This window comes from Micromonospora sp. URMC 106, assembly GCF_051386395.1.
Classification (GTDB): domain Bacteria; phylum Actinomycetota; class Actinomycetes; order Mycobacteriales; family Micromonosporaceae; genus Micromonospora.
In genome coordinates this window covers 1-54,665 of the sequence record NZ_JBPQTP010000017.1, presented here as the reverse complement: position 1 = coordinate 54,665, position 54,665 = coordinate 1, and the positions used below count along the sequence as shown (strand labels likewise).

Below are 54,665 nucleotides of genomic sequence, written 5' to 3'. Positions count from 1 at the left end.
CAGGCTGGCTGCGACGGCCCGCGCCGGCGCCGGCAGCCGTGCGTCTGCGGCTTCGGCCAGGTCGGCCGCGAGGAGCGAGGCCAACGCGTACAGCGCGCCCGGGTCGGCGTCGAGTGCCGCCTCCACCGTCTCGCGCACGAGGGCCGCGCGCCGGAAGCGCGTGTCCCACCGCCGGTCGGCGTCGATCCACCGCCGCAGGTCCCAGACCGCACGGCGGATCGCCGCGATCCGCGCCGAGTACGCGGCGTCGCGCTGCTGTCGCCGTGACCGTCGTAGGGCTGCCAGGCGCTGCCGGCGCTGCTCCGCGGCCTGCCGGCTGCCGAGGCCGAGAGCGGCGGCGATCTGCGCCCACGTCGCGCCCGCGTGCCGCGCGCGGTCGATCAGGTCGAGTTCCCGCTCGTCGAGCCGCGCGCGCTCGGCGACGACGTCGGCCAGCTGCGCGATCTCGGGCATCATCGGTCAACGGTACGTTGACAGGCATCCGATGGTGGGGCTGCCCTGCCGCGGCTCGCGACCGACGTGGCCACCCGGCCGCGCCGCACCCGACCCGGCGGACCTCCGCCGTGGCGGGCGCGGCGGTCGCCCGGCGGGCGCGGCGGTCAGCCGGGCGGGCGGGCGAGCAGGGCGCGCAGCTCGCGGGGCTCGGGCTCGCCGAGCTGCGCGTACAGGCTGAGGGCCTGCTCGGCGTTGTCGCGGGCGGCCGTCGGCGCCTGCCCGGCGTGGGCGTACGCCAGTCCCTCGTGGGCGCGAGCCTGTTCCAGTCGGTCGCCGACGTCGCGGGCGACGGCCAGCGCGCCGCGGTGGTGCTCGGCGGCCCGGGCCTGGTCGCCGTCGCCGGCGGCCACGTCGCCGAGCCCGTTGAGCGCCCGCGCCTCGCCGCGGCGGTAGCCGAACCGCCGGTACAGCTCGAGGGCCTGCCGGTGGTGCTCGCGCGCCTCGGCGAGTGCGCCCTGCCGCCGGTGTGCCCGGCCGAGGTTGTCGAGCACGTCGGCCTCGCCGCCCGGGCTGCCGACCTCCCGGAACAGGGTGAGGGCGCGGTGGAGGGCGTCGTGGGCCTGCGGATGCCGACCGGCCTGCGCCTGGACGGCCCCGAGGGTGTTGAGGCCGACCGCCTCGCCGAACCGGTCGTGTCGCCCGCGGAACAGCTCGATCGCCCGGGTGAGGTGTTCGGTCGCCCGGGCGTGGTCGCGTCGCTGCTGGTGCACGCTGCCCAGGCCGTGCCAGGCGCGGGCCTCGGCCACGTCGTCACCGGCCGCCCGGCCGTGCTCGACGGCCTGCGCGAACTGATCCCCCGCGCTCCGGTAGGCGCCCTGGACGAAGGAGAGCCAGCCGAGGTCGGCGAGGCTCCGCGACTGCGCGCCGTGGTCGCCGAGCCGCCGGCCGGCCGCCAGGGCGGCGGTGTAGATGTCGCGGGCGTCGGCGTGGTGGGCGTTGTCGTAGAGGTAGCGGTAGAGGATGGTCGCGAGGTTGGCGGCGTGCGTCGGCCAGTCGCCATCGGCGGCGCGGGCACAGACGGCGGCGAGGTTGGCGCGTTCGGCGTCGAGCCAGGCCCCGGCGGATGCGGTGGTGAACTCTCGTGCGGCGGCCGGCGGCGCGACCGGCGGTCGGCGGTGCCTGGTGTCCGGGTACAGCACGTCGATGGCGGCCGCGGCGGTGCGCAGGTAGTAGTCGAACAGCCGGGTCAACGCGGCGTGGCGGCTGTCGTCGGTGTCCTGCGCGGCGCACGTCGCGCGGGCGTGCTCGCGCAGCAGGTCGTGGAACGTGTAGCGGGCCGGCTCGTGTTGGGCGAGCATGTGCGCGTCGAGCAGGTGTTCCAGGTCGGCGTCGGTGTCGTCGGCGGGGGCGTCGGCGAGTGCCGCGGCGGCGGGGGCGTCGACGTCCCGGCCGGGAAGCAGGCCCAGCAGGCGGAAGAGTCGTTGCTGGCGTGGGGGCAGGTGCTGGTAGGACAGGGTGAACGCGGCGGCGACCCCCCGTTCGGCGGTGGCCAGCTCGGTCAGCCGGCGTCGCTCGTCGCGGAGGCGGTCGGCCAGGTGCTCGACGGTCCACCGCGGTCGGTGGTGCAGTCGGGCGGCGGCGATGCGGACCGCCAGCGGCAGGAATCCGCACATGCGCAGCACCTCGCCGACGGCCGCGTACGAGGCGCGGGCGCGGTCACCCACGATGCTGGTGAACAGGGCGACCGCGTCCGGTGTGGGCAGCACGTCGATCGAGAGGGTGTGGGCGCTGTCGAGGTCGACCAGCCGGCGTCGGCTGGTGACCAGGACCAGGCTGTCGGTGACGCCGGGCAGCAGCGGGCGTACGTGGTCGGTGTCGGCGGCGTTGTCGAGCACGACGAGCACGGACCGGCGGGCGAGTTCGGCTCGCCACCTCGCGGAGCGCTCGGATTCGCCCAGTGGGATGTGATCGGGTGCCACGCCGAGTTGCCGCAGCAGCGTGTGCAGGGCGGTGGCGGCGTCGACGGGTGGCTGGCCGGCGGTGTGGGCCCGGAGGTCGACGAAGAGTTGCCCGTCGGGGTAGCGGTCGGCGAGGCGGTGGGCCGCGTGCACGGCGAGTGCGGTCTTGCCGACGCCGGCCATGCCGTCGATCGTGCAGATCCGGGGCGCCGGGCCGGTGAGGAGGCGGTCGAGTTCGACGGTGCGGCCGGTGAAGTCCGCCACGTCGTACGGCAGGAAGTTGGCGGCGCGGTCGGTCTGCCCGGACGCCGGGTGGGGCGGCGGGGTTTCGGCGGTGACGACGGGTTCCGGTTCAGGGCCGCGCAGGATGCTCTGCTCGACGGCGAGGAACGCGCGGCCGGGGTCGAGTCCCTGCAGTTCGGCGAGGCTGTCGCGGTAGCGGCGGGCGGCGGCGAGGGCGTCGGTCTGTCGCCCCGCGGCGTGCAGGGCGCGCATGAGCTGCCCGGCGAGGCGCTCGCGCAGCGGGTAGGCGGCGACCCAGGTGGCGAGTTCGTCGATCAGGGCGTCGTGGCGGCCCAGTGCCAGCTCCAGCTCGGCCAGCCGTTCCACCGCGGCGAGGCGCCGCTCTTCGAGGCGGGCGCGGGTGCCGCGCGCGTAGGCGGCGTTGACGCCGGTGAGGGCGTCGCCGCGCCACAGGGCCAGGGCCTCGCGGAGCCGGTCCGTCGCGGTGCGGGGGTCGGTGGCGGCGAGGCGCTGCGCCGTCACGGTCAGCCGGGTGAACTCGGCGAGGTCGAGGGTGTCGGGCTCGGGCGTGACGACGTAGCCCGCGGCCCGGGTGGCCAGGGTGTCCTCGGTGCCGGCGGTGCGCAGGACCCGGCGGATGGCGGTGACGGCGGCGTGGATCTGGGCGCGTGACGTGTCGGGCGGGGTGTCGGCCCACATCGCGGTGGTCAGCCGGTCGGGGCCGATCACGGTGCCGGCGTGCAGCAGGAGGTACGCCAGGACGGCGCGGTGGCGGGGGGCGAGGCCGTCCAGGGGTCGCCCGTCGGCGCTGACCTCGACGGGGCCCAGCAGCGCGAAGCGCACCGTCACCGTCTGCCCCCCCCTCGCCCGGTGCTCCGATCGTGGATCGGTCGAGGACGCATCGTAGACGCATCGCGGATGTGTCAACGCCGCCGCACATGATCCTTCTGTCACAGCCCGGCCGACGACGTCGACCGCTCGAAAGGAAAGATCATGACTGCTGTCCGCGTACATCACTACTCCGTCGACCCGGCGAACCTGGAGCAGCTGCTGGCTCGCCGGGCCCAGTTGATCGCCGGGATCCGTTCCGGCTTCCAGGGTCTGCTCGAGACGCGGCTCGTCCGGCTGGACGACGGCACCTACCACGACGTGTGGCGGTGGGAGAGCGCGGAGCAGCTGGCGGCCGCCCTGGCGGCGTCGGCCAGCTTCCCGCCCGTGGCGGCGACGATGGCGCTCACCCACGACGGCACCGTGCAGAACGGCGAGATCGTCGACGAGCGCTGACGTCCGCGCCCGCGGTGGTCGTGGCGCGCCGGTCCGGGTCCATCGCGGCGCCGGCCTCCCCGCCGCCGTATGCGCCGCCGGCCGGCGAGACGGGTCCGGACCGGCACCGGTTCCACGAAGACGAGGAGTGAAGCAATGTCCACTGCCTACACGATTGTCACCGTGGCGGCCGCGCTGTGGGTCGGGTTCTCCGCGGCGTCGGTGTTCCTGCGGGCCCGGTGGGTGGTCGAGCCACTCGCCGACTACGGCGTGCCGCGCTCGTGGTGGCCGTGGCTCGGCGTCGCCAAGGCCGCCGGGGCCGCGGGGCTGCTGGTGGGCCTGGCCGTGCCGGTGATCGGCGTCCTGGCCGGCGTCGGCCTGGTGCTGTACTTCACCGGGGCCGTCGTCACCGTCCTGCGGGCCCGGTCCTACTCCCACGTGCCGTTCCCGCTGTTGTACCTGGCGCCGGTCGTCGGCGCGATGGCGCTGGGGTTCGCCGCCTGAGCACGGACCCGGTCGGTGCGGTGGTCCGCCGCCGCACCGACCGGGCGGTCGCCGAACCGCCCGTCGGGCAGGTGCTGAGCAGGGCATGCCGACGTGCGTGGTCCGGCCGCCGCGCCGGCTCACCGGCCGGCGTCGGTGGGGCGGCGGCCGAGGACGAGGGTGGTGCGCAGTCGCAGGACGACCGGAGCGTCGAGGCCGTCGACGAGGCGGCGCAGCGCGGCCATCCCGCGGGTCCGGTCCTGCGGGCCGAGGGTCCGGTACGGGCCGAAGGTCGCGACGAGTTGCAGGTAGCGCTCGGTGGGCAGCGGGATGTCGCGGTGCAGGTGCGTGGCCTGGATGTCGGTGAACAGGCCGCTGTCGCTGATGTCGCGGTGGAACCAGCCGGCGGGTCGTTCGGGCGCCGTGGGGACCGCGGAACGGAAGAAGCCGTCGAGTGCGCGGGACTGCCCGGGGTCGGCGTAGTCGTACTTGTGGCCGAACACGGCGAGGGTGCCGCCGGGGATGAGCGCGTCGTGGGCGCGCCGGTTGCGGGTGGCGGGGTCGAGCCAGTGCCAGGCCAGCGCGCAGGCGATCAGGGGTACGCCGCCGGCGGGCGGCCGCCACCGTTCGAAGGTCGAGGTGACCACGCGGGCCTGCGGGAACCTGGCGGTGAGCCGGGCGGCCATCCGGGCGTCGGGTTCGACGCAGGTGACGGGCGCGCCGAGGCGCAGCAGCACGGCGGTGCCCTTGCCGGTGCCGGCGCCGATCTCGGCGACCGCGTCGGGGGTGCCGCCGTGGTAGGCGCGGACGAGGTCGGCGAGTTCGCTCGGGTAGTCGGGACGTACGTCGTCGTAGAGGTCGGCGACGTCGCCGAAGACACCGGTCACGTCGTCCATCGTGGCACGGGACGGCTCAGTGGGGCTGCGGGCAGGCGGCGGTCAGGTGCTCGGTGTCGGCACCGGATCGCCGGCCCTGTTCGTACCGGGCGGTGAACTCCTCGTCTCCGAGGCTGCGGCGCACGGCGGCGGTGATGCGGTCGACGTCGCCTCGTTCGGCCTGCGGCAGCGGGGCGCCGACCGACTCGCGCAGTGCCGTGGCCGCGCCCAGCAGGCCGGCGGCGTGCGTCGTGTCGCCGGCGAGCGCCCGCGCCCCGGCGAGGCCCTCGAAGGCGAGGGCGACCGCCCGGGGGTCGCCGATCCTGCGGGCGGCGGCGAGCCCGTCCAGGTGCACGCGCAGGGCCTTCTCGGCGTCGCCGCGTTGCTCGGCGGCGAATCCGAGTTCCGCCAGGACCAGTGCCAGGCCGGGCTCCCCGTCGACGCCGCGCAGCCAGTCCACCCACTTGGCGAGGTGGGCGTCGACCAGTTCGTACCTGCCCTGGCGGCGGGCGCTCAACGCCAGCCCCATCTCCGCGAAGTGCTCGGCGACCGTGTCGAACTGCCCGGCGCCGACGCGCCTGGCCCGTTCGTGGAAGTCGTCGGCGGCGGCGAGGTCGCCGGTGAGCAGCGCGATCCGGCCGAGTCCGGAGAGCCGGAACGAGACCTCACTCCAGAGGGAGAGCTCCTCCGCCATCCGCAGGCCGTCGCGGTGCAGCCGCGCCGCCAAGGGATAGTCGCCGGCTATCTCGGCGAGTTCGGCGAGCGTGTTGGTCGCCTTGACCTGTCCCCAGCGGTCGCCGAGTTTCCGGAAGAGCGCCTCGCTGCGCGTCGCGTCACGCCGCGCGTCGGCCAGTTCGCCGCGGGCCCGGGCGATCGTGGCCCGTACGCTCAGCGCGGCGGCGGTGCCCCAGGTGTCGTCGAGGTCGCGGAAATCGGCCAGCGCCGCGTCGAGCAGGTCGGCGGTGGCGGCCAGACCGGTGAAGCCACGTTGGGCGTACGCGACGAACCATCGGGCCCTCGCCCGGGCGCGGGGGTCGCTGATGGTCTCGTACGGGACCTCGCCCGGGCCGGTGGCCGGGTCGGTGCCCGCGTCGAGCAGGAGTGCCATGCCCGCCCGCCAGGCGGCCACCTCGCCGTCCGCGCACAGTGTCGACGCCAGGTCCAGGGACCGGCGGGCCTCGGTCAGCCGGCCGCGCAGGACCCAGTACCAGGACAGCGCGTTGACCAGCCGGGCGGCGCTGTCGGCATCGGCCGAACGCACCGCGGTGTCGAGGGCCACCCGGAGGTTGGCCCGCTCACGGTCGAGGCGTTCCAGCCACCGCCGCTGGTCGGGCCCGTGCAGGTGCGCTCGGGCGTGTTCGGCCAGGTGGAGGTGGTGGCGCAGGTGCCGGCGCCGCGTCTTGTCGTGCTCGTTCGCCTCGTGGAGGCGTTGCGCGCAGTAGTCCCGGACCGATTCCAGCAGGAAGTACCTCGGGCCGTCCGGGCTGTCCGTCACGGCGACGAGGGAGCGGTCCACCAGACGGGCGAGTTGGTCGAGGACGTCGATGCCGTCCTCGGCGGCGACCTGCTCGGCCGCCGTCAGCGTGCACCCGTCGGCGTGCGCGCTGAGCCTGCGCAGGACCATCCGCTCGGGCGCCGACAGCAGCTCCCAGCTCCAGTCGATCATCGCGCGGAGGGTCTGCTGCCGGGCCGGCGCGCCGCGCCTGCCGGAGACCAGCACCCGGAACCGGTCGTCGAGGCGGGCGGCCAGTTCGTGCACTCCGAGCGCGCGTACCCGGGTGGCGGCCAGTTCCAGCGCGAGGGGAATGCCGTCGAGGCGGCGGCAGATCGCGCTGACCGCCGCCGCGTTGCCCGGGTCGAGGGCGAACCCGGGCGCGGCGGCGGCAGCCCGGGTCACGAAGAGTTCCACGGCGCTGAAGTGGGCCGGGTCGGCGGGCTCGGCGTCGGGGCCGGGCACGTCCAGCGGCGCGACGCTCCAGAGTTGCTCGCCGGGGATCGCGAGGGACTCCCGACTCGTGGCCAGGACGCGTACGTCCGGTGCGGCACGCAGCAGTGCCTCGGTCAGCGTGGCGACCGGCCCGACGACGTGCTCGCAGTTGTCCAGCACGAGGAGCAGCCGCTTCGGCCGCAGGGCTCCGGCGAGTCGGTCCAGCGGGTCGCCGGCGGCGGTAGCCATGTCGTCGCGGATGTCGAGGACGGAGGCCACGACGTCGGCCAGCGCCGCCGGACGGGGGTCGCGGGCCCGGTCGAGGCCGGCGAGTTCCACCAGCCAGGTCCCGTCGGGGAACATGTCGACGGCGTCGCGGGCTACCGCCAGGGCGAGTTGGGTCTTGCCCACTCCCCCCGGGCCGGTGAGCGTGACGAGACGCCGTGACCCCAGCAGGGCACGGAGCTGTGTCACGGCCTCTGCCCGCCCGACCAGGCTGGTCAGCGCGGCGGGCAGGTTGGTGCGGGACCGCGCCGCGGGGGTCGACGTCGCCGGGCCCAGCGCGGGGTCCTGCCTGAGGATCGCCTCGTGCAGCGCGACGAGCGTCGGGCCTGGGTCCACGCCGAGCTCGTCGGCGAGTCGCTCCCGCAGCTCGGCGTAGCCGGCCAGCGCCTCACCCTGCCTGCCCGCCAGGTACAGGGCGCGCAGGTGCACGGCGCGCAGCCGTTCCCGTAGCGGGTGGCGCGCCACCAGGTCGACGAGCTCACCCGCCAGCACGGCGTGTTCGCCGAGCTCCAGCCGCGCCTGCGCATGCTCCTCCAGCGCCAGCAGCCGCTCCTCGGCGAGCCGGGCGGCCACCGGCCGGGCGAACTGCTCGTCGGCGAAGTCGGCGTACGCCGGTCCCCGCCACAGCGCGAGCGCGTCGGTCAGCAGGTCGGCGCGCACGCGTGGATCGTGTGCCGCGCGCGCCTGGGCGGTGAGGGTCCGGAAGCGGCCGACGTCGGTCGCGGTGGGGTCGAGACGCAGGAGATAGCCGGGTGGTTGCGAGACCACCAGGTCCCGACTCCCCGGTTCGGCGGTGTCCAGGGCCCGGCGTAGCTGGGACACCCTCGTGTGCAGGGTGTTGGTGGGGTTGCGGGGCAGTCGTCCGCTCCACAGGTCGTCGATGAGCCGGTCGGCCGACACGGGGCGTCCGTCGTGCGTGAGCAGGTCAGCCAGCAGCGCGCGGACCTTCAGCTCGGGGATCCGTACGGGCCGGCCGTCGGCCGTCCAGACGGCCAGCGGGCCGAGCACCCCGAAACGCATGACGGCAGGTTATCCGAGCGGTGCGGCCATGATCGGGCGGCTGTGGCTGGGTGTCGGGCGACCCACAGCGAACCTGGGGAGGACCTGAAGTGCCGGCCCGCAGGGTGGAGGGCGTCAAGGAACGACCCACTGTGGCGAAGGGCAATGACATGAGTGACAGCACGATCGTCGGCCGCGAGATCCGCCTGGTCTCCCGCCCGGTCGGTGAGCCGGGACCGGAGAACTTCGAGGTGGTCGAGGTGGCGGTGCCGCAGCCGGCGCGGGGGCAGATCCTGGTCCGCAACACCTGGATGTCGGTCGACCCCTACATGCGGGGTCGGATGGACGACGTCGAGTCGTACATGCCGCCGTTCCAGCTCGGCGTGGTGATGGACGGGAGCGCGGTCGGCGAGGTGGTCGCCTCCGGCGTCGCGGAGATCCCGGTCGGGGCTACGGTGTCGCACTTCCAGGGCTGTCGCGAGTACGTCGTCCTGAACGCTGCCGAGGCGGTCGTCGTCGACACCACCATCGCCCGTCCCCAGGACTACCTGGGTGCGCTCGGGACGACCGGGCTGACCGCCTACCTCGCGGTCACCGAGATCGCCCCGGTGAAGCAGGGCGACACGGTGTTCGTCTCGGCGGCCGCGGGCGCGGTCGGCAGCGTCGCCGGGCAACTCGCCCGCAAGTTCGGCGCGGCCAGAGTGATCGGCTCGGCCGGAGGTCCGGAGAAGGGCAGGAAGCTGGTCGAGAACTTCGGCTTCGACGCCGCCATCGACTACCGGGCCGGCTCGTTGACCGAGCAGCTCGCCACGGTCGCGCCCGAGGGCATCGACGTCTACGTCGACAACGTCGGGGGCGACCACCTGGAGGCCGCCCTCGACGCCATGAGGGTGCACGGCAGGGTCGCCCTGGTCGGCATGATCAGCGGCTACAACGCCACCGAGCCGGTGCCCGGCCCCGGCAACATCTACGCCGCCGCCACGAAGCGGCTGACCCTGCGCGGCGTGCTGGTCAGCGACCATCTGCACCGCTTCGGCGAGTACATCGCAGACGCGGCGGGCTGGCTCGCCGACGGCACCCTGCACACCGAGGAGACGGTGGTCGAGGGCATCGAGCGGGCGCCGGAGGCGTTCCTCGGCGTGCTGCGCGGCGCCAACACCGGCAAGATGCTCGTCCACCTCGCCTCCTGACCGCCGACAACAGCAGGAATACGGAATTTGCGCGGAGCACCGCCCTGAGCGAATTCCTGCTACCGGCTGCGAGTTCAGGTGCCGCAGTGCCGGCCAGCGCCGGTACGCACGGCTGACCGACCGATGGTCCTTCCCCGCCGCCCTGTCGTGCGGGCCCCGCCTTCCGCAGCGGGCCCGCACGGCCGGCGGGTCCCCCTCTTACACAGGAGCAGACGATGCAAGCATTGATCTACGACCCGGCCGCTCCGCACCGCCTCCGGCTCGGCGCCGCGCCCGACCCGGTGCCCACGGCAGGGCAGGCACTGGTGCGGGTGGCGGCTGTCTCGCTCAACTTCGGCGAGATCGCGTTCCGACCCACCGACGGACAGGTCGGGCACGTCTCCGGATGGGACGCCGCGGGCGTCGTGGTCCGGGCCGCCGACGACGGATCCGGCCCGGCGGTGGGCACGAGGGTGGTCACCTTCGGCTGGGCCGGCGCCTGGGCCGAGTTGCGCGCCGTGGACACGAACAATCTGGCTGCCGTGCCCGAGGGCGTCGACCTCGGGCTGGCCAGCGCGCTCCCGGTCGCCGGCGTCACCGCGCTGCAGGCGGTGCGGCGGCTGGGACCGCTGATCGGCCGCCGGGTACTGATCACCGGCGCGTCCGGCGGCGTCGGGCGGTACGCGACGCAGCTCGCTGCCCGCGCCGGCGCACACGTCATCGCCTCGGTGGGCAGCCTTGCCCGCGCCGAAGGGCTTCGAGAGCTCGGGGCGGCGGAGATCGTCGTCGGGCCGGCGAACCTCTCCGAGCGGGTGTACGGCGTGCTGGACAACGTCGGCGGCGGGCAGTTGGCCGACGCGTACCACCGGCTGCAGGACGGTGGGATCGTCCAGGCGATCGGCATGGCGTCGCGCGAGCCCACGCTGATCGACTTCGAGCAGGCGCGCACCTCCGTCGACCGGGGACGGTTGGAGACCTTCAACGTGGCGACCCCGTTCGGCGACGACCTCGCCTACCTTGTCGGGCTGCTGGACAAGGGTCACCTGGACGCGCAGGTCGGCTGGCGCGGCCCGTGGCAGCGGGCCGCGGCCGCGGCCGAAGCCCTGCTCGCCCGTCAGGTCCCCGGCAAGGCGGTCCTCGACCTGTGAGCCGGTCGGGCGCCGCCCGCCGGGTGGCGTCGGGCGGACCGCGCCCGTGCCACCCCGGTCGGGGCGGTCGGCCGCTACGGTGCCGGGCCGGCTCGTCAGTGGGCCCGGCACCGGCAACGCCGCGCACCGGTGACGGCGGCGGCCCGGCGTCGAAACGAGCGCGACGCCGGACGTCAGAGGCCGCCGGCGACGCGCAGGACCGCGCCGGTGGTGTACGTGGCGTCGGGGCCCAGCAGCCAGGCGATGGCGCCGGCCACCTCGTCGGGTTCGCCGGCGCGGCCGAGCGGGATGCGCTCGGCCGCGCGGTCGGGCCGGTCGGGCTGGCCGGACAGGACGTGGATGTCGGTGCGGATGACGCCCGGGGCGACGGCGTTGACGCGGATGCCGCGGGGGGCGAGTTCCTTCGCGAGGCCGGTGGTGAGGGTGTCGGTGGCGGCCTTGACGGCGGCGTAGTGGACGTACTCTCCGGGGCTGCCGAGGGTGGCGGCGGCGGAGGAGACGTTGACGATGGCGGCGCCGCTGCCCATGCGGCGGGCCGCCTGCTGGGCGCAGAGGACGTAGCCGACGAGGTTGACGTCGACGACGTCGCGCAGGTCGGCCGGGTCGAGGTCGACGAAGGCGCCGATGGGGCTGGTGACGCCGGCGTTGTTGACCAGCCCGGTGATCGGGCCGAGGTCGGCGGCGGCGTCGAACAGGGCGGCGACCTGGCCGGGGTCGCGGGTGTCGGCGGGCACGGCGAGGCCGCGTACGCCGGCGGCCTCGATGTCGGCGAGCACCTTGTCGGCGGCGGCGCGGTCGCGGCGGTAGCTGAACGCGACGTGGTGGCCGGCGTGGGCCAGGCGGCGGGCGGTGGCCGCGCCGATACCCCGGCTGCCGCCGGTGATGACGCTTACGGGACTCAATGCGCCTCCCCTGCTGTCGTTGCCGGGCCGACGTTACCGTGATCGGGACGGCCGGGACGGGAGGGGAACGTCACACGACGCGGTCGGTGTGGCAGCCGCATACGCTCGGCGCACTGTGGTGACGACGGTGGAGGTGCGCGGTGACGGGTGTGGGTGTCGGGGACGTCGTGGAGGACTTCGAGCTGCCCGACGAGACGGGTACGCCGCGGCGGCTGTCGGAGTTCCTGGCCGCCGGTCCGGTGGTGTTGTTCTTCTACCCGGCGGCGCTGACCCGCGGGTGCACGGCGGAGAGCTGTCACTTCCGGGACCTGGCGGCGGAGTTCGCGGCGGTCGGCGCCGTCCGGGTGGGGATCAGCCGGGATCCGGTGGCGAAGCAGGCCGAGTTCTCCCGGTTGCACGGGTTCGACTATCCGCTGCTGTCCGACCCGGACGCGGTGGTGGCGGACCGGTTCGGGGTGCGGCGGCGGCTGCCGCTGGGCGCGTTGAGCACGCGGCGGATGACGTTCGTGATCGGGACGGACCGGCGGGTGATCGAGGTGGTCCACAGTGAGCTGAACATGAACGCGCACGCCGACGCGGCGCTGCGGGCGCTGGGGGGTTGATCGTACGCGTGTCGGGGCCGGCTGGTATCAAGGCAGGCATCTGAACAGGTGTACGAGGGAAGAGGTTGCTGATGGGTGCCGCTGGCCAGGGATTGTCCGACGAGGACGTGCGCAGCATCCGGGAGGCGTTGGCGGCGGGGCGGAAACCGAAGGTGGTGTTCACCGCGTCGGCGGGTCAGATCGCCGGGCAGGTGGGGCAGGTGGTGGAGCTGACCGACCCGGCGGCCTCGGACGAGTACGTGGTGGTCCGGTTCGGCCGCGACGAGTTGCCCTTCTCCCCCGCCGACGTGGCGGTGGCGCCGCGGGGAGCGGGCCGCAAGGCGGCGGAACCGCAGCCTGAGCCCGAGCCGCCGGCGGCGCCGGCGGAGCCGGAGTTCGTGTTGGACCGGGCGCGGGTGCCGGCGCCGCGGGAGCAGCGGGAGGAGCCGAAGGTGGAGACGGTGGAGGCGAAGCCGGCGCGGCGGGCGGTGAAGGCGGTCAAGCCGAAGGGCCCGGCGGGGCTGACGGTGACGTTGGCGTACGCCGACGGCGAGTGGACGGTCGCGGCGCAGCAGGGCAGCAAGTCCCTCGCGAAGCCGTACGTGGTCAAGCCGGCGGAGGCGCTGCGGATGGTGGCGCTGGTCGACGTGCCGGGGGTGCACGAGGCGGTGGAGCAGATCATGGCCGCGGAGCGGGCCGAGGCGGAGCAGCAGGCGGAGAAGCTGCGCGCGGAGCTGGCCGAGATCGAGGCGCGCCTGGCGGAGCTGCGCGAGGCGCGCTGAGGCGTACCGGTGGCGGGGCGGGTGGCGGCGCCCCCCCCCCCGCCACCGTCTGTCAGCCGCGCTGCGGCGTCGGGGGGCGCAAGGTGGTGGCGGCCTGGGGCGCGGGTGGCGGCGGCGGGGCCCGCGGCCACCCGGCGGGGGCAGGTCAGTGCTGCGGGATGTGGGCCACCCCGATGCGCTTGCGGAACACCCAGTACGTCCAGCCCTGGTAGGCCAGCACGATCGGGGTGAACACCACCGCCACCCAGGTCATGATCTTCAGGGTGTAGGGGGTGGAGGCGGCGTTGGTGGCGGTCAGCGTCCCGGCCGCGTCTGCGGTGGAGGGCAGCACGTTCGGGAACAGCGCCGCGAACAGCGTCGCCACGGCCAGGCCGATCGCCACGGCGGTGCCGGTGAACGCCCAGCCCTCCCGGCGTACCCGGGCGGCGGCGAGACCGCCGAGCAGCGCGAGGGCCGCGCCGACGGCGAACACGACGGCGGTCGCGCTGGAGCGGATGGTCAACGTCCAGGCCAGGAACGCGACCGCGAGCACGGCGGTGGCCACGCCCAGACGCACCGCGAGCGCGCCGGCGCGCTCGCGGACGTCGCCGACGGTCTTCAGCGCGACGAACACCGCGCCGTGGGTCACGAACAGCGCCGCGGTGGTCGCGCCACCGAGCAGGGCGTACGGGTTGAGCAGGTCGAACAGCCCGCCGACGTATTCGTGGTCGGCGTCCAGCGGCACGCCGCGCAGGATGTTGGCGAACGCCACGCCCCACAGCACCGCCGGCACCACCGAGCCGACGAAGATGGCGGTGTCCCAGCGGCGCTTCCAGGACGCCTCGGGGCGCTTGTGGCGGTACTCGAAGGCGACGCCGCGGGCGATCAGCGCGAGCAGGATCAGCAGCAGTGGCAGGTAGAAGCCGGAGAACAGGGTGGCGTACCACTCGGGGAAGGCGGCGAACATGGCGCCGCCGGCGGTGATCAGCCACACCTCGTTGCCGTCCCACACCGGGCCGATGGTGTTGATCAGGACGCGGCGTTCGCGGTCGTCGCGGCCGAGCACGGGCAGCAGCATCCCGACGCCGAAGTCGAAGCCCTCCAGGATGAAGTACCCGGTGAACAGGACCGCGACGAGCAGAAACCAGATGGTGGTGAGTTCCACGGTGGGCTCCGGTGATCAGTAGGCGAAGGCGAGCGGGCGCTCGGCGTCGTCGTGGCTGTCGTCGATCTCGGGGTTCGGGGTCAGGTCGGGCACGCCGGCCTTGGCGTAGCGCAGCAGCAGCCTGACCTCGATCACGGCCAGGGTCGCGTAGATCAGGGTGAAGGCCGTGAACGAGGTGAGCACCTCGGTCAGCGAGACGCTGCGGGACACGCCGTCGCGGGTGAGCATCTCGCCGAACACGATCCACGGCTGGCGGCCCATCTCGGTGAAGATCCAGCCGAAGGAGTTCGCGACCAGCGGCAGCAGCGGCATGACCAGGCCGGCGCGCAGCAGCCACTTGTTGGTGGGCGTGCGGCCCTTGCGCTGGCTCCAGAGGACCAGCAGGGCGATCGCGGCGGCGGCCATCCCGAACGCGATCATGAAGCGGAAGCTCCAGTAGGTGACCGGGATGATCGGGGTGTAGCTGCCGGCGCCGTACTGGGCGGCGTACTGGGCCTGGAGGTCGTTGATGCCCTGGACGGTGCCGTTCGGGTCGCCGGTGCCCAGCCAGGACAGCAGGTGCGGGATCTTCAGCGCGAACAGTTCCCGGCTGCCGTCGAGGCTGCCGACGGTCAGGACGCTGAACGAGGCGGGGCTCTCGGTGGTGTAGAGGCCCTCGGCGGCGGCCATCTTCATCGGCTGCACCTGGGTCATGATCTTGCCCTGGATGTCGCCGGTGATGGCGACGGCGGCGGCGGAGACGAGGGTGACCCAGGAGCCGAACTTGGCGGCGAAGCGGTAGGCGGGGGTGTCGGCGGAGTCGCGGTTGCGTACCAGGTGCCACATGGCGACGGCGACCAGCAGCGAGCCGGCGACCAGGAACGCGCCGGCGATCGTGTGCGGGAAGGTGATCAGGGCGACCCTGTTGGTCAGTACGGCGACGAAGTCGGTGAGCTCGGCGCGGCCGGTGTCGGGGTTGATCCGGTAGCCGACCGGGTTCTGCATGAACGAGTTCGCCGCGAGGATGAAGTACGCGCTGAGGTTGCTGCCGATCGCGGCGGCCCAGATGCTGGCCAGGTGCAGCCGCTTGGGCAGCCGGTCCCAGCCGAAGATCCACAGGCCGATGAAGGTCGACTCCAGGAAGAACGCGACCAGCGCCTCGATCGCCAGGGGGGCGCCGAAGATGTCGCCGACGAAGCGTGAGTAGTCGCTCCAGTTCATGCCGAACTGGAACTCCTGCACGATGCCGGTCACCACGCCCATGGCGAAGTTGATCAGGAAGAGCTTGCCGTAGAACTTGGTGAGCTTGAGGTACTTCTCGTTGCCGGTGCGGTGCCACAGCGTCTGCAGGATCGCCACCAGCGCGGACAGGCCGATGGTCAGCGGCACGAAGAGAAAGTGGTAGACGGTGGTGACACCGAACTGCCAGCGGGCGACGTCCAACGCGTCCACCAGAAACCCCCAGCCATGCGTACTACGGGACGTAGTAAATACTACCGCCCGTCGTAGAGAAGTCGGCAGGGCCGGGGGGCCCTGATCGGTCCGGGACCAATGACCCTGATCACCCCTGCCGCGCGACCCGCGATCCTGGCCCCGGCGGACGCCCCGCGCCGGCGGCGTGGCACGTGCGTGCGACGATTGCCGGCTGATGGACACCGCCCGTTCGACCTGGCAGCCACCGCTGATCTGGCGTGCCGCGCAACTGCTCGCCCGCGTCGTCGTCGCGCTCGTCGCCCGCCTGGAGGTCAGCGGGGACGTGCCCGACGCGCTGCGCCGCGGTCCCCTGGTCCTGGCCGCCAACCACATCAGCCCGTTCGACCCGGTCGTGCTCGCCGCCGCCTGCCGCGCCCGGGGCGTCGCCCCCCGGATCATGGCCACCGGCGGGCTGTTCCGCACCCCCGTCATCGGCGCTGCGATGCGCCGCGCCGGGCACATCCGCGTCGACCGGGGCACCAGTGCCGTGCACCAGGCCCTCGACGACGCCGCGGCGGCCGTCGCCAGCGGCTCGATGATCCTGGTCTACCCGGAGGGTCGCATCGGCCTGGACCCGGGCCTGTGGCCCGAACGCGGCAAGACCGGCACCGCCCGCCTCGCCCTGGCCTGCGGCGCGCCGGTGATCCCGGTCGCCCAGTGGGGCGCGCACGAGGTGCTGCCCTACCGCGCCCCGAAGGGACTGCTGCGCGGCGTCGCCCGGGCGGTGTGGCGACGCCCCGTGGTCCGGGTGCACTTCGGTGACCCGGTCGACCTGACCGGCGTCACGCACGGCACGCCCGGCGCGGCCCGGCTCGCCACCGACCGGATCATCGACGCCATCACCGACGCCCTCGTTCCGCTGCGGCCCGACGAACCCGACCGGCCCCGCCACGTCGACCCGGGCCGGCCCGCCGACACCAGCCGCTCCCACCGCCGCCGCCCCACCGCCTGAACCCACCTCGTCCGAGCCCTCACCCGCCCCCGCCGAACGGGTCGCGCCCGCTCTCGGCGGCGATGCGCGGCACGCCCTGGCCGCTTCGCTGCACCCCAGGACAACCAGCGGCACCGCACCGGCCGGTACCCCCACGCGCGCCCGACGCGGGCGCGGCCGGCATCGGTGATCCGGCGACGACTCCGGCGTCGCCGCCCGCGGGCGATCGACGGTCACGGGCTGGTCGCCGCGCGGCCACCGGGGACCGGCATACTGCGTCGCGTGCTGACCGGTCACCCCTACCTGGACGCCCCCGCGCCACTGGCCTTCGCCCACCGCGGCGGCGCCGCCGAGGGCGACGAGAACACCACCGCGGCGTTCGCCCGCGCGATCGGGCTCGGCTACCGGTACGTGGAGACCGACGTGCACGGCACCGCCGACGGCGTGGCGGTGATCTTCCACGACGCCACCCTCACCCGGGTCACCGGCGAGCCGGGGCGCATCGCCGACCTGCGCTGGGCCGACCTGGCCTCGGTGCGCGTCGGCGGCGCCGCCGTGGTGCCCCGCCTCGACGAGGTCCTCGACGCCTGGCCCGAGGTGCGCTTCAACATCGACGTCAAGGCCGACGACGGCGTCGACCCGACGGTGACGGCCGTCGCGCGCGGCAAGGCCGGCGACCGGGTGCTGCTCGCCTCGTTCAGCGACGCCCGGCTGACCCGGCTGCGCGCGCTGACCGAGGGCCGGATCGCCACCGGCCTCGGCATGCGCGGGGTGGCCCGGCTACGGATGGCCTCGCTGACCGGCCGGGCGCTGCGGCTGCCCCCGTCGGTCGTCGCCGCCCAGGTGCCGGTGCGCTACGGGCGGGTGCGCGTGGTGGACAGCCGGTTCCTGCGCTACGCCCACCGACTCGGACTGCACGTGCACGTCTGGACGATCGACGAACCTGCCGAGATGCACGAGTTACTTGATCTTGGAGTGGATGGCATCATGACCGATCACGTCGGCGTGCTGCGCGACGTCTACCGCAGCCGCGGCCACTGGGCCGCCTGACCCGCCTCGAAGGACCCCGATGGCCGAGACCGCCGCCCCCACGGTGGGCGACACCCCCGCCCCGGCGAGCACCCGCCGCGAACGCACCGGCTGGTACTTCTACGACTGGGCGATGTCCGCCTTCTCCACCACGGTGATCACCGTGTTCCTCGGCCCGTTCCTGACCACCGTCACCGAACTCGCCGCCGGCTGCGAACTCGGCGCCGACACCTGCTCCGGGCACGTGTACCCGCTGGGCATCAAGGTCGCCGCCGGCTCGTACTTCCCGTACCTGGTGTCGCTGTCGGTGTTCCTCACCGTGTTCGCGCTGCCGATCGTCGGCGCGATCGCCGACCGCTCGGCGCACAAGAAGCGGCTGCTGGCCGCCGCCGCCTTCACCGGCGCCGGCGCCACCGTCGGCATGCTCTTCGTCACCGGCGACCGGTACCTGCTCGGCGGGGCGCTGTTCGTGGTCGCGAACATCGCCTTCGGCGCCGGCGTCGTGGTCTACAACTCGTTCCTGCCGCAGCTCGGCGGCCCCGACGACCGCGACGGCATCTCCAGCCGCGGCTGGGCGCTGGGCTACCTCGGCGGCGGCCTGCTGCTCGCGCTCAACCTGGTCGCGGTGAGCATGCTCGGCGAGGAGGGCGACCACCAGCGCACCCTGGACCTCGCCCGCTGGTCGATCGTGTCCGCCGGGCTGTGGTGGGCGGCGTTCACCCTGGTCCCCCTGCGCTGGCTGCGCGAACATCCCACCGCCGCCGCGCTCGCCGGCGGCAACCCGCTCACCGACGGGTTCCGGCAGCTCGGCCGCACCCTGCGGGAGATGAAGGCGTACCCGCTGACGCTGTTCTTCCTGCTCGCGTTCCTGGTCTACAACGACGGCATCCAGACCGTCATCGCCCTGGCCAGCCAGTACGGCACCGAGGAGCTGAACCTCGGGCAGAGCACCCTGATCGTGACCATCCTGCTGGTGCAGTTCCTCGCCTTCGGCGGCGCGCTGCTGCTCGGCGCCCTCGCCAAGCGCATCGGCGCCTGGAAGACCGTGCTGATCAGCCTGGTGCTGTGGACCGGGGTGATCCTCGGCGCGTTCCGGCTGCCCGCCGAGGCGCCGGTGCCGTTCATGGTCCTCGGCGCGGCCATCGGCCTGGTGCTCGGTGGCAGCCAGGCGCTGAGCCGGTCGCTGTTCAGCCAGCTCATCCCCGCCGGCAAGGAGGGCGAGTACTACGGCTTCTACGAGATCAGCGACAAGGGCACCAGCTGGCTCGGGCCGCTGGCCTTCGGCCTGGTGTTCCAGCTCACCTCCTCGTACCGGGTGGGCCTGGTCTCCCTGCTGATCTTCTTCGTCGTCGGGTTCCTGCTGCTGCTGGCCGTGCCGATCCGCCGGGCGATCGTCGCCGCCGGCAACACCCCGCCCCGGGTGCTCTGAGCCGGCACGGCCCGCGCCGGCCGGATCGGGGAGCGCCGATCGGCTAGGCTGCCCGTCCGTGACCGACCACGCCGCCGCCCCGACCTGTTTGGCGCGCCCGCCGCTGGGCCCCGACGAATCATCCGCCGGCTGCGCCGCGGCGCGGGGCGTGGACGGGCGTCCGCTGCACGCGGCGGCGTTGAAGTTCTTCTGGGGCCCGATGGACTGCGGCAAGTCCACGATGGCCCTGCAGATGAACCACAACCACGCCCGGCAGGGCCGCCGGGGTCTGGTCACCACCCGCATCGACCGCTCACTCGGCCCGCAGGTCACCACCCGCATCGGGCTGGCCCACGAGGCCGTCGAGGTCACCGACGAGCTGGACCTGGTCGCGCTGGTGCGCGACACGTGGGCCGAGGGGGTCCGCGTCGACTACCTCATCTGCGACGAGGCCTCGTTCTACAACCTGGAACACATCGAGCAGATGGCCGAGCTGGTCGACAGCTACGACGTCGACGTGTACGCGTTCGGGCTGGCCACGGACTTCCGGTCCTGCCTGTTCCCGGCCGCCCAGCGGCTGTTCGAACTCGCCGACGAGGTGGCCCGCATCCAGGTCGAGGTGCTGTGCTGGTGCGGCCGGGAGGGGCTGCTCAACGCCCGCGTCGTCGGCGGGCGGGTGGTCCGCGAGGGCCAGCAGGTCGTCATCGGCGACACCGTGGACACCGCCGAGGTGCGCTACCAGGTGCTCTGCCGGCGGCACTACCGGGCCGGCGAGCTCGGCCCGCGCCGCTGAGGAGTCAGTACGGGTCACCGCACACCCGCCAGTCCCCGTCCTCCCGCACGACCGACAGTTTCCGCTCCTCGGTGAGGCCGCTGTCGCGGGTCAGCCGCACCGTCACCGTGCCGTGCGGGCGGCCACCGCGCGTCGCCACCGACACGTCGAGGATCTCGTAGCCGCTGACCAGCGGCGGGGTGCGCATCCAACTGGTGAACCCGATCGGGCTCCAGCGGCTGCGCGCGTCGGCGCAGAGCCGGTCGTACGCGCCGTCCGTGTCGCCCGCCGCGACCGAGCGCAGGAACCCGTCGGCGGTCTCCCGCACCGGGCCGCTGGCCTGCGTGACCACCTGCACGTTCCAGGCGCCGAGACCGGCCACCCCGACGCAGCACAGCAGCACGGCGACGCCCGCGAACACCAGCCCGGTGCGCACCGGCCGGCGCCGCCGGGCCGGCCGGTTCCACGGCTGCTCAGCGCCCACCCGTCGACCGTAGAGAACCGACGGGGCCGTCCGCAGGAAGTCGGCGCGGTCGCGGCGGCCAGCGCCGGCGCCTCAGCGGGGCGCCGGCGCCGCGAGGACGGCGCGCGTACCTGACACAGGATGGCAGGTACGCGCGGCAGACTGCCGGGCATGACAGTCACCGCCGACCTCGCCATGGTCAACCTCGACAGCCCCGACCCCGTCGCCCACGCCGCGTTCTGGCAGCGCGTCCTCGGCGGGGAGATCACCCACAGCCAGCCGGAGTACGCGATGGTCACCGCCGGGGGCGTCGCCGTCGGGTTCGGCCTCGTCGAGGGGTACCGGCCGCCGTCCTGGCCGGACGCGGACACCGGCAAGCGCTACCACCTCGACCTGTACGTCGACGACCTCGCGCGGGCCGAGCAGGAGTTCGTCGCCGCCGGCGCCACCAAGCCGGACTTCCAGCCCGGCGGCGACCGGTGGGTGGTGCTGACCGACCCGGCCGGGCAGCCGTTCTGCATCTGCCCCCGCCCCCAGGGCTGACCGCCGCCGCCCGCCGCGCTCCCGCAGCCCGGCGCGGGGACCGTGCGCGGCGGGCACGGTCCGACGCCGCGCACGGGCCGCGGGCGGGGCTGCGGCAGCCGGGCCGGTCAGCCGCGCCGGCGGGCGCGGGCGGCCCAGATGGCGTACGCGGGGTCGCGGTCGAGGTTGTGCCGGTCCCGGTCGTAGCGGCGGGTGGTACGCGGGTCGGCGTGGCCCATCGCGTCCTGCACGTCCTCGAGCGGGACGCCCTCGGCGCGGGCGGTGGTGGCGAAGGCGTGCCGCAGCGAGTGCGGTGACAGCTTCGCCCAGGCCGGGATGCCGGCGGCGCGGGCCAGCCGGCGCACCAGCCGGAACACGGCGTGCCGGTCCAGTCGGGCCCCGGTGGCGGTGACCAGCAGCGGGCCGGTCAGCTCCTGCACCGCGACGCCCTGCGCGGCCGCCCGCTGGGCCAGGTACGCGTCGAGGGCGTACGCGGTGCCGGGGGTGAGGGCGCGGCGGCGGGACTTGCCGCCCTTGCCGACGAACCGGACGCTGCGGTGGCCCCGCTCGGCGCCGAGATCGGTCAGGTCGAGCGAGACCAGTTCCCCGACGCGCAGCCCGAGGTCGGCCAGCAGGGCGATGGCGGCCCGGTTGCGGGCGGCGGTCGGCCCGGTGTCGGCCTCGGCGGCGGCGAGCAGCGCGTCCACCTCCTCCGGGCTGAGCCCCACCGTCGCGGAGTGATCGCGGTCGATGCGGGGCCGGTCGGCGCCGGCGACCGGGTTGGCCTCCACGGCGCGCAGCTTGACCAGGAAGTCGTACCAGCTCGACAGCGCGGAGAGCCGGCGGGCGACGGTGGCCGGGGTGAGCGGCTTGCCGCTGCGCGCGGCCAGCGTCGCCTCCAGCGCCCGGGCGTACTCGTTGACGTGCAGGAAGTTCGCGTGCAGCGGGTCCAGTTCGCGGGCGGCGCACCAGCCGAGCCACCCGGCGACGTCGCGCCGGTACGCGTCCCGGGTGTGCTCGGACAGCCGCCGGTTGCGCAGCCACGCCTCGGTGAAGTCGGTCGGCCCACCGGGCAGGGCCGGCGCCGGCGACTGGCGGGGCCGCGCCGGAGCGTTCGGGGACAGCATGTGAAAAAGGTTCTCAGCCCCGGCTGGCAAACGGGCGGAGGCGCGCCCTACGCGATCGGCGCCACCGCCGACTCCTCGACCACCCGGCCGTCGGCCACCCGCCAGCGCCGGTGGCAGCCGACCGCCTCGGGCTCGGCTGCTCCGACCGCCGCAGAGTCCGGCACGACCCGACGCCGCCGGCCACCGATGTCCCGCCGTCGGCGGGCGGTACGGTCGGGCGGTGCGCGCGAGTCGGCTGGTCTCCCTGCTGCTGCTCCTGCAGACCCGGGGCCGGATGACCGCCCCGCAGCTCGCCGAGGCCCTGGAGGTGTCGGTGCGCACCATCTACCGGGACGTGGAGTCGCTCGGCGCCGCCGGCGTCCCGGTGTACGCCGAGCGCGGCCCCGCCGGGGGGTACCGGCTGCTCGACGGCTACCGCACCCGGCTGACCGGGTTGACCGCCGGCGAGGCGGAGGCACTGTTCCTGGCCGGCATGCCGGGGCCCGCCGCCGAGCTGGGCCTCGGGTCGGTGCTCGCCGCCGCCGAGCTGAAGCTGCGCGCCGCGCTGCCGGCGGAGCTGGCCGACCGGGGCGGGCGGATCCGGCAGCGGTTCCACCTCGACGCCCCCACCTGGTTCCGTGAGCCCGAAGACACCCCCCACCTGGCGGAGCTGGCCCGGGCGGTGTGGGAGGACCGGCGTGTGCAGGTGCGCTACCGGCGGTGGAAGACCCCGCGGGAGGTGACCCGGACGCTCGCCCCGCTGGGCGTGGTGCTCAAGGCGGGCCGCTGGTACCTGGTGGCCGACGCGGGCGGGCAGGTGCGTACCTACCGGGTCGGGGCGGTGCTGGACCTGACCGTCCTCGACGAGGGGTTCGACCGCCCGGACGGCTTCGACCTGGCCCGCTGCTGGCAGGAGCACGCCGAGCGGTACGAGCGGGGCGTGTACCGCGACGAGGCCCGGGTGCGGATGACGACGGCGGCGCTGGAACTGGCGGCGCACGTCCTCCCGCCGGCCATGAGCCGGGCGGCGCGGGCGGCGGCCTCGGCGCCGGACCCGGCCGGCTGGGTGCGCACGACGGTGCCGATCGAGTCGGTGAAGCACGGGCACGTGGAGCTGCTCAAGCTCGGCGCGCAGGTGGAGGTGCTCGCCCCGGCCGAGCTGCGCGAGCGGTTCCGCGCCACCGCGCACAACCTGGCCGCCCTCTATCCGCAGCGGGCCGACCGCCCCGCCCCTCGTGGGACGTGACCGGGGGCGGGACGGGGCGCACCGCCCGTTCCGCCCCCGCCTGGTGCTCAGGCGCTGATCTCCTTGCGGCCGTTGCCGTTGGCGCCGGCCGTGACGGTGACCCGGCGGGGCTTGGCCCGCTCAGCCACCGGGATGCGCAGCGTCAGCACGCCGTTGTCGTAGCCGGCCTCGAGCTTGTCGGTGTCGAGGGTGTCGCCGAGGAACAGCCGCCGGGTGAAGGTGCCCATCGGGCGTTCGGCGGCGACGAGTTCGACGTTGTCGCCGGCGGGCCGGCGCCGCTGCGCGCGGACGGTCAGCACGTTGCGCTCCACGGTGCAGTCGATGCTGTCCGGGTCGACGCCGGGCAGGTCGAACGCCGCGTAGAACCAGTCCCCGTCGCGGTAGGCGTCCAGCGGCATGACCGCCGGGCGCGCGGCGGTGCCGAAGAACTGCTCGGTGAGCCGGTCGATCTCACGGAACGGGTCGGTGCGCATCAGCATGGTCCTGCCTCCTCGGTTCTCCTGGCCGAAGGTATCTGGTTGAGTCTGGGTGACTCAACTTCCTGTTCCTTATTTAGCGCGCCGCGCGGGCGTCGTCAAGCCGGTCGGCATGCGGCGTGGGGCCGGCGGCGGGATCAGCCCCGGGGCGCCGCCGGGTGCCCTGGGGCTGACATGTGGACGGTGCCCCGAGCGCCCGGCGACAGCGTGCCTCGTCTCACGTGCCGGCCAAACGATGCGGCGTTCCAATCTCCCCAATGAGGCAGTAGCGTCCCCTGTGGACGATCTACCGACGAAAGACGAGGAAGGTCCGTGATCCGACGCTCCAGGGCATTGTTGTCCGCGACGGCCGTCCTGTTCGCCTGCGCCGTCGCGCAGCCCGCCTCCGCGGAAGGCTCCGCAGCTCCCGCAGCCGCCATCGTGCGGCCGGTCTCGGGCGTCAGCCCGCTGCCGGCAGGCTGCGGACTTCCCCCGACCGACGGCTACACGCTGAACCCGAACACCGAAGCCCTGCCCGTGGTGGCGCGGGACCCGAACCGTCCGTGGCACCTCGTCACGGTGTTCCAGCAGGACCGCTGGAACCGCTACGGCAGCAACGGCGCGGTCACCGCCGTGTCGGACGACTTCGGCCTGAGCTGGAAGCGGTCCCAGAACCTGCCCGCCTTCTCCCGCTGCACCGGCGGCACGGCCGCCAACGGCGGGGACTACGACGTCACGACCGACCACTGGATCACGGTCACCCCGTCGGGTACGGCGGTGGCCGCGGCGTTCTCGCTGTCGCGCGCCGGCGACGTGACCGCCATCCTGGTGGCCCGGTCCGCTGACGGCGGCCAGAACTGGGACGCCCCGGTCACCCTCCAGCGGGACGACAACCCGCGGTTCTTCAACGATCGCCCCACGGTGACCGCGGACCCCTACCGCCCGGGCGTCGTCTACGCGGTGTGGGACCGCGTCGACAGCACGGAGGCGGGCTGGGTGCAGCCGATCTACCTGGCGAAGTCGACCGACGACGGGCGCACCTGGACCACGCGCAAGGTGTACGACTTCCCGAACAACAGCGGCGCCATCGGCACCCAGTTGGTGCCCCTCGCGGATGGCACGCTGGTGATGGGCATGCACTACGAGACCAACACCGAATCCGCCACCCAGGTCATCCGCTCGACCGACGGCGGCCGGACCTGGTCGGCGCCGACGCTGGACGTGCCGGCCCCGTTCGCGGTGGGCCCCCGCATCCCGGACCCGGACAACTCGGGCGACCCGGTACGCAACGCCTCCCTGCCGCTGCTGGCCGCCCGGCCGAACAGCCAGGTGGTGAACGCCGTCTGGCAGAGCCAGGCCGCCGACGGCACGTTCCACGTGGACTACTCCCGCTCGACGGACGGTGGGAAGAGTTGGTCCAGCCCGATCCGGGTGGACAAGACGCCCACCGGTTCCGCCGCCGTACCGGTCGTCGCCGCGGCCGAGGACGGCACCGTCGCCATCACGTACTACGACTTCCGCAACAACACGCCCGACCCCGCCACCCTGCCCACCGACCTGTGGGCCATCACCTGCGCGAAGGACTGCACGCAGCCCGGGGCGTGGCGCGAGCAGCACATCGAGGGGCCGTTCGACACGCGGAAGCTCCCGGCGACGAGCGCGGGACGCATGATCGGTGACTACACCGGCCTGGTGTCGAACAACGGCGTCTTCGTGGCCGTGTACGGCGTGGCCACCAACAACGCCACCAACCCCGTGGACATCCACAGCGCGATCTTCGACAACTGAGTGGTGGTGCCGCCGCTGGCGGGGTTCGGTCGGACCGGGCCCCGCCAGCGCGGTTTGATCAGCCAATACCGGCGCGCGCCGCCGGAGGCGTCAGCTCGAGGACCTTCTCGAACCAGTGCTGGGCGTAGACGTCGTCGTTGAACGCCGGGATCTCGCGGTAGCCGTGCCGCGCGTACAGGGCGCGGGCCTCGACGAGGTCGCTGCGGGTGTCCAGCCGGATCCGGGCGATCCCGGCGGCGCGGGCCCGCTCCTCCACGGCGGCGAGCAGCACCGCGCCGCCGCCGTGGCCGCGGTGCGCCGGGCTCACGTACACCCGGGTGAGCTCCGCCCAGTCGGGCCGCAACCGCAGCCCGGCGCAGGCGGCGGGGCGGCCGTCGCGATACCCCACGAGGAAGAACCCGGTGGGCGCGGTCAGGTCGTGGCTCGGCTCGTCGGCCATCGCCGCCGCGACCTCGCCCGGGCGGACCGGGCGGCCGTGGTAGCGGCGGACCATCTCCTCGTAGTACGCCTCGAGCAGGGCCACCGCGTCGGGATGGTCGGGGTGGGTCGGGGTCACCGTCCAGTCTGTGGTCGTCACCCGTCGATCATCACGGTCGGGGCAACCGGATATCCGCGCGCCGGCCCCACCGGTCCACCGAGCTGATCGAGCCGGGTGGCCGGTGCCCCCGGCGCGACGCGGACGGGCTGGTCAGCCGCGGCGGGCCGGCAGCAGGGGAATCAAAACCGCGGCCACCGCCAGGTGCATCGCACCCAGGGCGATCTTGGCCCCGCCGGTGGCCTCGGTGGCGAAGACCGGGGCGAGGGAGAGCAGGGCCAGCAGCACCGCCAGGACCGTCCAGACGACGCCGGCCCGCGGGCCGAGGAAACGCTCCAGCACGACCAGCCCGACCCAGCCGACCAGGGCCGAGACGAGGGAGAAGAGGACGACGGGGGCGAGGACGACGGTGAAGGCGGGCTGGCCGGGGTTCTCGACGGTGTAGTCGACCCCGGCGAGCGCGCCGACGGTCCAGATCAGCGCGCAGGCCAGGACGGCGGCGCCGACGCCGAGCGCGCGCCGGCGGGTGGACGAGGTGGCGGGGGCGGTTTGTGCGGTCGCGCTCACGGCTGCTCCTGAAGTCAGGGGGACACCAACAGATGCGACCGTAGCAGATCGTCTTGCTCGGGACTATCTAGCGCGGAACTAACATCCGTCGCGTCCGGCCGGGCCGCAGGCGCCGGCGCCGCTGAGCCGGCCGCCGACCAGGCTCGTGATCGACCGCAGGAACACCGCGCGATCGGCCTCGGGCAGCGCGGAGAGCACGTCGTCCTGGATCCGGGCGGCGATCTGCTGGGCCTGGACGAGGACCTTTTCGCCCTCCGGGGTGACCTCCACCAGGCGGGCCCGCCGGTCGCCGGGTGACGGGCGTCGCCGCGCCAGCCCGGCGGTCTCCAACTGGTCGAGGGTGACGACCATCGTGGTCTTGTCGATCCCGCACAGCTCGCCGAGTTGGCGCTGCGTCAGCCCGCCCGGCCGGGCCTTGAGCAGCACGCAGTGCGCCCGCGGCGAGATGCCGAGTTCGGCCAGGCCCGCGGCATGCTCCGTCATCAGCGCGTGGCTGGCCCAGGAGAGCATGAACATGAGGTCAGGGGTGCCGCCCGGCGTGCACGAGGTCATACGCCGAGGCTAACAAGGTGCTCCCGGAGCAGACGGTTCGCGGCGCGGACGGTCAGTCGCCGACGCGCCAGTAGACGCCCTGCTCGCGGGCCAGCAACTGCTCGTCGATCAGGTACCGCCGCACGGTCACGTGGTCGCAGCCGCCGCCCTCGCACCAGCGCCGCAGCAGCTCGTCCACGGCCCGCTCCGGATAGCGCACCCCCGGCTCGAATGACGTCGCGACGTGCGCCAGCAGCACCCTGCGGCGGCCGCGCTGTGCCGGCAGTCCGACCAGGACGCCGTCACGCAGGAACGTGCGCAGCACCCGGTCGGCGGCCTCCCCCGCCGGGCGGGGCCGCGCCGGGGTGCGGGCGGCCTCGCGCAACCGGTCGGCGTCCACCCGCAGCTCACCGTCGCCGCCGGCCACCAGGCCCGCGTCGACGAGGCGCCGGAGGGCGGTGACCACCTGCCGCGCCGACAGGCCGGTCCGGTCGGCCACCGCCGCGGCGTCCGCGCCGCCCAGCACGATCGCCGCGAAGACCCGCCGTCGTACGTCGTCGGCGAGTGCCCCCGCCACGTCCCGCGCCGTCATGCCGGCCACCCTGCCAGCAGGCGCACGATCGCCGCCACGGCATTTCCTCGCCGGGTCGATCAGTCGCGCGGCTGCTCGGCGCGCAGCACGACCCGGCGCAGCAGGTCGGACAGCAGGCGCCGCTCCGGTGGGGTGAGGGCGGCGAACAGCCGGTGCTCCTCGGCGCCCCGCACGTCCATGGCCCCGTGCCAGGCGGCCCGGCCCGCCTCGGTCAGCTCCACGTCGACCCGCCGCCGATCGGTGGTGGACGGGATCCGGCGCACGAAGCCGCGCCGGAGCAGCGCGTCGACCCGGGCGGTGACGGAGGCGGGAGCCATCGCCAGGTCGCGCGCCAGGTCCGACGGGGCCGCCCGACCTCCTCGCCCGGCCAGGGCGTGCAGGGTGTCGTACTCGTGCCCGTGCAGGTCGAAGCCGACGAGGGTCCGCTCCTTGACGTCGCGCAGGTGGCGGGTGAGGAACTGGATCCGGGTCACCGCCCCTTCGATGTCGGGGTCGAGCGTCGGCAGGATCGGCAGCCAGCGCTCGACGTGGCGGTCGACGTGGTCGCGGTCGGTCATGGCTCCAGCCTATGCCGATGTCGAAATATTCGTTGTCGAAAGGTTCGATGTCGAAGTACATTGCTCGGGTGACCCATCCTCTGCGCGCACGCCCCTTCCGGCTGCTGTTCCTCGGCCGCACCGTCTCCGCCGTCGGTGACGCCGTGGTGCCCGCCGCCCTGGCGCTGGCCGTGCTCCGCGCGACCGGCTCCACAGGCGCCCTCGCCCTCGTGCTGGCCTGCGCGATGGTGCCCCGGCTGCTCCTGCTCCCCCTCGGCGGCGTGCTCGCCGACCGGCTCGACGCCCGCCGCGTCGCGATCGTCGCCGATCTCGTGCGCTGCCTCGCGCAACTCGCCGTCGGCCTCGAACTGCTCGGCCAGGCGTCGCTCGGCGTGATCGCGGTGGCCGCCGCGATCGGCGGCGCCGCCGGCGCGTTCGCCCTGCCCACCACCTCACCGCTGGTCGCCGGCACCGTCGACGCCACCCAACGGCAGCAGGCCAACGCACTACTGGGCGTCACCGCCAACGCCAGCCGCCTCGCCGGCCCGGCGCTGGCCGGCGCGCTGATCTGGGCCGCCGGGCCGGGCTGGGCCTTCATCCTCGATGCCGCGACGTTCGCGCTCAGCGCGCTGCTGCTCGCGGTCGTCCGCGTCCGCCACGTCCCGATGCCGAGGCGCACCGTCCTCTCCGACCTCGCGCACGGCTGGCGGGAGGTCCGCAGCCGCGACTGGTTCTGGACCAGCCTGCTCGGCCACGGCGTCTGGAACGGCGCCGCCGCCGTCCTGACGACCCTGGGCCCGGCGATCGCCGTACGACGCCTCGGCGGCGAGGGGGTCTGGGTGCTGATGCTCCAGGCCGGCGCGGTCGGCATGCTCGCCGGCTCGCTGCTCGCCGCCCGGATCCGCCCCCGCCGCCCGGTGCTGGTGGCCAACCTCGGGCTCGCCAGCTACGCCGCGCCGCTGGCCCTGCTCGCCGTCGCCGCCCCCGCCCCGCTGGTCATCGCCGCCTACGGGGTGGCGCTGAGCGCCCTCGGCTACCTCAACCCGGTGTGGGAGACCGTCGTGCAGGGGCAGTTCCCGCCCCACGTCCTCGCCCGGGTCGCCTCGTACGACTGGCTGGTCTCCCTCGGCGCGATGCCGCTGGGCTACGCCCTCGCGCCGATCGCGGCGCGCGCCTGGGGCGACTCCACACCCCTGCTCGCGGCGAGCGCGCTGGTCCTCGTCGCCTGCGCCGGCACCGCCGCCGTGCCCGGCGTACGACGACTCACCTCCACGCCGGCGCCGCGCGGCGACCTGGCGGCCGCCGCGCGGTGAGCGCTCAGAGCGCGTGCCCCGTGGTGGCGTCCACATGGTCGGGCACCGGGTCGTGCCGGTCCCCGACAGTCAGGGTGCCCGCCGGCTCGAACATCAGGATCGACGCGCCACCCGGCGAAGACGGTCGGTGCTCCACCCCGCGGGGCACCACGTGCACCGCCCCGCGGGGCAGCACCACCTCCCGCTCGGCGCCGCCGTCGCCGTCGCGCAGGGCGATGCGCAGCTCCCCCTCCAGGACCAGGAAGAACTCGTCGGTGTCGTCGTGGGCGTGCCAGACGTGCTCGCCGGCGACCTTCGCGATCCGCACGTCGTAGTCGTTGACCCGGGTGACGATGCGCGGGCTCCACAGCTCCGTGAAGCTGGCGAGCGCGCCCGCCAGCTCGATCGGCTCGTTTCTCATCCCGTCATCCTCGCCGTAGGTGGCAACCGCTGTCAGCCCGCGGCTTCCGGCCCGACCCGCCAGGGGTGGACCAGGCGGCGGGCCCGACCCGCCAGGGGTGGACCAGGCGGCGGGCCCGGACGGCGGCGACCACGGCCGGGGCCGGCGCGCACCGCCGCCAGGTCGTCAACCGGCGCGTCGCGGCGAGGGGCCCGGACTCTGCGCGCCGACGCCGGGTACGGCAGAGTGGCACCGACGAGCGAGGGTGGCCCGACGGGCCGTACGGGAGGGTGGTGGCCGTGCAGGGCTCGACCGGGGTGGTGTTCCCGAAGACCGACGGGGGGCGCAGCACCTCCGCGCTCGGGCGGACGGTCGTCGCCGACGCCCTGCGCGCCGTCGACCCGGTCGGCGCGCGCTCGGCCGAGCACGAGACGAACTGGCGCCACGGCTACCTCGGGCACTTCCGGCGGCTCGTCGAGGCCGGGCTGCTCTCCCGCGACGCCGCGGTCACGATCGCCCGCGACGGGCTCGCCTCGCTGCACCGAAGGATGAGCGTGCTGCGCGCCGACGGCACCGAGATCGGCCTCGGCGAGGTCTTCACCACCACCCCCGCCGACGTCGCGCCGCTGCGCACGGCGACGGTCGCCGGCACCGGCGAGGCCGAGCGCGAGCTGTCCCTGCCGTACCGGGGCCAGCGACTGCGCGGCGACGACCTGCGCCGCCGGCTCGACGCGTGGGTCACCGCCGGCGTCGTCGAGCCGTCCTGCGCCGACGCGGTACGCGCCGTCATGGCGAACCCGGACTGGCTGGACCTGCGCGACCAGCGCATCGTGGTGCTCGGCGCGGGCGCGGAGATGGGCCCGCTGCCGTCCGTGCTGCGCTGGGGCGGCGACGTGGTCGCCGTCGACCTGCCGCGGCCGGAGATCTGGCGGCGGCTGCTGCACACGGCGCGCCGCAGCGGCGGCCGGCTCCACCTGCCCGTGCCGGCCGGCACCGACCCCGACGACGACGCGCTCGCCGCCCGCGCGGGCGCCGACCTGCTGCACAACCTCCCGCAGGTCGCCGACTGGCTGCTCGACGTCGACGGCCGGCTCGTGCTGGGCAACTACGTCTACGCCGACGGCGCGACCAACGTCCGGGCCGCCACGGCGGTCGACGCGCTCACGCTGCGGTTGCAGGAGCGCCGCGACGACGTCGCGCTCGCGTTCCTGGCCACCCCCACCGACGTCTTCGCCGTACCCGGCGACGCCGTGCGCCACGCCGAACAGGGCTACGCCGCCCGCGGCATCCTCCGCCGGTCGCTGCGGGTGGCATCCGGGGGCAGACTCCTGCACCGCAACTACCCGCCGGGGGCGGACCCGGGCGTCAACGACAGCCTCGTGCCCCAGCAGGGTCCCAACTACGCGCTGGCCAAGCGCCTGCAGCGGTGGCGGGCGACGGTGGCCCGCCAGGCGGGGGCGACCGTGTCGTTCGCGGTGGCGCCACCCACCCGCACCCGCTCGGTGCTGCGCAACCGGGCGCTCGCCGCCGCGTACGCGGGCGCGCACCGGTTCGGCATCGAGGTGTTCGAGCCGGCGACGAGCAACACGCTGATGGCCGCGCTCCTGGTGCACGCCCTGCGCACCGGCGGCCCGTCGCTGCCGCACCCGTGGCAGGACGAGGCGTACGGCGCGGCGCACGGCGGGCTGTGGCGGGTGCCGTACGCCCCGCGCAGCGCCCTCGGCCTGGCCGTCCTGCTCGGGTTCGGCGGCGCGCGCGCCTGACCGGCCCCCGCGTGCTCAACCGCAGTTCGTCAGGCGCGCCCCGAATGCCTGGCAGGCGCTGCGGAAGCCGGACGGCTCGTGGACGGTGAAGTCCGCGTCCAGGAAGGCGAGGCTCAGCAGCAGCCACTCCCAGGTGTCGAGCATCAGCACGGCCCTGGTCCGGTGCTCGTCCAGGGCCGCGAGTTCGGCCTCCTGATACCGCAACGCGTCGGCGACCGCCGGCAGGGGCGCGTGCACGGTGAGGACGACCCGCTCGCGGTCCCTGTTGAGCCCCTGCCGGAGGTAGTCGAGGGCGGTGTCGGCGGGCAGCGGCCTGGGGGCGTAGGTGCTCGTCGACGTGCGCAGGTGGGTGATGCGGTCGATGCGGAACACCCGCCAGTCGCCGCGCTGGGTGTCCCAGGCGAGGAGGTACCAACGCAGGTGGTGGTGGATCTGGCGGTGCGGTTCGACCCGCCGGGACGTGGTCGCGCCCTGCCTGCCGGCGTAGTCGAAGGTGACGACGCTGCGGTGCTGGATGGCGGCGGCCAGACTCGCCAGGTCCTCGGCGCTGGTGCTCGGGGCGAGCGCCGGGCTGGTCTCCAGGCTCGCGCGCAGCTGCGCGGCGCGGCGACGCAGACGCTTCGGCAGGTACTGGTCGACCTTGCCGTAGGCGCGGGTGGCGGCGTCGTCCACGCTTCCTTCGGCGGCGCTGCCGGTGGCGGCGAGGGTGGCCAGCCCGAGGAGGGTCGCGACCGCCTCGTCGTCGTCGAGCACGAGGGGCGGCAGCGCGGCGCCGGCGGTGAGCCGGTAGTGGCCGCCGGGGCCGGGCCGGGTCTCGACGGGGTAGCCGTAGCCGCGGAGACGGTCGACGTCGCGGCGCAGCGTCCGGGGGCTGACGTCGAGCCGCGCGGCCAGCTCGTCGCCGCTGAACGCCCGGCCCGTCTGCAGCGCGGCGAGCAGGGCGAGAACGCGCTGGGTGACATCGGCCATGCCACCAGTGTCGCCGACATCGCGGTCAGATTCCGTCCGCATCTCCTCGTACGGTCCACTGCATGTCACCGCGAACGATCCGCATCCGGGGTGCCCGGACCAACAACCTGAAGTCCGTGGACGTGGACGTCCCGCGCGGCCGGCTGGTCGTGTTCGTGGGCGTGTCAGGCTCGGGCAAGTCGTCGCTCGTGTTCGACACGATCGCGGCGGAGGCCGGCCATCAGCTCACCGAGACGTTCCCGCCGTTCGCGCGCAACCGCCTGCCGAGGTGGACCCGCCCCGACGTGGACGAGATCGACGGGCTGTCGCCGGTGGTGGTGATCGACCAGCGCAGGATCGGCGGGAACGCCCGCTCCACGGTGGGCACCGTCACCGACGCCTGGACCTACCTGCGGCTGCTGTTCTCCCGCGTCGGCTCGCCCCACGTGGGCGAATCCAACCACTTCTCGTTCAACGACCCCGCCGGCATGTGCCCGACCTGCTCCGGCCTGGGCGAGGTCGTGGTGAGCGCCGTCGACCGGTTCCTGGACCTGGACAGGTCCCTCGCCCAGGGGGCGATCCTGCTGCCCGGCTTCGGCAACGGCGGCTACTGGTACTCCCAGTACGCCGACATCGGCAGCTTCGACGTCGACACGCCGCTGCGGGACTGGAGCGAGGCGCAGCGCGCGGCACTGCTCTACGGCGGCGAGAACGCCGCGCGCCTCGGCACCCGGCCCCCCAAGGACTACGAGGGCGTGGTGCAACGGTTCGAACGGATCTACCTGCACACCTCCGACGACCTGTCCGACCGCAAGCAGGAGACCCTCGCCCGGTTCACCCGCTCCGCCGTCTGCGCCGACTGCGGCGGCGACCGCCTCAACGAGGCCAGCCGCAGCGCCACTGTCCTCGGCCACACCATCGGGCAGCTGGCCCGCATGGAGGTCACCGAGCTCACCGAGGTGCTGCGGCGGGTGAGCGACCCGGCCGTCGCCCCTGTCGTGAGCGCGCTCGTGGACCGGCTGCGGGCCATGACCACGATCGGGCTCGGGTACCTGCACCTCGGCCGGGCCACCACCAGCCTGTCCGGCGGGGAGTCGCAACGCGTCAAGACCGTCAAGCACCTCGGCAGCAGCCTCGTCGAGATGCTCTACGTCTTCGACGAACCCACCGTCGGCCTGCACCCGCGTGACGTCGCCGCCATGACCGCCCTGCTGCGGCAACTGCGCGACAAGGGCAACACCGTCCTCGTCGTCGAACACGACCCCGCCGTCATGGCGATCGCCGACCAGATCATCGAGATCGGACCCGACGCCGGCACCGACGGAGGGACACTCGTCTTCCAGGGCACCTTCGACCAGCTCCGGGCGGCGCGCACACCGACCTCGACGGCACTCGCCGCGCAGGCGCCCGTCGTCACCGCCCCCCGCACGGCCACCGGGACGATCACGGTGGCGGACGCCACCCGCAACAACCTCCGGAACCTGACCGTCGACATCCCCACCGCGGTCTTCACCGTCCTCACCGGAGTCGCCGGATCAGGCAAGTCGAGCCTCGCCGCGGAGCTGGTCGCCCAGCACGACGCCGTCGTGATCGACCAGAGACCCGTCAGCGCCAACCGTCGGTCCACCCCCATCACGTACACGGGCATCGCCGCCCCCGTCCGCAGGCTCTTCGCCAAACACAGCGGGCTGCCCGCCGGCATGTTCAGCGCCAACTCCGAAGGCGCCTGCCCCGACTGCCACGGGCTGGGCGTCCTCTACACGGACCTGGCTTTCATGGACGGCCAGGAGACGGTCTGCCAGACCTGCCGAGGACAGCGCTTCACCAGCGAGGTGCTCCGCCACCGGGTCAACGGACTCTCCATCGCCGACATCGACGCCCTGACCGTCAGCGACGCCATCCAGCGCGTACCCGACCAGGCGATCCGCGACGCGCTGCGGCACCTCGAACAGGTCGGGCTCGGCTACCTGCGCCTCGGCCAGCCACTCACGACGCTGTCCGGCGGCGAGTGCCAGCGAATCAAGATAGCCAGGGAACTGCGCGACGCCGCCGAACCGAGCCTCTACGTCCTGGACGAGCCCACCACCGGTCTGCACCTGCGCGACATCGGTACCCTGCTGCGGATACTCGACCAGCTCGTCGACCGCGGCCACACCGTCGTCGTCATCGAGCACCACCTCGACGTGATCCGCCACGCGGACTGGATCATCGACCTCGGCCCCGGACCCGGCAGACACGGCGGGCGGGTCCTCTACGAGGGGCCGGTCGCGCAGCTCGCCGGCACCCCCACCGCCGACGCCCTACGGGCGCAATAGCCGCCAGTTACAGGAGCTGGGGCAAGTCGCGGCGCGTGGGGACGGCGACGCTGTCGCCCGGGGGCGGCCAGCGCCGATAGGGTGATCACGTGGGACAGGACGAACGGCTCCTTCACGCCTCGTCGTTCGGCGCGGCGGCGACCGCATACGCCGAGCACCGCCCGGACTATGCGCAGGCCGCGGTGCGCTGGGCGCTCGAGCCCGCGCCCGGCTTGCGGGTGCTCGACCTCGGTGCCGGAACCGGCAAGCTCACCGCCACGCTGGGTGCGGTGGGCGCCGACGTCACCGCGGTCGAGCCCGACCCGGCGATGCTGACCGAGCTGCGCCGCGCACTGCCGGACGTCGGGGCGCTGCCCGGCAGCGCCGAGGCGATACCGCTGCCGGACGCGTCCGTCGACGCCGTGCTGGCCGGCAACGCCATGCACTGGTTCGACATGGCCGTCGCGGGGCCCGAGATCGCCAGGGTCCTGGTGCCGGGCGGCGTCCTGGCCGGCCTGTGGAACGTCATGGACGACCGGGTCGACTGGGTCGCCGGGCTCGCGCGGGTCAGCCCGAGCGCGGCGATCGGCCCGCGTGACACGCCCACCAGTTGGCGCGCCGAGACGGCCGACGCACACCTTCCGAAGAACGGCGTGGCCGCCCGGTTCGGCTCCCCGGAGCAGGCCGAGTTCCCCCACGGGCAGCGCCGCACCGCCGACTCCCTCGTGGCGACCCTCGCCACGAGGGCGGGCATGCTGGTCATGCCGGAACAGGAACGACAGGCCACGCTCGGCCGGATCCGCGCCTACCTCGCGAGCAGACCGGAGACCGCCAACGGCGAGTTCACCCTGCCGATGCTGACCTGCGTGCTGCGCGTCCGACGGCTCTGAAAGGCAGCCCCGGCGACCTTGCCCGACCGAGGACCTGTGCGAGCGGGTGTGGCTGCGCGTCGGTCTCGGCGTGGTTCGAAAGGTGCAGCCGGGCGGGCCGGGTGGCCCGCCCGGCTGCGTCCCCGTTAGTCCCCGGCCATCACGGTGAAGGTGAATCCGGCGCTCGTCGGACGGCGCAGCGGAATGTCGCACTTGATCCGGCGCAGCACCTCGTTCCTGCTGAAGCCGAGCCCTTGCGCGATGAGCCGGTCCGGGCGCACCGGTACCGGATCCTCGAAGACGACCTCCACCTGGACCGGCCACGCGTCGGCGTGCCATGCCGACGGGATGTCCAGCCGCCAGGCGCCCGTCCAGTCCAGGGCGAAACGGTTGCGCCGGGCGAGGAAGGGATCCAACAGCCTGGACGCCACCAGCTTCGGATCGTTGGCGTGATAGCCGTCGAGCTCGGCCGGATCGAAGGAGCTGACCGGCGCTCGCTCGTGCACGGTGAGCTTGCTCGTCCGGTTGCAGGTTACGCAGCGGACCAGCAGCCACACGTCCAGCAGCTTGCCGTTGGCGTTGACGCGGAACCTGCCCTCGCCGGTGGTGGCCGACTCCGACCGGCAGTCCACGCACCGGAGCGACAGCAGAGGCAGCCTGGTCCGACGAACGACCCAGGGCAGCACGGTATGAGGTTGTGAAGACAAGAGAATTCTCTCTCTAGACCTGACACGAGGCCGATTACGCGCGGCCTCGGACGCTGCATGACCGGGCGCACGAGGGCAGCCCGGCAGAACCGACGGGAGCGTCGGCTACAGGTGAGCGGAAGAAGGTGTCAGGTCTAAAGAGCAGGCGGGGTCACGCGGGTTGTCCTCTGTCCTCACTGTGATGAACCGCAGGCAACCTACGCGAACGCCGAAGGAAGGCTCAAGCGGTTTCCGGCCGAGACTGCGTCAGCGCTACCTCCTGAGCGGCACGCCGCGTGTCGTACTCCTGCGCTTGATCCGGTGCAGGGACCAGAAGTTGTCGGCTCGGATCTTGTCCGGATTGGCCCTGCGGTTCTTGTGGAGGCTGGCGCGGGCGTACTCCCGGCACGGGGGCGCACGAGATCAGGTCACGTCCGGCCTTCATGACGCTCTCGACCGGCCGGGTCCGCTCCCATCGGCGACACACTTCGGGCCCCAACACGACCGGAGACTGCCGTTACACAAGAACAGTCATTATGGTGTGCTGCCGGTTTGTCGGTTTTGTTCGGTTGGATTGCCTGATTATCATTGTCGGTAATCCGATAATTAGTGCGGCATCGAGACGCTGCTCGCCGTCACCCTCGTTGCCGCCTGTTGGGGGCATGTCGCTGCTGAACAACGCCCTGCGAGACCCGGAGATCATGACCCGCGAGGGAAACCGCCTCCTGCGCTGGCTCGACTCCCTGACGCCGGCGACCGGGCCTGCTGAGCGGACGGGCGAGGCGCCCGCGCCCGCGGCCTGATGGCGCGGCAGTGCCCCCCGCTCCCTGAGGAAGCCGCCCGGCCTCAGCGGTGGTCGTTCTCCTTCAGCTCGATCACCCATGCCCGACGCTCGGCGAGCTTGCCGTCGCGCATGACGAACACCTCCGCCATCGACATGCGCGTCTCATCGCCGGTGTCGCGCCGCACCGAGCCGACCAGCTCCGCCATCACGGTGTCGTCCTGCTCCACCGTGCGTACGACCTCCAGCCGGGGCGGGGGCACGAGACCGGGGCAGCCGCCCGGTCCGGCGCCGCCGCCTCCGGCGACTCCTGAATCCCGGCACCCCGGCGAACGCCGCCACCGCCGGCCGTCGCGTCGGCGCGCACCCGCGGGTGTTCGGACGTGACCCTGGTGGGGCGGCCACGGTGTGACGCTGTTCACTGAGCACATGCGTTCTCCGACGGTATGTGCCGTTCCGGGCACCTCCTTGAGGAGCAACTCGCGCCCGGAGTCGACCTTTCGCGTCACGCAACCCGGAAAGACCGCACCGAACCTGCTTGCTCAATGGTCAAGAGTCGTTGACCATTGAGCGCATGCCTACCGATGATCTTCCCGAGGCGCTTCATGTCACCACTGACGAGCAGCTACGTGCCGTCTCCAACCTCACCCGGCACCGGATCATGGCCGTGCTCCGCTTCGAGCCGGCGACGATCAGCCAGATCGCCGAGCGAGTGGGCCTCGCGAAGGGAAGTTCCAGCTATCACGTGCGGCTGCTCGAGCGGGCCGGCCTGGTGAAGGTGGTACGGACGCGGAAGGTGCGGGGGGTCACCGAGCGGTACTACGCCATGGCCGCGCAGTCGATCGTGCTACCGGATCCGGGCGAGGGAGGGCCGGATGTGCTGATGCGGCATGCGGTGGCCGACCTGGAGGCGGCACCGGCGCAGAGCGAGCGACACGTACGGATGGCGCACCTGCGGCTCACCGATGAGCAGTTCGCGGAGTTGGGGGCGCGGCTGCAGGCACTGGCGGACGAGTACCGGGAGCTGTCGGATCCGTCGCTGCCGGACGCGTCACTCGTCTTCGCACTGTTCCACCCCGCCCGGCGCGAGCAGGCCGAAGGGGACGCCAAGTGACCTCAGAGGCAACGAAGCTGCCAACCGGGTTCGGACGGCTGTGGACCGCACAGACGGTGTCCTCGCTCGGTGACGGGGTGATGCACGCCGCCCTGCCGCTGCTCGCGTTGACGGTGACGCGGGACCCGATGGCGCTCGCCGTCGTCGCGGCCGCCGGGACACTGCCCTGGCTGCTCTTCGGGGTGCTCGGCGGTGCGCTGGTGGACCGCTGGGACCGTCGACGCACCATGTGGATCGCGGACACCGCGCGTGCGGCACTGCTCGCGATACCGGCGGCAGCGGCCGTGCTCGACGTGCTGAGCGTTCCGCTGCTCGCGGCCGTCGCCTTCCTGCTCGGCCTCGGCGGACTCTTCTTCGACACGGCCGCCACGGCCTATCTGCCGGATCTGCTCGGCCGCGACCCGGCGCTCTTGGAGCGCGCCAACGCCCGCCTGCGCGGCGCGCAGACCGCCGCTTCCGGCTTCGCGGGCCCGCCTGCGGGCAGTGCCCTGCTCGTGCTCGGGCGGGCGGTTCCGCTGCTCGCCGACGCGGTGTCGTTCGCGCTCTCCGCCCTGCTCGTACGGTCGCTGCCTGCCGTCCCCCGGCCCGTACCGCAGGTCCGTGAGTCGCTGCTTCGGCAGGCGCGGGCCGGGGCCTCGTACGTCTTGCGGGATCGGTTGCTGCTCGGGCTCGCGCTGCGTCCGGCGGTCGGGAACGTCGCCTTCCTCGCCGTGGAGACCGTACTCGCCCTCTTCGCCCACGATCGTCTCGGCATCGGCGTCCTCGGCTTCGGCCTGCTCCTGACGGCGGAGGCCACCGGCGGTCTGCTCGGCGCGGGCATCGCCTCCTTCCTCGGCCGACGACTCGGCACCGGCACCGCGCTGACGTGCACGGCCGCGGTCGAAGGGCTGGCCATCCTGGGGCTCGCCGCCGCCCCGAATCCGTACGTGGCCGGGCTCGCGCTCGCCGTCTGCGGGGCGGGCATGGGCGCCACGATGGTGCTCGGCCCCTCCCTCCGACAGGCGATCGTCCCGGCCCACCTGATGGGTCGGGTCGCCTCCACCTCCCGGATGCTCGCCATGTGCGCCGCCCCGTTCGGCGCCTTCCTCGGCGGCTGGCTGGCCGCCACGTACGACGTACGCACCCCGCTCTACGCCGCCGCCGGCCTCCTCCTTGCCATGACCGCCGTCACGTCGACCATGACCAGCAACCGCCGGGTCGAGGCGGCGCTACGTGGTTCTTCCGACCGTACGGGTCCGGCAGAGGACAGCAGCCACCCCGCCCGGGTGCCCGATGCAGTCATCTCCGCCTGATCGGCGCCACCCACCAGCTCCGAAGTCACGACTGCCGGAAAGGCATCAGATGCTCTACTCGACCGCACGCGTCGTCACCGACCGCCCCCACCGCTACATCAAGCAACTGGTCTCTCACATGGGTCGCAAGGTGCCCACCGAACTCGACGAGGAACGCGGGTCCATCATGTTCAGCCTCGGCAGCTGCCTGCTCGTGGCCTCGACCGCCCACTTCGACATGATCGTCAAAGCCGGCGCGGCGGACGCCGTCGCGGCGGTGGAGGACACCATCACCCGCCACCTGCTGCGATTCGCGACCAGGGACGCGCTCACCGTCGACTGGCTGCCCCTGGTGCGACCCGCCACGACCGAGGACGACGCCGCTCTCCTCGCCCTCGACCGTGCGGCGTGGACCGCCGGGTCGGGGCTTCCCTCCACCCGGGCCGAGGAGCGGACGGCGTACTTCAACGAACGACGCAAGCCCGAAACCCACCTGGTCGCCGCTCTCGGCGGCCAGATCATCGGCACCGTGAGTACCCACCAGACGACCCGGTTCCCGGAAGGGGCGCACGTCTTCGGCCTGTGGAACCTGGTGGTAGCCGAGCAGGCCCGCCGCATGGGTATCGCCTCAGCGCTGCTTTCGGCCGCCGAACGCCGTGCCGGCTCACAAGGCGCGAAGAAGGTCGCACTGCGTGTCCTGGCGACCAACACCGGTGCCATATGGCTCTACGAACAGCACGGTTACGCCGTCGAAGGCCGACACGTCGACGAGTTTATGGTCGACGGCGCTTACGTCGACGACATCAGCATGAGCAAGTGCCTGACGCCATCCTCGCGAGGAACTGTCTGAACGACGGTGTCTGGTGCGGCATCGCCTTGATTCGTCGGGGTGTGAGCCGGGCGGTCGGGTCGTTGAGGTCGAGGCCGCGGCGCAGCCGAGGGCTTCCGGAGCGCGGCGGGGCGCTCCGCGGCCACGGCGACATCCTGCGTCGCCGTGGGCCCACGGAGCGCCGCCGGCCGTCAGTCGGTTCCGTCCAGGACGGGGATGAGGTGTTCCTCCTCGTACGCCAGATGAGCCTCCAGTTCGGTGGTCAGCCGCTCGACCTCCCGGCGGACCTCGGCCGGGTCGGCGTCGGTGGCGTTGACGACCTGCTGGAGGCGTTCGACGAGCGCGGCGATCCGCCGGTGTTCCTCGCGCAGTCGCGCCAGGGTCGCGGCGAGGTCGGGCTGCCCGTCGAGGGCGACGAACAAGCCGGCGTCCTCGTGGACGTGGTGGTGGTGCAGGCCCTGGCAGACGGTCAGGCAGTTCACCCGCAACTGCGCGCCCAGGCCCGGACCGGAGCGGACGACCTCGGCGCGGATCAGCGCGAGTTCCCGCCGGAACGCGTCGTGGATCAGCTTGAGCGCGGCCACCGGGGACGCCGCGCTCGGCGGGCCGCCCGCGACCTGCCGCAACGCCAGCACGGGGATCACCCGGGACGTCTTGGCCTGGTACGCGGCCCAGCCCGGGTCGGCCTCCACGGCCCGGGCGAAGACCTCGTCGCGTTCGGCCCCGGTCAGCACCTCCGCGCGCGCCCGGTACGTGAAGACCCCGTCCTCCACCGTGGCGGACGGGTCGGCGAGGAGGTTGTGGTACCAGTCCGGATGCTTCGGGCCACCCCCGGCCGAGGCGATGACCAGGATGCGGTCCTCATCCGGCAGGTAGCCGACCGGGGTGGTGTGCGGGGCACCGGAGCGGGCCCCGGTGGTGGTGAGCAGGATCAGCCGGGCGCCCTCGAAGGGCCCCCCGACCCGGCCGGAGTTGGCGCGGAACTCGTCGATGATCTGCTGGTTGAAGTCGTTGGGCAAGACTCTGCTCTCTGCTCGGCACGAGGATGCGGCCACGGTGGATCGCCCGCCCGGCGACAGGTGGCGGCGAGGGGTGCGGTCGCGCCGGCGTGGGCGCCGGCGGGGACGGTGGGAAGACTTGCGACCGGTGGACTCGACGTCGACACCGGTCGGGTGCGGGGCGCATCGGCGGGCCACGGGCCCGCCCCCGGCTCACCGGACGGCCGGGTGCCCTGTCCGCTCGTGGCCCATGGCCGACCCGGCAGTCACGCCCCCGACCCTAGTGGCCGAAGGTGGTGCCGGGCAACGACTTTCGGTTGCGGGACACCGGTGGCGCTGGCACGGTGACGGGATGCCCGAGCTGACCGGCGTCGACGTGGAACGCGCCGTGACCGAGATGATCGCCGTCCTCGGCCCGCACACCGGGCGGGACTGGGGTCTCCCCGCCGGCGGACTGGAGTGGAGCTGCTGGGCCACCGCCGCGCACGTGGCGCACGACCTGCTGGCGTACGCCGGTCAGGTCGTCGGCCGGCCTGACGCGGCCTACCTGCCGTTCGACCTGGTCGTCTCCCCCGCCGCCGCCCCGGCCGAGGTGCTGCGGGTCGTGGCCGCCTGCGGCGGCCTGCTGCGGGCGGCGGTCGACGCCGCCGCGCCGCAGACGCGGGCGTGGCACTTCGGCCCGTGCGACCCGGCGGGCTTCGCCGCGATGGGGGTGGCGGAGACGCTGCTGCACACCGACGACATCGCCCGGGGCCTCGGCGTGCCCTGGCAGCCGCCGGAGCGGCTCAGCGCCGCCGTGGTGCGCCGGCTCTTCCCGGACGCGCCCGCGGGCCCGGCGCCGCAGGTGCTGCGGTGGCTGACCGGCCGTGGTGAGCTGCCGGGCCGGGCTCGGCGCACCACGTGGTCGTGGCGGGCCGCGGTGGAGTGAGCCGGGCTACGCGGCCCGGCGCCGCCAGGGCAGCCAGCCCCGGCGGGGCCGGCGCGGCGGGGCGGGCGGCGCAGGCGTCGGGGACGCCGCCGCGGCGGCCTGCCGCTCGGAGCGCCACCGGCGCACGACGTCGTCGGCGTTGACCGGGCGCACCACGACCCGCGGGCCGGTGGGCGTACGCAGCCAGGCGACGATCTCCATGTTCAGGTCGGCGACGAACGCGCGCACGGACTCCTCCGTCGGCAGGTCGCGCACCTCGGCCGGCACCTGCTCGATGCGGCGGCGCAGCAGCAGCGGGGTGGGCAGCAGCAGGTCGGTCGGGAGCGCCTCCCGCTCCAGGAAGCTCTTGATCCACCACGACTCGTCGTACGGCTGGCCGCGCCCGGGGATCGGCTTGCCCATGCCGGGCAGGTTGTCGAACTCGCCGCGCTCCTGCGCCGTGCGGATCCGGGCCTCGACCGTCGCGTCCCACCTGTCCACCTGCCGACACCTCCCCGACCACGGTAACGCGGCCCCTGGGTCGGGCCGCCGCAAGGGGACAGCGCCGCGGCGGTGCCGGGCATTCCCGGTGGTCAGGGCCGGCGGGAATGCCGGTGGCCGTCGCGGGGGAACGGCGGGCGGGCCGGCAGCACCTCCTGGAAGCGGTAGCCGGCCTTCTCCGCCACCCGGCAGGACGCCGGGTTGTCGATCTGGTGCATCAGGTCCAGCCGCCGTAGGCCGGCGAACCGGGCGAACGCCCAGCCGGTGACCGCCTGCAGGGCGTGCGGGGCGATGCCCCGCCCCCGGGCGGGTGCGGCCGTCCAGTAGCCGACCTCGGCGTCGTCGCGATCCTCGGCGACGTTCTTGAGCACCACCTGCGCGACCAGGGTCTCGCCGGCCGGGCCCGGCTCGATGACGGCGAAGCTGAACCGGCAGCCGTCGTCCCAGTCCCGGTGCGCCGCGGCGACGAACTGGCGCGCCTGTGTGGTCGTGGTCACCGGCGCCCGGGTCCAGCGCCGCAGCACCGGGTCCCGGTACACCGTCACCAGGGCGTCGGCGTCGTCGTCGCGCCAGGGACGCAACACCAGTTCCGGCAAAGTCGGGGTGCCCGGGGCGCGCAGCATCGGCCCAGTCTGCCCGCCGCGGGGGCGCGGTGGCCGCTGACCCCCGTGACGCCGGTCGACCCACCCAGCGTTTTGCCGATCCGGCAACGATGTTTGCCGCCGGCGCCGATCCCGATGGACAGTCGGGACGTCGGCGGGCGTGGGGACCGCCGCAGACGGAGGGAGAGTTCCGTGCGTGAGACGTACGACGTGGTCATCGTGGGCGGCGGCGCGGCCGGGCTGAGCGGGGCGCTGGCCCTGACCCGGGCCCGCCGCTCGGTGCTGGTGGTGGACGCGGGCGAACCGCGCAACGCGCCGGCCGGGCACGTGCACAACTACCTCGCCCGCGAGGGCACGCCCCCCGGCGAGCTGGTGGCCGCCGGCCGCGCCGAGGTGGCCGGCTACGGCGGGGAGTTCGTCGACGCCGCGGTGCGCGCGGCGACGCCGCGCGAGGACGGCGGGTTCCGCCTGGCGTTCGCCGACGGCCGCACGGTCGAGGCCCGGCGGCTGCTGGTGACCACCGGCCTGGTCGACGAGCTGCCCGACGTGCCGGGGCTGACCGAGCGGTGGGGCCGCGACGTGCTGCACTGCCCGTACTGCCACGGGTGGGAGGTGCGCGACCTGCCGCTGGTGGTGCTGGCGACCGGCCCGCTTGCCGCGCACCAGGCGCTGCTGTGGCGGCAGTGGAGCGCCGACGTGACCATCGTGCGGCACGCGCCGTGCGCGTTCACCCCGGAGGAGGACGAGCAGCTCGCCGCCCGGGGCGTACGGGTGCTCGACGGTCCGGTCGCCGCGCTGGAGGTCGCCGACGACGCGCTCACCGGGGTGCGGCTGGCCGGCGGCGAGGTGCTGCCCGCCGGGGCGGTGGTGGTGGCTCCCCGCTTCCACGCCCGCGCCGATGTGCTGGCGTCGCTGGGCCTCGCGCCGGTGGTGCAGGAGGTGGGCGGCCAGGTGGTCGGCAGCACGGTGCCGGCCGGCCCGGCCGGGGCGACCGAGGTGCCCGGCGTGTGGGTGGCCGGCAACATCACGGACCTGCGCGCCCAGGTCATCACCGCCGCAGCGGCGGGGCTGGCCGCCGGCGCGGCGATCAACGCGGACCTGGCCGCCGAGGAGACCCGCGCGGCCGTCGCCGCCCGCCGGGTGCCGGTCGGCGGTTGAGGAGCGTGCGGGCGTAGGGTCGGCGGCAGCCGAGCGGGACGGGGGTCGACATGGTCGGTACGGGTGCGCTGGTGGGCATCGCGCTGGTGGCGCTGGGCCTGGTGCTGACCCCCGGCCCGAACATGGTCTATCTGGTCTCGCGGTCGGTGACCCAGGGCCGGCGGGCCGGGCTGGTCTCGCTGCTCGGCGTCGCCGCCGGCTTCGGCGTCTACCTGGTCGCCGCGGTGGCCGGCATCGCCACGGTGTTCGTGCTGGTGCCCGCCCTCTACACGGCGGTGAAGCTGGCCGGCGCGGCGTACCTGCTCTGGCTGGCCTGGCAGGCCCTGCGCCCCGGCGGGCAGTCGCCGTTCGCCCCGGCGCCGCTGCCGCCCGACCCGGCGCGGCGGCTGTTCACGATGGGCCTGGTCACCAACCTGCTCAACCCGAAGATCGCCATCCTGTACGTGTCGCTGCTGCCGCAGTTCATCGACCCGGCGCGCGGCCACGTCGCGGGGCAGAGCCTGGTGCTGGGGCTGACCCAGATCGCGGTGGCGCTCACGGTGAACGCGCTGATCGTGCTCACCGCGGGCACGCTGGCCGGGTTCTTCGCCCGGCGGCCGCTGTGGCTGCGAGTGCAGCGACTGCTGACGGGCACGGTGCTGGCGGCCCTGGCGGTGCGGATCGCCGCGGATCGCTCCCGGGCCGCCGTCGCCATCGCCTGACAGCGGTCCGCGCCGCCGTCGCCACACCGCGCATCGGCACCCGGCTCCGGTAGCGACCGCCTCCTACGGTTGGCGTATCGACACTCGACGAGCGAGAGGCATCGGCACCGAGCGGGGCTCCGCCGGGTTCCGGCTGGACTGGGCCGCGGTAGGGGCGCTCGGTGGTGTTGCCGCGGCCATCGTCGCCCTCCTGACCTACGCGTGGCCGCGGACCCCTCCTGCGGTCCAGGACTCCGGCATGGCGTCGCCGCAACCCGCGTCGACCGCGCCTGTCCGGTCCCCGACGAGCGCGGCATCACCACAGACGACAGCGCCTGAATCGAGTGCGACGGCCCCCCGGCCGCGCGTGACGACGCCGCGACCGCCCGACCCCCGGCCACCGCTGTCGCTGGAGCCGCTGCCCCCCGCAGGCTGTCAGGAGGCACTCGCGGTCGTCGACAGGTACTACCGCAGCGCGGGTTCGACCGAGCTGAGCCAGCAGGCCGCTGCGACGGAGGCGTACCAGGGGATGATGCGCGCGAGTTCCACCGCGCAGGGGGCCGTCTACCCGGTGACGGTGGCGCTGTCGCAGGACTTCTCGAACATGCGATTCATCCTGTCGGGCATGGTGTCGGGGGACTACGCCGCGGCGCAGGCCAGGACCAACAGGGATGCCCGGACCCTCCGGGACGTCTGCGGCGCCGACGACAACTGATCTTCGCTGCTCGGCCGGTGTGTCACCGGCAGCAGGGCGTCACGTCGGTGCCCGGTCACAGCGCGTCGGGCTGCCCCAGCGCCGGGTGCCGCTCGCCGGGGCGGGCGTGCCAGGTGGGCGCGTGCTCGTCGGCGGTGGTGTCGATGCGCAGCCGCGCCCAGTCGTCCAGCGCCGGCAGCTCGTCGGGGGCGTACCAGCCGACCTCGGTGGATTCATCGCCGTCGGGGCGGGCCCGGCCGCCGACGGCCCGGCACCGGAACCACACGTTGAGGTATTCACACACGTCACCGTTGGGGTAGACCACCGGATGGGTGGCCACCCCGCCGACGCCGTCGACGCGTACCCGTACGCCGGTCTCCTCGTAGACCTCCCGCACCACCGCGTCGGCGGGCTGCTCACCCGGGTCGACCAGCCCGGCGGGAAGCGACCAGCGGCCGTTGTCGCCGCGCCGGGCCAGCAGCACCCGGCCGGCGCCGTCGCGCACCACTCCGGTCACCCCGGGCAGCAGGAGCAGGTCCTGACCGATGTGGGCGCGCAACTTCACGACGTACGGCGAGACGGGCATGTCGTGACGCTATCCGGTGGCGTGCGGCCACCGGCGGCCGCAACGGCACCTCGCGGACGCCGGTGGCCGACCGGCGGCCCACCGCGGGCGCCGCCGCGCGCAGGAGCCGACCGAGCCCGAATGCCGGGTCCCGCTGTCGTCCCTCGGGCAGATTCCCACGGCGCACTAGACTTCCGCCCCGATGGACGTCGAGCCGCCCCCCACCGAGACCCGCCCCTGCGCCCACTGCGGGCGCGACGTGCCGCAGCGCGCCGGCGCGGGCAGGCCGTTCCGCTACTGTCGCGACAACGACGGTGCCTGCCAGCGGGCCTCCCGCAACAGCCGGATGCGCCACCGCAACGCCCCCGGCCTGCCCGGGCAGGTGGCCCGCACCTGGGAGGCCGTGGACCGGCTGGAGCAGGTCGCGGAGACCCTCGCCGAGGCGCTGCACGCCGAGCTGTCCCCGGTCGGGGTGGAACGCCAGCTGGCGCAGGCCCGCGCCGACGCGGCGACCCAGGTCGCGGCGGCGCAGACCGAGCGGGACGAGGCCCGCCGCGACGCCGAGGACGCCGCCGCGGCCGCCGTCCGGGCCCGCGAGCAGGCCCGGGCCGCCGCCGCCGAGCGCGACGCCGCCCGCGACGAGGCCCGCCGCGCCGCCGAGGAGGCCACGGCCGCGCGGGAGCGCGCCGAGCGGGCCGAGGCCGCCCGGGACGAGGCCCGCCGGCAGGCCAGCGCCGCGGAGGCGCTGCGCGCGCAGGCCGAACGCGACCGCGACGCGGCCCGACACGAGCTGCGTGCCCTGCGCGTCGAGCTGGACGCCGAGCGCCGCCGCGCCGCCGAGGCGACCGGTGAGCGCGACACCGCCCGCGCCGACGCCGACCGGGCGGCCCGCGCCACCGCCGAGGCGCTCGAGCGGGCGCAGCGCCTGCACGCCGACGCCGAGGCGGCCCGCGAGCAGGCCGAGCGGGCCCGCGAGCAGGCCGAGCGGGCCCGCGCCGAGGCCGACGCGGCCCGGACGGCGACCGCCGAGGCGACGCGGGTCCGTGAGCAGGCCGAGGCGGCCCGCCGGGAGGCGGCGGCGCAGGCCGACCGCGCCCGCGCGGAGCTGGCGGCGCTCGCCGGCCGGCACGACACGCTGGGCGCGCAGCTGGCCGCCGCCCGCGACGCCGCGAGCGCCACCGAGGGCCGGCTCGACGAGCTGTCGGTACGGCTGCGCGCCGCCGAGACCGGCCGCGACGAGGCGCACCGGCGGGTGGCCCAGCTGGCCGAGCAGGTCAGCCACCTCGCCGCCGCCCTGGCCCGCCTCGGCCCCCGCGACGAAGCGGGCTCATGAGCGCGGCGCAGCTGCACGGGCGCGAGCCCGAACAGGACGCGATCGCCGAACTGCTGGCGGGCGCCCGGGCGGGCAGCAGCTCGTCGCTGGTGCTGCGCGGGGAGCCGGGCATCGGCAAGACGGCGTTGCTCGAGCATGCCGCCGCGTCGGCCGGGGACATGCGGCTGCTGCGCGGTACGGGCGTCGAGGTCGAGGCGGAGCTGCCGTTCTCGGGGCTGCAGCTGTTGCTGCGCCCGGCGCTCGGGTCCCGCGCCGCGCTGCCCGGCCCGCAGCGCGCGGCGCTGCAGGCGGCGTTCGGGCTGGGGTCCGCGGCCGGCTGCGAGCCGATGCTGGTGGGACTGGCGGTGCTCTCCCTGCTGACGGAGCACGCCGACCGGACGGGGCTGCTGTGCCTCGTCGACGACGCGCAGTGGCTCGACCGGGCGTCGCGGGAGGCGCTGCTGTTCGCCGCCCGACGCCTGCACGCCGAGGGCGTGGTCATGATCTTCGCCGCCCGCGACGGCGAGGGAGCCTTCCCCGCCCCCGGCCTCGCGGAGTTGCGCCTGTCCGGGTTGGCCCCGCAGGCCGCCGCGGCTCTGCTCGACCGGCATCCGCTCGCGCCCGCCGTGCGCTACCGCCTGCTCGCCGAGGCCGACGGCAACCCGCTGGCCCTGTTGGAGCTGCCGGTCGCCCTGGCCGCCGAAGGCGGCAGCGTGTTCTCGCCGGGGGCGCTCCCCCTCACCGACCGCCTGCAACTGGCCTTCCACGGCCAGGTCAGCCGGATGCCGCAGTCCTGCCAGAGCCTGCTGCTCGTGGCGGCGGCCGACGAGACCGGCGAGCTCGCCGTGATCCTGCGTGCCGCCGCCGCGCTGGGGGCGGACGTCGACGACCTCTCCCCCGCCGAGCGGGCCGGCCTGGTGCTGCGCGGCGACGCCGACGGCACCACGATCCGCTTCCGCCACCCACTGATCCGCGCCGTCGTCTACCAACGGGCGCCGCTCGGGCAACGCCTCGCCGTGCACCGCGCGCTCGCCGCGGCCCTCGGCTCGCCCGAGCACGCCGACCGCCGGGCCTGGCACCTGGCGGCCGCCGCCACCGGAGCCGACGAGGAGGCCGCCGCCGCGCTGGAACGCACCGCCGCCCGCGCCCGCGACCGCAGCGGCCACGAGGCGGCCGCGGCGGCGTACGAGCGGGCCGCCCGCCTGAGCGTCGAGCCCACCGCCAGGGCCCGCCGCGAGGCCCTGGCGGCGCAGGCGGCGCTGGAGGCGGGTGACCTGGAACGCGCCAGGGCGCTCGGCAGCCGCGCGGCCCGGCGGCTGGACGACGCCCCGGCGGCGGTGCGGGCGGGCATCGCCCACGTGCGGGCGCTCGCGGACTTCTGGCAGGGCTCCTACCCCACCGCCCACCGGTTGCTCCTCGACGGCGCCGAGCTAATCCGCGACACCGATCCGGGCCGGGCCGCCGTGCTGCTGATCGAAGCCGTGCACACCTCCTGGTACCTGGGGGAACGGCAGCTCGCGGCAACGCTGGACCGGCTGGTCGCGCTGCCGCCGGACGACGCGGACCCGCTCGCGCCGGTGGGGCGCCACCTCGTGCACCTAGACCCGCGCCGCTGCCAGCGGCCGCCGCCGCTGGCCGACACCGTCGCGGCGGTGCGGCGGCGAGGCGCCGCCCCCGATGAGGTGTTGACGATCCTCTGCGGAGCGGCACTCGCGTTGGGCCAGGACGCCGACGCCTACGAGCTGGCGATTGGGCTCGCCGCCGAGCACCGCGCCCGCGGCGGCGCCGGGCGGCTGCCGACGGTGCTGTTCTTCGCGGCCGAGGGCGAGGTGTTCGCCGGACGGCACCTGGACGCGCTCGCCACGGCGACCGAGGCCCTCAGGCTCGCCCGCGACACCGGGCAGCAGCAGTGGGTCAGCCAGTTCAGCAGCGTGCTCGCCTACCTCGACGCGGCCAAGGGCGACGAGGTGGCCTGCCGGCGCCACGCCGAGGAAGGGCTGGCGGGGGCCACCGCCGGGGCCATCTCCCCCGGCGCCCCCTGGGCGCACTGGTCGCTCGGGCTGCTGGACCTCGGCCTGGGCCGCGCCGAGGCGGCGCTCGCCCGCTTCGAGCGCCTGACCCGCGAGCCGATGCGCCATCACATCTGCGCCACCCGTGCCATCCCGGACCTGGTGGAGTCGGCCGTGCGGGTGGGGACACCCGAACGCGCCGCCGAGCCCCTGGCGCGCCTGCAGCGGTGGGCCGGGTCGGTACGGCAGCCGTGGGCCGACGCGCTCGTGCTGCGCTGCCGTGGGCTGCTCGCCACCGACGACCGGGCCGAGGCGTGCTACACGGCGGCCCTCGACCTGCACGACCGCGACGTCCGCCCGCTGGAGTACGCCAGGACCGCGCTGCTGCACGGCGAGTGGCTGCGCCGGGCGCGGCGCAAGGCGGAGGCGCGCGGGCCGCTGCACGACGCGCTGGAGGTCTTCGACCGGCTCGGCATGCGGCCGTGGGCCGAACGCGCCCGCGGCGAACTCACCGCCACCGGCGCCCAGGAACAGGGCCCCGCGCCCGCCGAGGGCGTGGCCGCCGGCCTCACGCCGCAGGAACTGCAGATCGCCCGCCTCGCCGCGCAGGGCCTGTCCAACCGCGACATCGCCGCGCAGCTCTTCCTCAGCCACCGCACGGTCGGCTACCACCTCTACAAGGCCTATCCCAAGCTCGGCGTCGCCTCCCGCGGCGAGCTGAGGGATTTCGCCGACCGACTGGGCCTGTGAGATCTTGTCCCGATGACCGTTCCGGAACAGGTGCTGCCCGGGCAGGTGCTCCCCGTGGACGTCGACGCGGTCCCGCCGGTCGAGCTGGGGCCCGGCGTACACGTACGGCCGTTGCCGGGCATGCCGGGGATCAGGACGTGGGTGATCGACATCGCCCCGGGAGCGCAGTGGCCGCAGCTCGACGTCCACGACACCTACGGCGAGGCGTACTTCGTCGTGCGCGGTGAGCTCATCGAGGGCGAGCGCACCCACGGACCGGGCACCTACGTGGCCTTCGGTCCGAAGACGAGCCACCGGCCCCGTACGCAGACCGGTGTGCGCGCCTTCGGCTTCAACTACGACGTCACCCCTGAGCGACGTCACCGCTCTTCCTGAGCTCGGCGGCCATCGCGGCGGAGTCGTGGTCGGGCCCGACACCGTCGACGATGATCACCTCGCCTTCCAGGTGCTCCGTCCGCAGCGGCAGGATCGCCTGGTAGGCCGGCGAATCGTACCAGTCGCGCGCGTGTTCCCCCGTCGGGAACTCGAGCATGACGACGCTGCCGGGCCACGAGCCCTCGCGGACGTCCACCGGTCCCCCGTGCACGACGAAGCGGCCGGCGAACGGGTCCAGCGTCGCCTGGATGCGCTCCAGGTACTCCAGCACCTGCGGGTGCAGCTCCTGCGGGTCACGAAGGTGCGCGATCACGTAGGCGGTCATGATTTCCTCCCCATGTGGCATCGACGACGAGGGGCGGCCCGGCCGGGCGGTCCGCCCCCGAGGTGTGCTCAGATCCCGGCCGGCACCTTGTCGAGGAAGCCGAGCACCTGGCGGATCCGCCCGTCGGCGCCGATCACCACGACGTCGAAACCGATGACGACCGGCTCGCCGCCCTGGGGGCCCAGGTGCCACGTGAAGCGCGCGGTGTCGTGGTGGGCGTCCACGGCGCCACCGAGGCTGAAGACCAGCCCGCCGAACTGCCCCTGGACCGCCGCGATGGTGGCGTCGAGCCCGTCGCGGCCCTGCACGGACACCAGCGGGTCGGTGTACGTCGCGTCCTCGGCGAGGACCTCCGCCAGGACGGCCTGCCGCGCGGCGGCGTCGGTCTCGTTCCACGCGGCGAGGTAGCGCTGGACCAGCTCGTTCATGTCGCTCATGTCTGTCTCCTCAGTGGTCGTGCTCCCTGATGACCACCACGTTAGGCAGGCGGCGACGACGGGGAATCTGACGTGCTTAGGTACTTTCGCGCACGTCTTCGGTACGCGAGCGCGTCCGGGGCAGCCCGACGGGTGGGACGCCACCGACACCGGGGCGGCGGTCACCGGCGCGGCGCGACGATGATGTCCGGGTGGGAAAGACACACGAACGCATCGAGGGCCGGCTGCGCACGTTCATCGAGCAGCAGCCACTGTTCTTCACCGCCACCGCCCCGCTGTCCGGCGACGGCACCATCAACCTGTCCCCGAAGGGCCTGCGCGGCTCCTGGGCGGTGCTCGACGCGCACACCGTGGCGTACCTGGACTTCGCGGGCAGCAACGCCGAGACGATCGCGCACCTGCGGGAGAACGGCCGGATCACGCTGATGTGGTGCGCGTTCCAGGGGCCGCCGAACATCGTGCGGGTGCACGGGCGCGGCGAGCCGGTGTTCCGCGACGACCCCCGCTGGCGGGAGCTGGTCGGGCACTTCCCCGACGTCGACACCAGCGCGCACGGCCTGCGGGCGATCATCGTGGTGCGCGCCGAGCTGATCCGCGACACCTGCGGCTACGCGGTGCCGTTCATGACGTACGACGCCGACCGGGACCTGCACGGCAAGCGGTTCGCCCGGGAGGACGACGCGTCGCTGAGCGACTACTTCGCCGGCAAGGAGCACGTGGCCCGCAGCATCGACGGGCTGCCCGGTCTGCCGCTGCCGCTGCCGCCGACCCCGGCGGCCTGACCCACCTGCCTGCCACGCCCGGACACGGCACGCGCCGCGCGCGTGCGGGCCGATTGGCCGGGTCAGTGGATGCCGGCCATCAGGCCCCGGATGTGCCGGGCGAACATCACCGCGCCGAGCCCGAGGGCCACCGAGGCGAGGCCGAAGGTGAGGAAGTACGTCGGCTCGGGCCAGGTGTCGGCCAGCCGGGCCACCTGCCCGCCGATCGCGTCGCCGACGGCGGTGGCGAGGAACCACAGCCCCATCATCTGGCTGGCGTACTTCACCGGCGCCAGCTTGGTGGTGGCCGACAGGCCGACGGGGCTCAGCGACAGCTCGCCGGCGACCTGGATGGCGTACACGGCCACCAGCCACCACGGCGACACCAGGTCCCCGCCGACGGCGGCCTGGGCGGCGGCGGCCATCAGCACGAACGACAGGCCGTTGAGCACCAGGCCGACGGCGAACTTCACCGGGGTGGAGACCCGGTGGCCCAGCCGCAGCCAGAGCAGCGCGAACAGCGGCGCCCCGACGATGATCAGGATCGGGTTGACCGACTGCAGCCACGAGGCGGGGAAGGTGAACCCGGCGACCTCGCGGTCGGTGTTGTCGGCGGCGAAGATGTTCAGCACCGACCCGGCCTGGTCGTAGATCAGCCAGAACGCGGCGGCGAAGGCGAACAGCCACACGTACGCCTTCATCCGGCTGCGTTCGGTGGCGCTGAGCTCCCGGTCCACCATGATCCGCACGAAGTAGCCGATGGTGATCAGCACGGTGGCGGCGGCGAGCAGGTTGACCACGGTGTCGACGGTGAACGCCCCGGCCACGGCGAGGACGGCGACCACGAGCACGAGCAGGGCGGCGACCGCGCCGACGCGGGTCAGCGCGCGGCGCCGGTCGGCGCCGAGCAGCGGGTCGGCGGGGCGCGCGCCGGCGTCGCCGAGGTTGCGCCGGCCGAGCACGTACTGCAGGACGCCGACGGTCATGCCGATCGCGGCGGCCCCGAAGCCCAGATGCCAGTTGATCTTCTCGCCGAGGTATCCGGTGATCAGCGGCGCGATGAACGCGCCGAGGTTGATGCCCATGTAGAAGATCGAGAAGCCGGCGTCGCGGCGCGGGGAGTCCCGGTCGTAGAGGTCGCCGACCATCGTGGAGATGTTGGGCTTGAGCAGGCCCGTGCCGACAACGATCAGCGCCATGCCCGCGAAGACGCTCCACCGCGTCGGGATCGCCATCACGTAGTGCCCGGCGGCGATGACCACCCCGCCCCACAGCACGCTGCGCCGCGCGCCGATGAGCCGGTCGGCGACCCAGCCGCCCGGCAGCGCCATCAGGTAGACCATGGCGTTGTAGGTGCCGTAGACGGCGCTGGCGCTGGCCTCGCTCATCGCCTGCCCGTCGTCGGCCAGCGACGCGGTCAGGTACAGCACCAGGATCGCCCGCATGCCGTAGAAGCTGAACCGTTCCCACATCTCGGTGAGGAAGAGGGTGGACAGGGCCCGCGGGTGCCCGAAGAACGTCCGCCCGGAGGGCGCCCGGGACTGCACCGGCGCGTCACCGACCATCGCGACCTCCGCTCCACTCGGGCGGTTAACATCCCCGTTGGCAGCGGAAACACTCCACCCAACCGACCCGGCCCGGGACGACCCCGCCGGGCGGCTGGCATGGCCGGCTACCCTTGTGCAGGCTCGCCCGGCGGCGCGGCAGCGCCCCGGGCGGGAATGGCCCGGCGGGAACGGACCGTTACACAGAGAAGACCAGCACCACGAACGAGGGGAAGTCGATCATGGGCGAGCGTATGCTGCGCGGAAGCCGGCTGGGCGCGGTCAGCTACGAATCCGACCGCAACACGGAGCTCGCGCCGCGCCAGACCCGCGAGTACCTCTGCGCCAAGGGTCACCAGTTCGAGGTCCCGTTCGCCGTCGACGCCGAGGTCCCCACGACCTGGGAGTGCAAGTTCGACGGCAGCGTCGCCCGGCTGGTCGACGGCAGCGAGCCGGAGCAGAAGAAGGCCAAGCCGCCGCGCACGCACTGGGACATGCTGCTGGAGCGGCGCTCCATCGCCGAGTTGGAGGACATCCTGGCCGAGCGGCTGCAGGAGGTCCGCACCCGCCGCGGCCGCGCCTGAGCCGCACCGCGACACGACGAACACCGCCAGCTCCAGCAGCACCGCCAGCAACAGGCCCAGCGGAACGTACCTCAGTCCTCGGCGCATCT

56 protein-coding genes (1 of these 56 running past the window's edge) are annotated in these 54,665 nt (G+C 74.2%); 30 read left to right on the top strand and 26 right to left on the bottom strand.

The window, feature by feature from the left end; all coding sequences use genetic code 11:
- A protein-coding gene (locus ACSNOB_RS08605) for a hypothetical protein (protein ID WP_436686043.1) crosses the window boundary here: on the bottom strand, positions 1–456 show its 5' portion. The gene continues 27 nt to the left of window position 1, outside the view; 456 of the gene's 483 nt are visible here — the first part of the coding sequence; it begins with the start codon at positions 454–456; its stop codon lies beyond the left edge, outside the window.
- Positions 457–599: 143 nt separating this feature from the next.
- Positions 600–3,485, bottom strand: coding sequence for a tetratricopeptide repeat protein (locus ACSNOB_RS08600; RefSeq protein ID WP_436686042.1), 2,886 nt, complete (start codon positions 3,483–3,485; stop codon positions 600–602).
- 144 nt (positions 3,486–3,629) lie between these two features.
- On the opposite strand from ACSNOB_RS08600, the gene ACSNOB_RS08595 reads away from it, so the two are divergent.
- Positions 3,630–3,920: a hypothetical protein gene (locus ACSNOB_RS08595; RefSeq protein ID WP_436686041.1), complete on the top strand. Its 291-nt coding sequence runs from the start codon at positions 3,630–3,632 to the stop codon at positions 3,918–3,920.
- Positions 3,921–4,055: 135 nt separating this feature from the next.
- Positions 4,056–4,403, top strand: coding sequence for a DoxX family protein (locus tag ACSNOB_RS08590; RefSeq protein WP_436686040.1), 348 nt, complete (start codon positions 4,056–4,058; stop codon positions 4,401–4,403).
- Between the two features lie 119 nt (positions 4,404–4,522).
- On the opposite strand, the gene ACSNOB_RS08585 is transcribed toward ACSNOB_RS08590, so the two are convergent.
- Positions 4,523–5,278: a class I SAM-dependent methyltransferase gene (locus ACSNOB_RS08585; protein ID WP_436686039.1), complete on the bottom strand. Its 756-nt coding sequence runs from the start codon at positions 5,276–5,278 to the stop codon at positions 4,523–4,525.
- A gap of 16 nt (positions 5,279–5,294) precedes the next feature.
- Positions 5,295–8,489 (bottom strand): BTAD domain-containing putative transcriptional regulator, encoded by a 3,195-nt coding sequence (locus ACSNOB_RS08580; protein ID WP_436686038.1) that lies wholly within the window; start codon positions 8,487–8,489, stop codon positions 5,295–5,297.
- Positions 8,490–8,638: 149 nt separating this feature from the next.
- Here ACSNOB_RS08580 and ACSNOB_RS08575 point away from each other — a divergent pair, with 149 nt between their 5' ends.
- Complete coding sequence (locus tag ACSNOB_RS08575; RefSeq protein ID WP_436686037.1) at positions 8,639–9,658, top strand: NADP-dependent oxidoreductase; 1,020 nt, start codon at positions 8,639–8,641, stop codon at positions 9,656–9,658.
- Between the two features lie 215 nt (positions 9,659–9,873).
- The gene (locus ACSNOB_RS08570; protein ID WP_436686036.1) at positions 9,874–10,785 is read left to right on the top strand and encodes a zinc-binding dehydrogenase; all 912 of its coding nucleotides are present in this window, start codon (positions 9,874–9,876) and stop codon (positions 10,783–10,785) included.
- A 173-nt stretch (positions 10,786–10,958) separates the two neighbouring features.
- Here the strand turns inward: ACSNOB_RS08570 and ACSNOB_RS08565 are convergent, their stop codons facing one another.
- The gene (locus ACSNOB_RS08565) at positions 10,959–11,687 is read right to left on the bottom strand and encodes an SDR family oxidoreductase (protein WP_436686035.1); all 729 of its coding nucleotides are present in this window, start codon (positions 11,685–11,687) and stop codon (positions 10,959–10,961) included.
- Positions 11,688–11,827: 140 nt separating this feature from the next.
- Between ACSNOB_RS08565 and ACSNOB_RS08560 the strand changes: the two genes are divergently transcribed.
- Both ACSNOB_RS08560 and ACSNOB_RS08555 read left to right on the top strand, forming a co-directional pair.
- Positions 11,828–12,289, top strand: coding sequence for a peroxiredoxin (locus ACSNOB_RS08560; RefSeq protein WP_436686034.1), 462 nt, complete (start codon positions 11,828–11,830; stop codon positions 12,287–12,289).
- Positions 12,290–12,360: 71 nt separating this feature from the next.
- On the top strand, positions 12,361–13,050 hold the full coding sequence (locus ACSNOB_RS08555) for a hypothetical protein (protein ID WP_393107787.1): 690 nt from the start codon (positions 12,361–12,363) through the stop codon (positions 13,048–13,050).
- 145 nt (positions 13,051–13,195) lie between these two features.
- Here the strand turns inward: ACSNOB_RS08555 and cydB are convergent, their stop codons facing one another.
- A complete protein-coding gene (gene cydB / locus ACSNOB_RS08550) occupies positions 13,196–14,194 on the bottom strand; it encodes a cytochrome d ubiquinol oxidase subunit II (protein WP_436686033.1) in 999 nt (332 codons plus the stop codon).
- Between the two features lie 15 nt (positions 14,195–14,209).
- Positions 14,210–15,625 (bottom strand): cytochrome ubiquinol oxidase subunit I, encoded by a 1,416-nt coding sequence (locus ACSNOB_RS08545; RefSeq protein WP_436686032.1) that lies wholly within the window; start codon positions 15,623–15,625, stop codon positions 14,210–14,212.
- 196 nt (positions 15,626–15,821) lie between these two features.
- On the opposite strand from ACSNOB_RS08545, the gene ACSNOB_RS08540 reads away from it, so the two are divergent.
- The 4 genes from ACSNOB_RS08540 (at position 15,822) to ACSNOB_RS08525 (ending at position 19,807) form a co-directional block, all read left to right on the top strand.
- The gene (locus ACSNOB_RS08540; RefSeq protein ID WP_436686031.1) at positions 15,822–16,598 is read left to right on the top strand and encodes a lysophospholipid acyltransferase family protein; all 777 of its coding nucleotides are present in this window, start codon (positions 15,822–15,824) and stop codon (positions 16,596–16,598) included.
- Between the two features lie 261 nt (positions 16,599–16,859).
- The gene (locus ACSNOB_RS08535) at positions 16,860–17,627 is read left to right on the top strand and encodes a glycerophosphodiester phosphodiesterase (protein WP_436686030.1); all 768 of its coding nucleotides are present in this window, start codon (positions 16,860–16,862) and stop codon (positions 17,625–17,627) included.
- Positions 17,628–17,646: 19 nt separating this feature from the next.
- Positions 17,647–19,035 carry an MFS transporter gene (locus ACSNOB_RS08530; RefSeq protein ID WP_436686029.1) on the top strand — a complete coding sequence of 463 codons (1,389 nt, stop codon included), beginning with the start codon at positions 17,647–17,649 and terminating at the stop codon, positions 19,033–19,035.
- 58 nt (positions 19,036–19,093) lie between these two features.
- Positions 19,094–19,807, top strand: coding sequence for a thymidine kinase (locus ACSNOB_RS08525; protein ID WP_393107770.1), 714 nt, complete (start codon positions 19,094–19,096; stop codon positions 19,805–19,807).
- Between the two features lie 4 nt (positions 19,808–19,811).
- On the opposite strand, the gene ACSNOB_RS08520 is transcribed toward ACSNOB_RS08525, so the two are convergent.
- Positions 19,812–20,270 carry an Rv0361 family membrane protein gene (locus tag ACSNOB_RS08520; protein WP_436686028.1) on the bottom strand — a complete coding sequence of 153 codons (459 nt, stop codon included), beginning with the start codon at positions 20,268–20,270 and terminating at the stop codon, positions 19,812–19,814.
- Positions 20,271–20,420: 150 nt separating this feature from the next.
- Between ACSNOB_RS08520 and ACSNOB_RS08515 the strand changes: the two genes are divergently transcribed.
- Positions 20,421–20,792: a VOC family protein gene (locus tag ACSNOB_RS08515; protein ID WP_436686027.1), complete on the top strand. Its 372-nt coding sequence runs from the start codon at positions 20,421–20,423 to the stop codon at positions 20,790–20,792.
- 107 nt (positions 20,793–20,899) lie between these two features.
- On the opposite strand, the gene ACSNOB_RS08510 is transcribed toward ACSNOB_RS08515, so the two are convergent.
- On the bottom strand, positions 20,900–21,898 hold the full coding sequence (locus ACSNOB_RS08510; RefSeq protein WP_436686026.1) for a tyrosine-type recombinase/integrase: 999 nt from the start codon (positions 21,896–21,898) through the stop codon (positions 20,900–20,902).
- A 220-nt stretch (positions 21,899–22,118) separates the two neighbouring features.
- Between ACSNOB_RS08510 and ACSNOB_RS08505 the strand changes: the two genes are divergently transcribed.
- Complete coding sequence (locus ACSNOB_RS08505) at positions 22,119–23,123, top strand: helix-turn-helix transcriptional regulator (protein WP_436686025.1); 1,005 nt, start codon at positions 22,119–22,121, stop codon at positions 23,121–23,123.
- 47 nt (positions 23,124–23,170) lie between these two features.
- Here ACSNOB_RS08505 and ACSNOB_RS08500 read toward each other — a convergent pair whose 3' ends face one another.
- Positions 23,171–23,602, bottom strand: coding sequence for an Hsp20/alpha crystallin family protein (locus ACSNOB_RS08500; protein WP_436686024.1), 432 nt, complete (start codon positions 23,600–23,602; stop codon positions 23,171–23,173).
- Between the two features lie 309 nt (positions 23,603–23,911).
- On the opposite strand from ACSNOB_RS08500, the gene ACSNOB_RS08495 reads away from it, so the two are divergent.
- Complete coding sequence (locus ACSNOB_RS08495) at positions 23,912–25,366, top strand: sialidase family protein (RefSeq protein ID WP_436686023.1); 1,455 nt, start codon at positions 23,912–23,914, stop codon at positions 25,364–25,366.
- A gap of 58 nt (positions 25,367–25,424) precedes the next feature.
- On the opposite strand, the gene ACSNOB_RS08490 is transcribed toward ACSNOB_RS08495, so the two are convergent.
- From ACSNOB_RS08490 to ACSNOB_RS08470, 5 genes are all read right to left on the bottom strand, one after another.
- Positions 25,425–25,943 carry a GNAT family N-acetyltransferase gene (locus tag ACSNOB_RS08490; protein WP_436686022.1) on the bottom strand — a complete coding sequence of 173 codons (519 nt, stop codon included), beginning with the start codon at positions 25,941–25,943 and terminating at the stop codon, positions 25,425–25,427.
- A 111-nt stretch (positions 25,944–26,054) separates the two neighbouring features.
- Positions 26,055–26,468 carry a DUF6069 family protein gene (locus ACSNOB_RS08485; RefSeq protein ID WP_436686021.1) on the bottom strand — a complete coding sequence of 138 codons (414 nt, stop codon included), beginning with the start codon at positions 26,466–26,468 and terminating at the stop codon, positions 26,055–26,057.
- Between the two features lie 78 nt (positions 26,469–26,546).
- Positions 26,547–27,020, bottom strand: coding sequence for a MarR family winged helix-turn-helix transcriptional regulator (locus ACSNOB_RS08480; RefSeq protein WP_436686020.1), 474 nt, complete (start codon positions 27,018–27,020; stop codon positions 26,547–26,549).
- A 52-nt stretch (positions 27,021–27,072) separates the two neighbouring features.
- Complete coding sequence (locus ACSNOB_RS08475; RefSeq protein ID WP_436686019.1) at positions 27,073–27,591, bottom strand: DUF2087 domain-containing protein; 519 nt, start codon at positions 27,589–27,591, stop codon at positions 27,073–27,075.
- A 59-nt stretch (positions 27,592–27,650) separates the two neighbouring features.
- Positions 27,651–28,148 carry a MarR family winged helix-turn-helix transcriptional regulator gene (locus ACSNOB_RS08470; RefSeq protein WP_436686018.1) on the bottom strand — a complete coding sequence of 166 codons (498 nt, stop codon included), beginning with the start codon at positions 28,146–28,148 and terminating at the stop codon, positions 27,651–27,653.
- A gap of 68 nt (positions 28,149–28,216) precedes the next feature.
- Here ACSNOB_RS08470 and ACSNOB_RS08465 point away from each other — a divergent pair, with 68 nt between their 5' ends.
- Complete coding sequence (locus ACSNOB_RS08465) at positions 28,217–29,440, top strand: MFS transporter (protein ID WP_436686017.1); 1,224 nt, start codon at positions 28,217–28,219, stop codon at positions 29,438–29,440.
- A gap of 4 nt (positions 29,441–29,444) precedes the next feature.
- Here the strand turns inward: ACSNOB_RS08465 and ACSNOB_RS08460 are convergent, their stop codons facing one another.
- A complete protein-coding gene (locus ACSNOB_RS08460) occupies positions 29,445–29,840 on the bottom strand; it encodes a cupin domain-containing protein (RefSeq protein WP_436686016.1) in 396 nt (131 codons plus the stop codon).
- Between the two features lie 278 nt (positions 29,841–30,118).
- On the opposite strand from ACSNOB_RS08460, the gene ACSNOB_RS08455 reads away from it, so the two are divergent.
- Complete coding sequence (locus ACSNOB_RS08455) at positions 30,119–31,582, top strand: hypothetical protein (protein WP_436686015.1); 1,464 nt, start codon at positions 30,119–30,121, stop codon at positions 31,580–31,582.
- A 15-nt stretch (positions 31,583–31,597) separates the two neighbouring features.
- On the opposite strand, the gene ACSNOB_RS08450 is transcribed toward ACSNOB_RS08455, so the two are convergent.
- Complete coding sequence (locus ACSNOB_RS08450) at positions 31,598–32,551, bottom strand: helix-turn-helix transcriptional regulator (protein WP_436686014.1); 954 nt, start codon at positions 32,549–32,551, stop codon at positions 31,598–31,600.
- 62 nt (positions 32,552–32,613) lie between these two features.
- Between ACSNOB_RS08450 and ACSNOB_RS08445 the strand changes: the two genes are divergently transcribed.
- Positions 32,614–34,845, top strand: coding sequence for an ATP-binding cassette domain-containing protein (locus ACSNOB_RS08445; protein WP_436686013.1), 2,232 nt, complete (start codon positions 32,614–32,616; stop codon positions 34,843–34,845).
- An 89-nt stretch (positions 34,846–34,934) separates the two neighbouring features.
- The gene (locus ACSNOB_RS08440) at positions 34,935–35,714 is read left to right on the top strand and encodes a class I SAM-dependent methyltransferase (RefSeq protein WP_436686012.1); all 780 of its coding nucleotides are present in this window, start codon (positions 34,935–34,937) and stop codon (positions 35,712–35,714) included.
- Between the two features lie 125 nt (positions 35,715–35,839).
- Here the strand turns inward: ACSNOB_RS08440 and ACSNOB_RS08435 are convergent, their stop codons facing one another.
- Positions 35,840–36,325, bottom strand: a complete 486-nt coding sequence (locus ACSNOB_RS08435) for a DUF1062 domain-containing protein (RefSeq protein WP_436686011.1) — start codon at positions 36,323–36,325, stop codon at positions 35,840–35,842.
- A gap of 716 nt (positions 36,326–37,041) precedes the next feature.
- On the opposite strand from ACSNOB_RS08435, the gene ACSNOB_RS08430 reads away from it, so the two are divergent.
- The gene (locus ACSNOB_RS08430; RefSeq protein ID WP_436686010.1) at positions 37,042–37,182 is read left to right on the top strand and encodes a hypothetical protein; all 141 of its coding nucleotides are present in this window, start codon (positions 37,042–37,044) and stop codon (positions 37,180–37,182) included.
- A 43-nt stretch (positions 37,183–37,225) separates the two neighbouring features.
- Here ACSNOB_RS08430 and ACSNOB_RS08425 read toward each other — a convergent pair whose 3' ends face one another.
- Complete coding sequence (locus tag ACSNOB_RS08425) at positions 37,226–37,390, bottom strand: hypothetical protein (RefSeq protein WP_436686009.1); 165 nt, start codon at positions 37,388–37,390, stop codon at positions 37,226–37,228.
- A 344-nt stretch (positions 37,391–37,734) separates the two neighbouring features.
- On the opposite strand from ACSNOB_RS08425, the gene ACSNOB_RS08420 reads away from it, so the two are divergent.
- Genes ACSNOB_RS08420 through ACSNOB_RS08410 form a run of 3 tightly spaced genes read left to right on the top strand, consistent with a single transcriptional unit; the run spans position 37,735 to position 40,395 of the window.
- A complete protein-coding gene (locus tag ACSNOB_RS08420) occupies positions 37,735–38,274 on the top strand; it encodes an ArsR/SmtB family transcription factor (protein ID WP_436686008.1) in 540 nt (179 codons plus the stop codon).
- On the top strand, positions 38,271–39,566 hold the full coding sequence (locus ACSNOB_RS08415; protein ID WP_436686007.1) for an MFS transporter: 1,296 nt from the start codon (positions 38,271–38,273) through the stop codon (positions 39,564–39,566). The genes ACSNOB_RS08420 and ACSNOB_RS08415 overlap by 4 nt, the downstream gene beginning before the upstream one ends.
- Before the next feature lie 49 nt (positions 39,567–39,615).
- Positions 39,616–40,395, top strand: coding sequence for a GNAT family N-acetyltransferase (locus tag ACSNOB_RS08410; protein ID WP_436686006.1), 780 nt, complete (start codon positions 39,616–39,618; stop codon positions 40,393–40,395).
- Between the two features lie 170 nt (positions 40,396–40,565).
- Here ACSNOB_RS08410 and ACSNOB_RS08405 read toward each other — a convergent pair whose 3' ends face one another.
- On the bottom strand, positions 40,566–41,393 hold the full coding sequence (locus ACSNOB_RS08405) for a nitroreductase/quinone reductase family protein (RefSeq protein ID WP_436686005.1): 828 nt from the start codon (positions 41,391–41,393) through the stop codon (positions 40,566–40,568).
- A 331-nt stretch (positions 41,394–41,724) separates the two neighbouring features.
- Between ACSNOB_RS08405 and ACSNOB_RS08400 the strand changes: the two genes are divergently transcribed.
- Entirely contained in the window at positions 41,725–42,300 is a 576-nt protein-coding gene (locus ACSNOB_RS08400; protein ID WP_436686004.1) for a DinB family protein, read from the top strand.
- A 6-nt stretch (positions 42,301–42,306) separates the two neighbouring features.
- On the opposite strand, the gene ACSNOB_RS08395 is transcribed toward ACSNOB_RS08400, so the two are convergent.
- Both ACSNOB_RS08395 and ACSNOB_RS08390 read right to left on the bottom strand, forming a co-directional pair.
- On the bottom strand, positions 42,307–42,780 hold the full coding sequence (locus ACSNOB_RS08395) for a DUF1992 domain-containing protein (protein ID WP_436686003.1): 474 nt from the start codon (positions 42,778–42,780) through the stop codon (positions 42,307–42,309).
- Between the two features lie 92 nt (positions 42,781–42,872).
- Positions 42,873–43,403: a GNAT family N-acetyltransferase gene (locus ACSNOB_RS08390; protein ID WP_436686002.1), complete on the bottom strand. Its 531-nt coding sequence runs from the start codon at positions 43,401–43,403 to the stop codon at positions 42,873–42,875.
- A 114-nt stretch (positions 43,404–43,517) separates the two neighbouring features.
- On the opposite strand from ACSNOB_RS08390, the gene ACSNOB_RS08385 reads away from it, so the two are divergent.
- The 3 genes from ACSNOB_RS08385 (at position 43,518) to ACSNOB_RS08375 (ending at position 45,935) form a co-directional block, all read left to right on the top strand.
- Positions 43,518–44,540, top strand: coding sequence for an NAD(P)/FAD-dependent oxidoreductase (locus tag ACSNOB_RS08385; protein WP_436686001.1), 1,023 nt, complete (start codon positions 43,518–43,520; stop codon positions 44,538–44,540).
- A 50-nt stretch (positions 44,541–44,590) separates the two neighbouring features.
- The gene (locus ACSNOB_RS08380) at positions 44,591–45,241 is read left to right on the top strand and encodes a LysE family translocator (RefSeq protein ID WP_436686000.1); all 651 of its coding nucleotides are present in this window, start codon (positions 44,591–44,593) and stop codon (positions 45,239–45,241) included.
- A gap of 346 nt (positions 45,242–45,587) precedes the next feature.
- Entirely contained in the window at positions 45,588–45,935 is a 348-nt protein-coding gene (locus ACSNOB_RS08375; protein ID WP_436685999.1) for a hypothetical protein, read from the top strand.
- Between the two features lie 55 nt (positions 45,936–45,990).
- Here the strand turns inward: ACSNOB_RS08375 and ACSNOB_RS08370 are convergent, their stop codons facing one another.
- Positions 45,991–46,500, bottom strand: coding sequence for an NUDIX hydrolase (locus ACSNOB_RS08370; protein ID WP_436685998.1), 510 nt, complete (start codon positions 46,498–46,500; stop codon positions 45,991–45,993).
- A 181-nt stretch (positions 46,501–46,681) separates the two neighbouring features.
- Here ACSNOB_RS08370 and ACSNOB_RS08365 point away from each other — a divergent pair, with 181 nt between their 5' ends.
- The 3 genes from ACSNOB_RS08365 to ACSNOB_RS08355 are packed head-to-tail and all read left to right on the top strand — an operon-like array spanning position 46,682 to position 50,925.
- A complete protein-coding gene (locus tag ACSNOB_RS08365; protein ID WP_436685997.1) occupies positions 46,682–47,812 on the top strand; it encodes a hypothetical protein in 1,131 nt (376 codons plus the stop codon).
- Positions 47,809–50,550, top strand: a complete 2,742-nt coding sequence (locus ACSNOB_RS08360; RefSeq protein ID WP_436685996.1) for a helix-turn-helix transcriptional regulator — start codon at positions 47,809–47,811, stop codon at positions 50,548–50,550. The genes ACSNOB_RS08365 and ACSNOB_RS08360 overlap by 4 nt, the downstream gene beginning before the upstream one ends.
- Positions 50,551–50,562: 12 nt before the next feature.
- The gene (locus ACSNOB_RS08355; protein ID WP_436685995.1) at positions 50,563–50,925 is read left to right on the top strand and encodes a cupin domain-containing protein; all 363 of its coding nucleotides are present in this window, start codon (positions 50,563–50,565) and stop codon (positions 50,923–50,925) included.
- On the opposite strand, the gene ACSNOB_RS08350 is transcribed toward ACSNOB_RS08355, so the two are convergent.
- Complete coding sequence (locus tag ACSNOB_RS08350) at positions 50,894–51,250, bottom strand: DUF1330 domain-containing protein (protein WP_436685994.1); 357 nt, start codon at positions 51,248–51,250, stop codon at positions 50,894–50,896. The genes ACSNOB_RS08355 and ACSNOB_RS08350 overlap by 32 nt on opposite strands.
- Before the next feature lie 68 nt (positions 51,251–51,318).
- On the bottom strand, positions 51,319–51,687 hold the full coding sequence (locus ACSNOB_RS08345; RefSeq protein WP_436685993.1) for a nuclear transport factor 2 family protein: 369 nt from the start codon (positions 51,685–51,687) through the stop codon (positions 51,319–51,321).
- A 191-nt stretch (positions 51,688–51,878) separates the two neighbouring features.
- Here ACSNOB_RS08345 and ACSNOB_RS08340 point away from each other — a divergent pair, with 191 nt between their 5' ends.
- Positions 51,879–52,469 (top strand): pyridoxamine 5'-phosphate oxidase family protein, encoded by a 591-nt coding sequence (locus ACSNOB_RS08340; RefSeq protein WP_436685992.1) that lies wholly within the window; start codon positions 51,879–51,881, stop codon positions 52,467–52,469.
- A 62-nt stretch (positions 52,470–52,531) separates the two neighbouring features.
- Here the strand turns inward: ACSNOB_RS08340 and ACSNOB_RS08335 are convergent, their stop codons facing one another.
- Entirely contained in the window at positions 52,532–54,013 is a 1,482-nt protein-coding gene (locus ACSNOB_RS08335) for a peptide MFS transporter (RefSeq protein WP_436685991.1), read from the bottom strand.
- Between the two features lie 221 nt (positions 54,014–54,234).
- On the opposite strand from ACSNOB_RS08335, the gene ACSNOB_RS08330 reads away from it, so the two are divergent.
- Positions 54,235–54,576: an RNA polymerase-binding protein RbpA gene (locus ACSNOB_RS08330; protein ID WP_046564157.1), complete on the top strand. Its 342-nt coding sequence runs from the start codon at positions 54,235–54,237 to the stop codon at positions 54,574–54,576.
- Positions 54,577–54,665 lie beyond the last annotated feature (89 nt).

Coding starts and splice junctions, on each gene's coding strand:
- ACSNOB_RS08460 (WP_436686016.1), bottom strand. CDS start 29,840: ATGAGAAACGAGCCGATCGAGCTGGCGGGCGCGCTCGCCAGCTTCACG.
- ACSNOB_RS08475 (WP_436686019.1), bottom strand. CDS start 27,591: ATGACGGCGCGGGACGTGGCGGGGGCACTCGCCGACGACGTACGACGG.
- ACSNOB_RS08590 (WP_436686040.1), top strand. CDS start 4,056: ATGTCCACTGCCTACACGATTGTCACCGTGGCGGCCGCGCTGTGGGTC.
- ACSNOB_RS08370 (WP_436685998.1), bottom strand. CDS start 46,500: ATGCCCGTCTCGCCGTACGTCGTGAAGTTGCGCGCCCACATCGGTCAG.
- ACSNOB_RS08335 (WP_436685991.1), bottom strand. CDS start 54,013: ATGGTCGGTGACGCGCCGGTGCAGTCCCGGGCGCCCTCCGGGCGGACG.
- ACSNOB_RS08350 (WP_436685994.1), bottom strand. CDS start 51,250: ATGACCGCCTACGTGATCGCGCACCTTCGTGACCCGCAGGAGCTGCAC.
- ACSNOB_RS08595 (WP_436686041.1), top strand. CDS start 3,630: ATGACTGCTGTCCGCGTACATCACTACTCCGTCGACCCGGCGAACCTG.
- ACSNOB_RS08510 (WP_436686026.1), bottom strand. CDS start 21,898: ATGCTGTCCCCGAACGCTCCGGCGCGGCCCCGCCAGTCGCCGGCGCCG.
- ACSNOB_RS08445 (WP_436686013.1), top strand. CDS start 32,614: ATGTCACCGCGAACGATCCGCATCCGGGGTGCCCGGACCAACAACCTG.
- ACSNOB_RS08515 (WP_436686027.1), top strand. CDS start 20,421: ATGACAGTCACCGCCGACCTCGCCATGGTCAACCTCGACAGCCCCGAC.
- ACSNOB_RS08530 (WP_436686029.1), top strand. CDS start 17,647: ATGGCCGAGACCGCCGCCCCCACGGTGGGCGACACCCCCGCCCCGGCG.
- ACSNOB_RS08470 (WP_436686018.1), bottom strand. CDS start 28,148: ATGACCGACCGCGACCACGTCGACCGCCACGTCGAGCGCTGGCTGCCG.
- ACSNOB_RS08410 (WP_436686006.1), top strand. CDS start 39,616: ATGCTCTACTCGACCGCACGCGTCGTCACCGACCGCCCCCACCGCTAC.
- ACSNOB_RS08575 (WP_436686037.1), top strand. CDS start 8,639: ATGAGTGACAGCACGATCGTCGGCCGCGAGATCCGCCTGGTCTCCCGC.
- ACSNOB_RS08330 (WP_046564157.1), top strand. CDS start 54,235: ATGGGCGAGCGTATGCTGCGCGGAAGCCGGCTGGGCGCGGTCAGCTAC.
- ACSNOB_RS08380 (WP_436686000.1), top strand. CDS start 44,591: ATGGTCGGTACGGGTGCGCTGGTGGGCATCGCGCTGGTGGCGCTGGGC.
- ACSNOB_RS08480 (WP_436686020.1), bottom strand. CDS start 27,020: ATGACCTCGTGCACGCCGGGCGGCACCCCTGACCTCATGTTCATGCTC.
- ACSNOB_RS08365 (WP_436685997.1), top strand. CDS start 46,682: ATGGACGTCGAGCCGCCCCCCACCGAGACCCGCCCCTGCGCCCACTGC.
- ACSNOB_RS08420 (WP_436686008.1), top strand. CDS start 37,735: ATGCCTACCGATGATCTTCCCGAGGCGCTTCATGTCACCACTGACGAG.
- ACSNOB_RS08385 (WP_436686001.1), top strand. CDS start 43,518: ATGGACAGTCGGGACGTCGGCGGGCGTGGGGACCGCCGCAGACGGAGG.
- ACSNOB_RS08570 (WP_436686036.1), top strand. CDS start 9,874: ATGCAAGCATTGATCTACGACCCGGCCGCTCCGCACCGCCTCCGGCTC.
- ACSNOB_RS08345 (WP_436685993.1), bottom strand. CDS start 51,687: ATGAGCGACATGAACGAGCTGGTCCAGCGCTACCTCGCCGCGTGGAAC.
- ACSNOB_RS08360 (WP_436685996.1), top strand. CDS start 47,809: ATGAGCGCGGCGCAGCTGCACGGGCGCGAGCCCGAACAGGACGCGATC.
- ACSNOB_RS08540 (WP_436686031.1), top strand. CDS start 15,822: ATGGACACCGCCCGTTCGACCTGGCAGCCACCGCTGATCTGGCGTGCC.
- ACSNOB_RS08500 (WP_436686024.1), bottom strand. CDS start 23,602: ATGCTGATGCGCACCGACCCGTTCCGTGAGATCGACCGGCTCACCGAG.
- ACSNOB_RS08585 (WP_436686039.1), bottom strand. CDS start 5,278: ATGGACGACGTGACCGGTGTCTTCGGCGACGTCGCCGACCTCTACGAC.
- ACSNOB_RS08355 (WP_436685995.1), top strand. CDS start 50,563: ATGACCGTTCCGGAACAGGTGCTGCCCGGGCAGGTGCTCCCCGTGGAC.
- ACSNOB_RS08450 (WP_436686014.1), bottom strand. CDS start 32,551: ATGGCCGATGTCACCCAGCGCGTTCTCGCCCTGCTCGCCGCGCTGCAG.
- ACSNOB_RS08555 (WP_393107787.1), top strand. CDS start 12,361: ATGGGTGCCGCTGGCCAGGGATTGTCCGACGAGGACGTGCGCAGCATC.
- ACSNOB_RS08430 (WP_436686010.1), top strand. CDS start 37,042: ATGTCGCTGCTGAACAACGCCCTGCGAGACCCGGAGATCATGACCCGC.
- ACSNOB_RS08580 (WP_436686038.1), bottom strand. CDS start 8,489: ATGCGTTTCGGGGTGCTCGGCCCGCTGGCCGTCTGGACGGCCGACGGC.
- ACSNOB_RS08390 (WP_436686002.1), bottom strand. CDS start 43,403: ATGCTGCGCGCCCCGGGCACCCCGACTTTGCCGGAACTGGTGTTGCGT.
- ACSNOB_RS08400 (WP_436686004.1), top strand. CDS start 41,725: ATGCCCGAGCTGACCGGCGTCGACGTGGAACGCGCCGTGACCGAGATG.